This window comes from Hymenobacter lapidiphilus, from assembly GCF_013377885.1.
GTDB lineage: Bacteria > Bacteroidota > Bacteroidia > Cytophagales > Hymenobacteraceae > Hymenobacter > Hymenobacter lapidiphilus.
In genome coordinates, this window is record NZ_JABKAU010000007.1 from 57,672 (window position 1) to 112,602 (window position 54,931).

57 protein-coding genes and 1 riboswitch (2 of these 58 only partly in view) are annotated in these 54,931 nt (G+C 61.4%); of the genes, 29 read left to right on the forward strand and 28 right to left on the reverse strand.

The annotated features are described in order from the left end of the window. On the forward strand, positions 1-394 hold the 3' portion of the coding sequence (locus HW554_RS05250) for a GNAT family N-acetyltransferase (protein WP_176907478.1). The gene continues 179 nt to the left of window position 1, outside the view; 394 of the gene's 573 nt are visible here — the last part of the coding sequence; its start codon lies beyond the left edge, outside the window; its stop codon occupies positions 392-394. A gap of 172 nt (positions 395-566) precedes the next feature. On the opposite strand, the gene HW554_RS05255 is transcribed toward HW554_RS05250, so the two are convergent. Then, positions 567-1,325 carry a PPK2 family polyphosphate kinase gene (locus HW554_RS05255; protein ID WP_176907479.1) on the reverse strand — a complete coding sequence of 253 codons (759 nt, stop codon included), beginning with the start codon at positions 1,323-1,325 and terminating at the stop codon, positions 567-569. Between the two features lie 31 nt (positions 1,326-1,356). Next, on the reverse strand, positions 1,357-2,004 hold the full coding sequence (locus tag HW554_RS05260) for a hypothetical protein (RefSeq protein ID WP_176907481.1): 648 nt from the start codon (positions 2,002-2,004) through the stop codon (positions 1,357-1,359). Positions 2,005-2,238: 234 nt separating this feature from the next. On the opposite strand from HW554_RS05260, the gene HW554_RS05265 reads away from it, so the two are divergent. Then, positions 2,239-2,619, forward strand: coding sequence for an Hsp20/alpha crystallin family protein (locus tag HW554_RS05265; protein ID WP_176907483.1), 381 nt, complete (start codon positions 2,239-2,241; stop codon positions 2,617-2,619). A gap of 134 nt (positions 2,620-2,753) precedes the next feature. On the opposite strand, the gene HW554_RS05270 is transcribed toward HW554_RS05265, so the two are convergent. Both HW554_RS05270 and HW554_RS05275 read right to left on the reverse strand, forming a co-directional pair. After that, the gene (locus tag HW554_RS05270; protein ID WP_176907485.1) at positions 2,754-3,077 is read right to left on the reverse strand and encodes a hypothetical protein; all 324 of its coding nucleotides are present in this window, start codon (positions 3,075-3,077) and stop codon (positions 2,754-2,756) included. 306 nt (positions 3,078-3,383) lie between these two features. Beyond that, a complete protein-coding gene (locus HW554_RS05275) occupies positions 3,384-3,662 on the reverse strand; it encodes a VF530 family protein (RefSeq protein ID WP_176907487.1) in 279 nt (92 codons plus the stop codon). A gap of 131 nt (positions 3,663-3,793) precedes the next feature. Here HW554_RS05275 and HW554_RS05280 point away from each other — a divergent pair, with 131 nt between their 5' ends. From HW554_RS05280 to HW554_RS05290, 3 genes are read left to right on the forward strand one after another with little or no spacing between them, the layout of a single operon-like run. Then, positions 3,794-4,639 (forward strand): glycoside hydrolase family 25 protein, encoded by an 846-nt coding sequence (locus HW554_RS05280; RefSeq protein ID WP_176907489.1) that lies wholly within the window; start codon positions 3,794-3,796, stop codon positions 4,637-4,639. Positions 4,640-4,680: 41 nt separating this feature from the next. Next, positions 4,681-5,055, forward strand: a complete 375-nt coding sequence (locus HW554_RS05285; RefSeq protein WP_176907491.1) for a septal ring lytic transglycosylase RlpA family protein — start codon at positions 4,681-4,683, stop codon at positions 5,053-5,055. 26 nt (positions 5,056-5,081) lie between these two features. Next, complete coding sequence (locus HW554_RS05290; protein WP_176907492.1) at positions 5,082-5,273, forward strand: hypothetical protein; 192 nt, start codon at positions 5,082-5,084, stop codon at positions 5,271-5,273. Positions 5,274-5,376: 103 nt separating this feature from the next. Here HW554_RS05290 and HW554_RS05295 read toward each other — a convergent pair whose 3' ends face one another. Beyond that, positions 5,377-5,778 (reverse strand): DUF6799 domain-containing protein, encoded by a 402-nt coding sequence (locus HW554_RS05295; RefSeq protein WP_176907494.1) that lies wholly within the window; start codon positions 5,776-5,778, stop codon positions 5,377-5,379. Between the two features lie 314 nt (positions 5,779-6,092). Between HW554_RS05295 and HW554_RS05300 the strand changes: the two genes are divergently transcribed. From HW554_RS05300 to HW554_RS05350, 11 genes are all read left to right on the forward strand, one after another. Further along, positions 6,093-7,010: a DnaJ C-terminal domain-containing protein gene (locus HW554_RS05300; RefSeq protein WP_176907496.1), complete on the forward strand. Its 918-nt coding sequence runs from the start codon at positions 6,093-6,095 to the stop codon at positions 7,008-7,010. 94 nt (positions 7,011-7,104) lie between these two features. Then, entirely contained in the window at positions 7,105-7,434 is a 330-nt protein-coding gene (locus HW554_RS05305; RefSeq protein WP_176907497.1) for a chaperone modulator CbpM, read from the forward strand. A gap of 173 nt (positions 7,435-7,607) precedes the next feature. Beyond that, entirely contained in the window at positions 7,608-9,197 is a 1,590-nt protein-coding gene (locus HW554_RS20940) for an OmpA family protein (RefSeq protein WP_176907499.1), read from the forward strand. A gap of 163 nt (positions 9,198-9,360) precedes the next feature. After that, complete coding sequence (locus tag HW554_RS05315; RefSeq protein WP_176907501.1) at positions 9,361-9,726, forward strand: BlaI/MecI/CopY family transcriptional regulator; 366 nt, start codon at positions 9,361-9,363, stop codon at positions 9,724-9,726. Further along, positions 9,723-11,303 (forward strand): M56 family metallopeptidase, encoded by a 1,581-nt coding sequence (locus HW554_RS05320; protein WP_176907503.1) that lies wholly within the window; start codon positions 9,723-9,725, stop codon positions 11,301-11,303. The genes HW554_RS05315 and HW554_RS05320 overlap by 4 nt, the downstream gene beginning before the upstream one ends. 279 nt (positions 11,304-11,582) lie before the next feature. Then, complete coding sequence (locus tag HW554_RS05325) at positions 11,583-11,966, forward strand: hypothetical protein (protein WP_176907504.1); 384 nt, start codon at positions 11,583-11,585, stop codon at positions 11,964-11,966. A gap of 78 nt (positions 11,967-12,044) precedes the next feature. Beyond that, complete coding sequence (locus tag HW554_RS05330; RefSeq protein ID WP_176907506.1) at positions 12,045-12,323, forward strand: hypothetical protein; 279 nt, start codon at positions 12,045-12,047, stop codon at positions 12,321-12,323. A gap of 101 nt (positions 12,324-12,424) precedes the next feature. After that, positions 12,425-12,844, forward strand: a complete 420-nt coding sequence (locus HW554_RS05335; RefSeq protein ID WP_176907507.1) for a hypothetical protein — start codon at positions 12,425-12,427, stop codon at positions 12,842-12,844. A 230-nt stretch (positions 12,845-13,074) separates the two neighbouring features. Beyond that, on the forward strand, positions 13,075-13,395 hold the full coding sequence (locus HW554_RS05340) for a hypothetical protein (protein ID WP_176907509.1): 321 nt from the start codon (positions 13,075-13,077) through the stop codon (positions 13,393-13,395). A gap of 254 nt (positions 13,396-13,649) precedes the next feature. Then, a complete protein-coding gene (locus HW554_RS05345; protein ID WP_176907616.1) occupies positions 13,650-15,182 on the forward strand; it encodes a bifunctional GNAT family N-acetyltransferase/carbon-nitrogen hydrolase family protein in 1,533 nt (510 codons plus the stop codon). A gap of 89 nt (positions 15,183-15,271) precedes the next feature. After that, positions 15,272-15,595, forward strand: coding sequence for a hypothetical protein (locus HW554_RS05350; RefSeq protein WP_176907511.1), 324 nt, complete (start codon positions 15,272-15,274; stop codon positions 15,593-15,595). Positions 15,596-15,755: 160 nt separating this feature from the next. Here the strand turns inward: HW554_RS05350 and HW554_RS05355 are convergent, their stop codons facing one another. Continuing rightward, a complete protein-coding gene (locus HW554_RS05355; RefSeq protein ID WP_176907512.1) occupies positions 15,756-16,034 on the reverse strand; it encodes a hypothetical protein in 279 nt (92 codons plus the stop codon). A 160-nt stretch (positions 16,035-16,194) separates the two neighbouring features. On the opposite strand from HW554_RS05355, the gene HW554_RS05360 reads away from it, so the two are divergent. From HW554_RS05360 to HW554_RS05370, 3 genes are all read left to right on the forward strand, one after another. Then, positions 16,195-16,620 (forward strand): hypothetical protein, encoded by a 426-nt coding sequence (locus tag HW554_RS05360; protein WP_176907514.1) that lies wholly within the window; start codon positions 16,195-16,197, stop codon positions 16,618-16,620. Between the two features lie 104 nt (positions 16,621-16,724). Further along, complete coding sequence (moeB, locus tag HW554_RS05365) at positions 16,725-17,816, forward strand: HesA/MoeB/ThiF family protein (protein WP_176907516.1); 1,092 nt, start codon at positions 16,725-16,727, stop codon at positions 17,814-17,816. A gap of 166 nt (positions 17,817-17,982) precedes the next feature. After that, positions 17,983-19,176, forward strand: a complete 1,194-nt coding sequence (locus HW554_RS05370; protein WP_176907518.1) for a putative sulfate/molybdate transporter — start codon at positions 17,983-17,985, stop codon at positions 19,174-19,176. Between the two features lie 158 nt (positions 19,177-19,334). On the opposite strand, the gene HW554_RS05375 is transcribed toward HW554_RS05370, so the two are convergent. The 6 genes from HW554_RS05375 to moaA all read right to left on the reverse strand — a co-directional run bounded on the left by HW554_RS05375 (position 19,335) and on the right by moaA (position 23,373). Continuing rightward, positions 19,335-20,183: a DUF2490 domain-containing protein gene (locus HW554_RS05375; RefSeq protein ID WP_246285114.1), complete on the reverse strand. Its 849-nt coding sequence runs from the start codon at positions 20,181-20,183 to the stop codon at positions 19,335-19,337. 128 nt (positions 20,184-20,311) lie between these two features. After that, positions 20,312-20,524, reverse strand: coding sequence for a helix-turn-helix transcriptional regulator (locus HW554_RS05380; RefSeq protein ID WP_176907520.1), 213 nt, complete (start codon positions 20,522-20,524; stop codon positions 20,312-20,314). Further along, positions 20,517-20,954: a hypothetical protein gene (locus HW554_RS05385; RefSeq protein WP_176907522.1), complete on the reverse strand. Its 438-nt coding sequence runs from the start codon at positions 20,952-20,954 to the stop codon at positions 20,517-20,519. The genes HW554_RS05380 and HW554_RS05385 overlap by 8 nt, the downstream gene beginning before the upstream one ends. Before the next feature lie 29 nt (positions 20,955-20,983). Continuing rightward, on the reverse strand, positions 20,984-21,826 hold the full coding sequence (locus tag HW554_RS05390; protein WP_176907524.1) for an alpha/beta hydrolase: 843 nt from the start codon (positions 21,824-21,826) through the stop codon (positions 20,984-20,986). 153 nt (positions 21,827-21,979) lie between these two features. After that, complete coding sequence (locus HW554_RS05395) at positions 21,980-22,258, reverse strand: DUF1294 domain-containing protein (RefSeq protein WP_176907526.1); 279 nt, start codon at positions 22,256-22,258, stop codon at positions 21,980-21,982. 119 nt (positions 22,259-22,377) lie between these two features. Then, on the reverse strand, positions 22,378-23,373 hold the full coding sequence (moaA, locus tag HW554_RS05400) for a GTP 3',8-cyclase MoaA (RefSeq protein ID WP_176907618.1): 996 nt from the start codon (positions 23,371-23,373) through the stop codon (positions 22,378-22,380). A 197-nt stretch (positions 23,374-23,570) separates the two neighbouring features. Here moaA and moaD point away from each other — a divergent pair, with 197 nt between their 5' ends. Continuing rightward, positions 23,571-23,813, forward strand: coding sequence for a molybdopterin converting factor subunit 1 (gene moaD, locus HW554_RS05405; RefSeq protein WP_176907528.1), 243 nt, complete (start codon positions 23,571-23,573; stop codon positions 23,811-23,813). A gap of 82 nt (positions 23,814-23,895) precedes the next feature. Continuing rightward, positions 23,896-24,315 (forward strand): molybdenum cofactor biosynthesis protein MoaE, encoded by a 420-nt coding sequence (locus HW554_RS05410; protein WP_092772962.1) that lies wholly within the window; start codon positions 23,896-23,898, stop codon positions 24,313-24,315. Between the two features lie 81 nt (positions 24,316-24,396). Here HW554_RS05410 and HW554_RS05415 read toward each other — a convergent pair whose 3' ends face one another. From HW554_RS05415 to moaC, 3 genes are all read right to left on the reverse strand, one after another. Beyond that, positions 24,397-26,658 carry a S41 family peptidase gene (locus HW554_RS05415; RefSeq protein WP_176907530.1) on the reverse strand — a complete coding sequence of 754 codons (2,262 nt, stop codon included), beginning with the start codon at positions 26,656-26,658 and terminating at the stop codon, positions 24,397-24,399. Positions 26,659-26,729: 71 nt separating this feature from the next. After that, complete coding sequence (locus HW554_RS05420) at positions 26,730-27,935, reverse strand: NTP transferase domain-containing protein (RefSeq protein WP_218134598.1); 1,206 nt, start codon at positions 27,933-27,935, stop codon at positions 26,730-26,732. Next, positions 27,925-28,413: a cyclic pyranopterin monophosphate synthase MoaC gene (gene moaC, locus HW554_RS05425; RefSeq protein WP_176907532.1), complete on the reverse strand. Its 489-nt coding sequence runs from the start codon at positions 28,411-28,413 to the stop codon at positions 27,925-27,927. Before moaC ends, HW554_RS05420 begins: the two co-directional genes overlap by 11 nt. A 218-nt stretch (positions 28,414-28,631) precedes the next feature. Here moaC and HW554_RS05430 point away from each other — a divergent pair, with 218 nt between their 5' ends. After that, complete coding sequence (locus tag HW554_RS05430) at positions 28,632-29,858, forward strand: molybdopterin molybdotransferase MoeA (protein ID WP_176907534.1); 1,227 nt, start codon at positions 28,632-28,634, stop codon at positions 29,856-29,858. A gap of 19 nt (positions 29,859-29,877) precedes the next feature. On the opposite strand, the gene HW554_RS05435 is transcribed toward HW554_RS05430, so the two are convergent. The 10 genes from HW554_RS05435 to metH all read right to left on the reverse strand — a co-directional run bounded on the left by HW554_RS05435 (position 29,878) and on the right by metH (position 41,536). Beyond that, positions 29,878-30,318 carry a hypothetical protein gene (locus HW554_RS05435; protein ID WP_176907536.1) on the reverse strand — a complete coding sequence of 147 codons (441 nt, stop codon included), beginning with the start codon at positions 30,316-30,318 and terminating at the stop codon, positions 29,878-29,880. 155 nt (positions 30,319-30,473) lie between these two features. Next, entirely contained in the window at positions 30,474-30,926 is a 453-nt protein-coding gene (locus HW554_RS05440; RefSeq protein ID WP_176907538.1) for a putative signal transducing protein, read from the reverse strand. Positions 30,927-31,017: 91 nt separating this feature from the next. Further along, positions 31,018-31,161 (reverse strand): MFS transporter small subunit, encoded by a 144-nt coding sequence (locus HW554_RS05445; protein WP_176907540.1) that lies wholly within the window; start codon positions 31,159-31,161, stop codon positions 31,018-31,020. 100 nt (positions 31,162-31,261) lie between these two features. After that, positions 31,262-32,671, reverse strand: coding sequence for an L-lactate MFS transporter (locus tag HW554_RS05450; protein WP_176907542.1), 1,410 nt, complete (start codon positions 32,669-32,671; stop codon positions 31,262-31,264). Positions 32,672-32,847: 176 nt separating this feature from the next. Then, positions 32,848-34,386, reverse strand: coding sequence for an N-acetylmuramoyl-L-alanine amidase (locus tag HW554_RS05455; RefSeq protein WP_176907544.1), 1,539 nt, complete (start codon positions 34,384-34,386; stop codon positions 32,848-32,850). A gap of 189 nt (positions 34,387-34,575) precedes the next feature. Next, positions 34,576-35,097, reverse strand: coding sequence for a hypothetical protein (locus HW554_RS05460; protein WP_176907546.1), 522 nt, complete (start codon positions 35,095-35,097; stop codon positions 34,576-34,578). Positions 35,098-35,155: 58 nt separating this feature from the next. After that, complete coding sequence (locus tag HW554_RS05465) at positions 35,156-35,734, reverse strand: energy transducer TonB (RefSeq protein WP_176907548.1); 579 nt, start codon at positions 35,732-35,734, stop codon at positions 35,156-35,158. Positions 35,735-35,993: 259 nt separating this feature from the next. After that, complete coding sequence (locus tag HW554_RS05470; protein ID WP_176907550.1) at positions 35,994-36,455, reverse strand: tetratricopeptide repeat protein; 462 nt, start codon at positions 36,453-36,455, stop codon at positions 35,994-35,996. A 203-nt stretch (positions 36,456-36,658) separates the two neighbouring features. Next, on the reverse strand, positions 36,659-37,615 hold the full coding sequence (gene metF, locus HW554_RS05475) for a methylenetetrahydrofolate reductase [NAD(P)H] (RefSeq protein ID WP_176907552.1): 957 nt from the start codon (positions 37,613-37,615) through the stop codon (positions 36,659-36,661). A gap of 102 nt (positions 37,616-37,717) precedes the next feature. Continuing rightward, on the reverse strand, positions 37,718-41,536 hold the full coding sequence (metH, locus tag HW554_RS05480) for a methionine synthase (RefSeq protein ID WP_176907554.1): 3,819 nt from the start codon (positions 41,534-41,536) through the stop codon (positions 37,718-37,720). A gap of 70 nt (positions 41,537-41,606) precedes the next feature. Next, a riboswitch (SAM riboswitch) is annotated at positions 41,607-41,718 on the reverse strand. 116 nt (positions 41,719-41,834) lie between these two features. Here metH and HW554_RS05485 point away from each other — a divergent pair. The 7 genes from HW554_RS05485 to HW554_RS05515 all read left to right on the forward strand — a co-directional run bounded on the left by HW554_RS05485 (position 41,835) and on the right by HW554_RS05515 (position 50,987). Next, positions 41,835-42,794, forward strand: coding sequence for an SDR family oxidoreductase (locus HW554_RS05485; protein WP_246285116.1), 960 nt, complete (start codon positions 41,835-41,837; stop codon positions 42,792-42,794). A 134-nt stretch (positions 42,795-42,928) separates the two neighbouring features. After that, entirely contained in the window at positions 42,929-43,525 is a 597-nt protein-coding gene (locus tag HW554_RS05490) for a gluconate 2-dehydrogenase subunit 3 family protein (protein ID WP_176907556.1), read from the forward strand. A gap of 52 nt (positions 43,526-43,577) precedes the next feature. Further along, the gene (locus HW554_RS05495) at positions 43,578-45,260 is read left to right on the forward strand and encodes a GMC family oxidoreductase (protein ID WP_246285117.1); all 1,683 of its coding nucleotides are present in this window, start codon (positions 43,578-43,580) and stop codon (positions 45,258-45,260) included. Positions 45,261-45,534: 274 nt separating this feature from the next. Continuing rightward, positions 45,535-46,458 carry a bestrophin family protein gene (locus tag HW554_RS05500; RefSeq protein WP_176907558.1) on the forward strand — a complete coding sequence of 308 codons (924 nt, stop codon included), beginning with the start codon at positions 45,535-45,537 and terminating at the stop codon, positions 46,456-46,458. Between the two features lie 293 nt (positions 46,459-46,751). Further along, positions 46,752-49,019 (forward strand): T9SS type A sorting domain-containing protein, encoded by a 2,268-nt coding sequence (locus HW554_RS05505; protein ID WP_176907560.1) that lies wholly within the window; start codon positions 46,752-46,754, stop codon positions 49,017-49,019. Positions 49,020-49,338: 319 nt separating this feature from the next. Further along, entirely contained in the window at positions 49,339-50,079 is a 741-nt protein-coding gene (locus HW554_RS05510; RefSeq protein WP_176907562.1) for an alpha/beta fold hydrolase, read from the forward strand. 89 nt (positions 50,080-50,168) lie between these two features. Then, a complete protein-coding gene (locus tag HW554_RS05515; RefSeq protein ID WP_176907564.1) occupies positions 50,169-50,987 on the forward strand; it encodes an MIP/aquaporin family protein in 819 nt (272 codons plus the stop codon). Positions 50,988-51,139: 152 nt separating this feature from the next. Here the strand turns inward: HW554_RS05515 and HW554_RS05520 are convergent, their stop codons facing one another. The 3 genes from HW554_RS05520 to HW554_RS05530 all read right to left on the reverse strand — a co-directional run. Continuing rightward, entirely contained in the window at positions 51,140-53,488 is a 2,349-nt protein-coding gene (locus HW554_RS05520; RefSeq protein ID WP_176907566.1) for a patatin-like phospholipase family protein, read from the reverse strand. Positions 53,489-53,681: 193 nt separating this feature from the next. Further along, the gene (locus HW554_RS05525; RefSeq protein ID WP_176907568.1) at positions 53,682-54,650 is read right to left on the reverse strand and encodes a zinc dependent phospholipase C family protein; all 969 of its coding nucleotides are present in this window, start codon (positions 54,648-54,650) and stop codon (positions 53,682-53,684) included. Between the two features lie 156 nt (positions 54,651-54,806). Further along, positions 54,807-54,931, reverse strand: the 3' portion of a protein-coding gene (locus HW554_RS05530; protein WP_176907570.1) for a DUF6952 family protein. It continues 118 nt past the right edge of the window; only the last 125 of its 243 coding nucleotides appear in the window; the start codon falls outside the window, past its right edge — the gene reads right to left on this strand; the stop codon is at positions 54,807-54,809.

Genomic DNA, 54,931 nt, shown 5'->3' on the forward strand with positions numbered 1-54,931 from the left:
CACGGCTGGCGGCCGCGAGGCGGCAGGCTGGTACGGCTGGTACGCCCTGCTGCGGGCCGGCGCCGAAACGCCCACCAACACGCTCATCGGTGCCGGCGGCTTCCACGGGCCGCCCGTCGATGACACGGCCGAAATCGGGTTTGCCGTGGCCACCGACTGGCAGGGCCAGGGCCTGGGTGCCGAGTTGGTGGCCGGCCTCGTGCGCCACGCCGCCGACACCGATATGGTGCGCTACCTCACGGCCCGCATAGCCCCCGCCAACGAGCCCGCCCGCCGCACCCTCGAAGCCAACGGCTTTCACCAGATCAGCGAAGCCCCCGACACCGAAGGCCGACACCTGTTTGGCCGGAATGTAACGGAGGCAGACAAGAACGAGGTCAAAGAAAAGAAGTAACAACCTGCTGCTACATAGAACGTCATGCTGAGCGCCGCCGAAGCATCTCTACCGCAACGCTCAACGCCATTGCAACAAATCAGTAGAAATGCTTCGGCGGCGCTCAGCATGACGGGCATATTTGCATCAGCGCTTGGTGTGGTAAGCATGCCGGGGCAGATAGTTTGACCTTCTACTTCTTCGCCTTCTTGGTAGTGGGGTACTGCATATCGAGGGCGACGAGCGTGTCGCGCAGGGTTTGAGCTACAAAGTGGGCCTTGTACCAGTTCTGGTCGGCGGGCACAATGTGCCAGGGGCAGCTGGCGGGGCTGCAGTGGCGGAATACGTCTTCGTAGGCGGCGCGGTATTCGGGGCGCTGGCGGGCCTTTTTATCGTCGCCAGCCTCGTATTTCCAGCGTTTGTCGGGGTCGGTGATGCGCTCCTGCAGCCGGTCGCGCTGCTCTTCTTCCGACACATGCAGGTAGAACTTGAGTACCGTAGTGCCGGCCTGCTGCAGCAGCTTTTCGAAGTTGTTGATGGCCGTAAAGCGCCGCCGGGCCTCGGCATCATTAATCAGCCCCTCTACGCGGGTAATGAGCACGTCTTCGTACTGCGAGCGGTTGAACACCTGCATCATACCCCGGGCGGGTGCCTGCTGATGAATGCGCCACAGGAAATCGTGGGCCAGCTCGGTTTCGGTAGGCTCCTTGAACGAATACACCCGCACCCCCTGGGGGTTGATGCCGCTGAACACGCGCCGGATCAGGCCGTCTTTGCCGCTGGCATCCATGCCCTGCAGAATGATGAGCACACTGTGGCGGCCTTCGGCGTAGAGGCGGTCCTGCAGCTCCACCAGCTCCTGCCGAAGCTTTTTGTTGGCGCGCTTGGTGGCCGCTTTGCGGGCGCTGGCCGGCGCCTGGGTGGGCAGTTGGGTAAGATCGAGGTCAGCCATAGTATTGATTTACTGCTGGGTTAATATGGTTTTACTTCCCCACCGTGCCTAGGGCGGCGAGCGTAAGCGGGCCTTCGGACACGTAGCGCTGCTGAGCGCTCAGGCCCACATCCCGCAAATCCTGGAGCAGCCCGGCCCCGGCAGCCTCTGTCGTAAACGCTTCAGTGGTTGTCGAAATCAGGGTAACGGGGCGCTCGGGCAGGCCTACGAGCGTGGCGCGGCGGTCAATGGAGGGCGGGAAAACGGGCGCGTAAAGCAGCAGCCGGTCGTAGTGAGTGCGGCCACTGGCCAGCCAGCGGCAGGCGGCGGCCGCGCCGTGGCCGTAGCCCAGCACCGTTACGGGTACGTTGGCGGGGCAGTTGGCCAGCACTTCGGCGGCCAGCTCGTCGAGGTAAGTGGTTAGGTCAGACAGGTCGGCCAGCAGCGAATCTGGCGCAAACCATGACGCGGCCGTAACGGGTGTTTCGGTGGGGCCGGCCGGCAGGGCGTAGCGCGAAAGGCCCTCAGGCAGCACCAGCAGGCGGTCGGGCGTATCGAAATTGACGAGTTGGGCCGCAAAAGCGGCCAGCGGCTGGCCTTCGCCGTGCAGGCAGAACCACACGTGCTGAATATCGGCACCCGGTTCGCCGAGGCTGATGTAGCGGGCTGTGCGGACCGTAGAGATGGTGTTGAGCTCCATAATGCGAAGGGCCTGAAATTGAATGTCTGCCCCTGTGTACGCAACGGCCGGCCTTTCCGCTGCCTGCATGCGGGTACACCCCTCTTCCTTTGCACCCGACACAATGGCCGAAACAGCGCAAAACATCCTGCTTCAGCCAGACTTTATGACACTACAGGGCCACCCGACCCAACTTTGGGGGCTTGGTACAACTTTTGAAATAAGCCAGTCACATCATCTGTAAGGACCTATCTTATGAACCTGATCAGCAAAGAATTCATCCGCAACATTGCGCCCCAGCTCGACCTGCTCAATACCTTGGGTGGTGGCATCGCGCAGGCCCAGATGCGGGTTGATAAGCGGGAGAAAGGCGTCATTGTTCGTGTTGCCCTTCCTTCGGTTAATCCCCAGAGCTTCCACGTCGTACTCAACGAAAACACCCTGACCGTGTACGCCGAGTTCCGGCACACGCCCGATGACAAGCTGGCCGCGCCGCTCTTCAGCCGCAGCCTCAGCCTGCCGGCCGGCCTCAATGCCAGCCGCATCGACGCCGTGTTCGAAGGCTCGGAGTTGCTCGTGCGTATCCCTTACGCCGCCAACGACGAGCCGCGCGAAATCGACATCAGGCAGCGCTAAGCCGCGCACTTCGCCATAACGCCGGGACCGACCGGCCCATGTTTCACCTGGCCACTGCCTCTGCAGTGGCTTTTTTCATGGACTTCAGATTCGCCGAATGCGTGTCCGCCGCTGGTTAAGGTCCGCAGCGCAAATCAGGAAAAGAGCGGAATAAGCAGGGCGAAGCCCACGAGCAGCGAGAGGTAGAACCAGCCCATAAGCTGCCCCCGCAGGCGGCGCGGCAGCCGGTTGCTTAGCACCAGTACCGCCACCACCACCAGCGTCAGGTGCAGCAGCAGAAACACCACCGTCTTCACCCAATTGCTTACAATTGTGTTTTCGGGCTGCAGTTGGTCGGCCATGCCCAGGCCCGAGGTAGCAACCTTCAGCGCGTAGTACGCGGCCACTTCGAAAACTACGAACAGCCCCGCCCCCACTAAAAAAGCCAGCGGCCCGGTTTTCTGCTTGATTTCAGCCATGGAAGGTGAATGGTGAGGTGGTGTTTTGGGAGCCGGACTGCGTTATCTGGACAGTTGCTGCGGAGAGCCTGATTTGCTGAAGCAAACCGGGCAATCTATCCCTAAACGTCAATTATCCAGCCAGTTACTTAATTTTTCGCAATAGGTCTATCAGCACGGTGTAGGGGCGGGGCTTGTCCCCGCCCGCCGCCCGAGCAATACGGTAAACGATTGTTGAAAGGTCCCTCAATGCTTCGTTCAACGGCGGGCGGGGGCAAGCCCCGCCCCTACACCGTGCTGATAGACCTGTTGCGCAATCTGGGTTGGTTACCTGGCTTTGCGCAGTTCGGCCGTGCGGGTCTCAACATAAAGCGCCTCCACTTTAGCGCGGGCCCAGGGCGTGCGGCGCAGAAAGGTGAGACTGGATTTGATGCTCGGGTCGACGGAAAAGCAGTTGATGCGGATGCGGCTGTCGAGCCCGGGCCAGCCGTAGGCCGCCACCAGGTACTCCAGAATCTGGGCCAGCGTAATACCGTGCAGCTCCCGAATCAGGTGGCCCGATTCGTCGCGGGCGTCGTGGGCAGAAGGGCGGGATGGTTGAGACATGGCAATGAAATTGAGAAGCCGAAGGTGCGAAAAAACCGGCGGTTACCCTCTAATTTACGGGTTCTTTTCGGCGGCTGAGGCACCAACCGGCCGGCGTGGGTCGTTATCTTTGCTCACGTACCGTCGGTTCTATGGCCCTTACGTCTTCCTCTTCGGCTCGCTCGCGCCCGTCGCGTCCGTCGCGCCCTGCCCGACGGCGGAAGCCCGGGCGGCGGTGGGTGGGCTGGCTGCTGGCCGCACTGCTGCTGGTGGCCCTCGGCCTTTACAGCCGCTATTCGGCCCAGATTAACCGCTATGCCCGCCGGGCCTACGCCACCCTGCGAACCAGCTCGCTCACGGGCCAGGAAAAAACCCCGCTCCGGGCCGGTTACGCCGTGCATGGCATCGATGTATCGTCGTATCAGGGGCGCATCGACTGGCCGGTGGTAGCCAGCCACGAGGTGCGGTTTGCCTTCATTAAGGCTACCGAAGGCGGCACCCTGCGCGACCCGCGTTTTGGGCGCAACTGGCGGGGGGCGCGGGCGGCGGGCGTTTTCCGCGGGGCCTACCACTACTTCCACCCCAAATCCGACCCAACCAAGCAGGCCAGCCTGTTTACGCGCACCGTGCCCCTCGGCCCCGGCGACCTGCCCCCGGTACTTGATGTGGAGCACGCCAATTTCCATGATGTGGCCCAGATGCGGCGCGGTGTGGCGCTATGGTTGCGGCTGGTGGAGCGCCACTACGGCGTGCGGCCCATTCTGTACTCCAACTATGGTTTCTATCAGCGCCACCTGGCAGGCCACTTCGACGACTACCCGCTGTGGCTGGCGCACTACGAAGTAGACCAGCCCCGGCTTCCGGCCAGCCGCTGGATTATCTGGCAGCACTCCGACGAATCGTACGTGCCCGGCATTCGCGGCCCGGTCGATTTCAACGTGTTTCAGGGTAGCTTTGAGCGGCTGCGAGCCCTGCGGATTCCTCCGAAACGGCCGTAGCATTCCGACCAGTCCGTTTTTACGCTTTTAACTCTACTGCTATGCGCTGCTTTTTCCGACTTGCCTTGTGCTGCGGGGCCGGGCTGCTGCTGGCCGGTTGCGCGGGCACCGGGGCCTTCACCGAATCCGGCAAGGCCTCCTTCTACGCCGATAAGTTCGAGGGCCGCCGTACGGCCAGTGGCACCGTGTACCGCTCCGGCCAGCTCACGGCGGCCCACAAAACGCTGCCCTTCGGTACCCGGGTACGCGTGACCAACCCGCGTAACAACCGCTCGGTGAAAGTAGTAGTAACCGACCGGGGACCGCACGTTAAAGGCCGTATCATCGATTTATCGAAGAAAGCAGCCCGCAAAATTGACATCATCGACGACGGCGTGGCCCCGGTAACGCTGAAAGTCATTCGCAAAGCTCAGTAGCCCGGTTTACCTTACCACTCATTACTATGCGCATCCGTAAAAAAATCCGCTGGACGGCTCCCACCGAGGCCGACCGTTTCACGCAGCTCAGCTCCTTCATCCAGGCGGCCGAAGATGAGGGATGGAGCGAAGACGAGGTGCAGTTCGTCATCAATGAAATCGTGGAAGCCCCCAATGAGGCTGAGGTGGCTCTCATCTTCCAGGATTACAGCCACTAGCGTCCGGCATCAATCAGCTACAACACGAAAAAGGGGCCGGCAATGCGTAAGCAAAGCCGGCCCCTTTTCTTGATGCTACTATGCCAGCGTTTCGACGCGCTGACTACCGCTTCTTTTTGCCTTTAGCTTTCATCACCTGCGCCTGCTGGAGGCTGTCCTGCTCGGCCTTCATGGCGCGGGTGGTCATGCGGCCCGTCAGCGACATATAGTCGCCTTCCTGCAGGCGAACGGTGGTGCCGTCGGCCATCATAACCGTGCCGTCGGGCTGCACTTTGGTGCCGTTTACCAGGGCCGACTCGGCGGTAATGGCGCCGGTGTGGGCATTACGCGTTTCGAGCACCTTACCATCTTTCATCAGGAAGCCATCCTTCATGGTGGCGCCATTGGACACCACACGGGCCTTGGGCTGCGCACCGCGACGGGCGACTGGGGCTTTGGTTTGGGCCTGAGCAGCCAGCGTGCCGGCCATAAGCATAACAGCTGCGAGAGTAGCGAGAAATTTCATAAAGCAAGCAGTATGGGGGTGGGTGGGTGGAGAAAAGACCGGCTGGCGCCGGCAATGTTACGGTAACCCACAACGGGCTGGGTTCGTTCTAAAGTATTGAAGCTGTTTAGGAAGTACCCTGAATCAATTAGAACGTCATGCTGAGCTTGCCGAAGCATCTCTACCGCTTCGCTGAATGACTGTAACGAAGCGGTAGAGATGCTTCGGCAAGCTCAGCATGACGTCCTTTTGACTTTCTAAACAGCTTCATTGACTGGCCTGCCCTCTACCAAATTCGGGCCGGTTTTTCTTCTGTCCCTCCGCCCTACTCGCTCGTGGATTATAAAGACTACTACAAGACGCTGGGCGTCGACAAAAAGGCCACGCAGGACCAGATAAAAAAGGCCTACCGCAAGCTGGCCCGTCAGTATCACCCTGATGTGAACCCCAACAACGCCGAAGCCGAGCAGAAATTTAAGGAAGCCAACGAGGCTAATGAAGTACTCGGCGACCCCGAAAAGCGCCAGAAATACGACCAGCTGGGCGCCGACTACCAGCGCTACCAGCAGGGCGGCGGCCGCCCCGGCGGTGGCAACGGCGGCGGCTTCGACTGGTCGCAGTATTCCCAGGGTGGCGGTGGCGCGGGTGGTGCCGACCCATTTGGCGGAGCCGACTTCTCCGACTTTTTCGGCTCCATGTTCGGGGGTATGGGGGGCAGCGGCGGGGGCGGCAACCGCCCTCGCGCCGGCCAGGATTACCAGGCCGAGTTGGAGCTGACGCTGGAAGACGCCTACCGCGGCGGGCCGCGCACGCTCACTGTCAATGGCAAAAACCTGCGCCTCACCATTCAACCGGGCGTTGAGGATGGCCAAGTTATCCGGTTGCGCGACCAAGGCGGCCCGGGCCGTAGCGGTGGCCCGGCGGGCTCGCTCTACATTACGCTCCACATCCGGCCCGACCCACGTTACGCCCGCACCGGCAACGACCTGACTATGGATGTGCCGGTGGCCCTGTACACGGCTTTGCTGGGAGGCGAGCAAACGGTGGAAACGCTGTCGGGAGCCGTCAAAATCAACATCAAGCCCGAAACCCCGAACGGCACCCGCCTGCGCCTGCGTGGCAAAGGCCTCCCGGTGTACCGGCAGCCAGACCAGTTCGGCGACCTGTACCTACGCCTTTCCATCAGCCTGCCCCAGCACCTGACGGAGCAGGAGAAAACGCTGTTTCGCCAGCTGGCCGAGTTGCGTTCCTGATTCCAGGCAAGTGGCTATTGGCAGTTAGCCGATGGCACTGTTCAGACGAAACACCAATTAAAACCGAGGCGAACACCTTAAAAGCACCACAACTATGGAAGCGGCTATTATTACGATTACCTTCCGCGAATGCGGGGTGCGCTATGGGCTGAGCGAAACCGAAGTGCGCGAGTTTGTACGCTACGGCTTGCTGCGTCCGGCCCCCGACGTACCCGACGCCCTTCGCGAGGAACCCGAGCGCGTAGCCCGCCTGGCCCGCCTGCACCAGGAACTGGGCCTGGGCAAAGCCAGCCTTGATCTAGTACTGAATATGCACCGCCAGCTAGAGCAGCTGCAGCAGGAAGTGCGCCAGCAGCGGGCCCGGGTGCAGCAGCTGGAAGCCTTTCTGGGCGGCAGAGCCCCCTTGCTCGATTTTGACTGCTAGGTCGGGACGCCACTTAAATCGTGATTTGTTTATTGATTGTCAGGTTATTACAGAGGAAATCTTGGTTATATACAAGCTCATCTATAGATAGACAACTTTTTCGCTCCTAGGCAAGTATAGAAACTCATTCTGCGTCCGCAGAACGCTCTCCCGTCACTTTTTCCCTTTTTTATATGCTTCCACGCATCCCCTTTTCTAAGGTGCTGGCGTTGGGTATAGCGGCCTGTACCCTGGCCCCCCAACTAACCCAGGCCCAAACCTCAGACCGCAAGACCAACATCAGCGTCTACTACAACTGGCTACAGTACCACGGCGACCTTGGGTCGGAGTGGTTCAAGCAGGACAAAGTAGAATACGGCCTGGGCCTCACAGTAAGCCGCTACATGGCGCCCGGCCTCGATATTGGCCTGGACCTGAGCTACGGCGACATGAAGTTCTCGGCCGATTACCCCAAGAACACGCAGTACCGGGTTCGGCGTTTCGATGCCAACGTGGTAAACGTGGGCATTCCGATCAAGCTGAAGCTTAACAACGGCTGGGCACTGAAGGAAGATGCGTTCATCGCGCCTTACCTGGTGGTGCAGCCCGGCGTATTTTTCGCCAGCCCCGACCTGTACGACATCAACGACCGGCTAATTAGCAACTCAGACGTGTATGCGTTTGACATTCAGGCTGCTGCCGGCATTAAGTTCAACTTCTCGCCTGCGGTCGGCCTGTTCATCCAAACCGGCCAGCACTACCCGCTCACCGATCAGGTGGACGGCATTACCAATGTTGGCGACCTCAACGACCGGTACCTGCAGCATAAGCTGGGCCTGAGCTTCAACCTCGGCAAGATGGCCGATGAGGATGGCGACGGTGTATCGGACAAGAAGGACAAGTGCCCCGGCACGCCGGCTGGCGTAGCCGTTGACCTGACGGGTTGCCCACTCGACGGCGACAAGGATGGCGTTCCGGACTACCAGGACAAGTGCCCGACTGAAGCCGGCGTAGCAGCCCTCGAAGGCTGCCCCGACCGCGACGGTGACGGCGTACGCGACAGCGAAGACAAGTGCCCCGACACCCCCGGCAAAGCGGCCCTGCAGGGTTGCCCCGACGCCGATAACGACGGCGTAATTGATAGCGCAGACAAGTGCCCCGACACCCCATCCGGTGTGCAGGTAGATGCGACCGGTTGCCCGCTTGATGGTGATGGTGACGGCGTTCCGGATTACCTCGACCGTTGCCCTGCCCGTCCGGGCCCAGCTTCGAACAAAGGCTGCCCCGAGATGAAAGTAGAGGAGAAGAAGCGTCTGGAGGAAGCTACCAAGTTCATCCAGTTCGAGTTCAACAAGGCGGCCCTGAAGCCTTCGTCGTACCCGACCCTCGATGCCCTGTCGAAAATCATGCAGGACTACCCTGACTACTTCCTAAGCATCTCGGCCCACGCCGACAGTAAGGGCGAGGACAACTACAACCTGCGTCTGTCGGATGAGCGTGCTGCCTCGGCCCGCGCTTACATGCTAAGCAAAGGCGTACCCGCCGACCGTATCGTGTCGAAGGGCTATGGCGAGGCTAAGCCGATTGCCAGCAACGCCACCGATGCCGGCCGCGCCCTCAACCGTCGCGTCGAGTTCGATGTGTACCTGCCCGGCGACCCGAACCCAGCCGTTGAGAAGTATGGCCAGGCCCCCGAGATAATGGAGGCCCCCGCCGTAGCTCCCAAAGCTGCTCCGGTGAAGAAGAAAGCCCCGGTTCGTAAGCCGGCCCCGCGCCGCAAGTAATTCCGGCTCGGTAAAGTAAAAAGCAGCCTGCTCGTTTGAGCAGGCTGCTTTTTTTATGGGGTATTGGGAAGGGCAGTAAAGGCCGATGGAAAAATATTTCAGCAGAACAGTATCTATTACTACGAATTATTCGTACAATTACGAAACAATCGTACTTGCTCTTATGGAACGACTTACCCAACCCGAGGAAGACGCCATGCGCGTTTTCTGGGAATTTCAGGGCGGCTTTATCAAAGATGTGCTGGAGCAGCTGCCCGAACCCCGACCACCCTACACCACCCTGGCCTCCACGGTGCGCAACCTGGAGCGCAAGGGCTACCTCAGCGCCGAGAAGCTGGGCAACACCTTTCGCTTCACGCCCGCCATTGCGGCCGAGGAATACCGGAAGCAGTTTCTGGGCACTTTCGTGGGCGACTACTTCCGCGACTCCTACAAGGAGCTGGTTTCCTTCTTCGCCAAGGAGCAGAAAATCAGTGCTGAGGAGCTGAAGGAAATTGTGCGCATGATTGAAAACGGCCCACCGAAATGAGTGCGCCCGAGCTGTTGCCTTACCTCTTGAAGGTGAACGGGGCACTGGTGCTGTTCTGTGCCGTGTACTATCTGGGGCTGCGGCGGCTCACGTTTTTCGGGCTGAACCGGGCCTTCCTGCTCTTCGCGCTGCTGTTCGCGCCCACTTACCCGCTGCTGGATTTCAGTAGCTGGCTGGCCCGCACTGCGCCGCGCCCGGCAGAACTGCTGCGCCTCCCGGCCGAGTGGTCTGGGCTGGCGCTGCCCTCGCCAACGGCCACGCCGGCCGCTATCAACTGGCTGCTGGTGGCCTACTGGACCGGCGTGGTAGTGTTTGGGTTGCGGCTGCTGGTACAGCTGCTGGCCGTGCGCCGCTTACACCGCCAAGCCCGGCCGCAGGCACTGTACGGCTGGTTCTTTCGCCGCCTGAGCGGGCCGGTCATGCCTTTCGCGTTCTGGCAAACCGTGTACCTGAACCCAGACCGGCACCCGGCTGCCGAGCTACCCGCCATTCTGGCCCACGAGCACGAGCATGTGCGCCAGTGGCACACAATTGATATCCTGCTGGCCCAATTGAGCCTCGTGTTCTACTGGTTCAATCCGGGTGGCTGGCTGCTGCGCCGGGCTCTGCACGAAAACCTCGAGTTCCAGGCCGATTACCAAGTGCTGCAAACCCGGACCCACGATGCGAAAGCCTACCAATATTCGCTGCTGCACCAAAGTATCGAACACGGCCCCACCAACGAAATTGTCTGTCACTTCAACTTCCACCTTCTTAAAACCCGCATTGCCATGATGAACACTAAACCTTCTGCGCCCCGCCATCTGCTGCGCTACATAGCTGTGTTGCCACTGGCCGCCGGTCTGCTGTTTGCCACCGCTGCCTCCACTGCTGCGCCCACGGAGGCGCCGGTTGCTGCTCTAAAAGCGGCAGTAATTGATGTAGAAAAGGAGGCTCCTATAAGCGCCTTGCCGCCAGCGGCGCTGGCCTACATCGTGCAGCAGTACCCCGGCTACCGGCTTATCGGCCTGACGGAGGTGCGGGCAAACGATGGCAGCAACCTGCGCTACAAAGCCCAGATTGCCGTCGGCCGCCGCCCAACCGATGTGCTGTTCGACGAAAAGGGCCAGCCCCTCCAAACCGGTGATCCGCTGACCTTCCTCGATGGTAAACGCATCAGCCAGGCAGAGGTGAATAAGCTGGACTCGAATCTGATTGAAAGCCTGAGCGTGCTTAAACGGGATGTAGCCCTGAAAGCCTTCGGGACCGATGCCGCCAACGGCGCCATTCTGATTATTACAAAGCAGAGCAAGGATTCGCCGGAAGTGCAGGAGTTTATGCGCAAGTACGGCATTGTAAATACCCCGGCTAGTCCCGCAGTTGAGCAACTTACGCAACTGGTCGTCTCTGGTCAGGGGCTGTCGACCAACGACCTGCAGGGGCGATTACTGCTGGTGAACGGCCAGGAAGCATCAGTTGAGAAGTCGAAGGTAGCAACGGGCCAGCTGCAGAGCGTGTTTGTAATGGACGCCAAGCAGGCTACTAAGAAGTACGGTGAGAAGGGTGCGAAGGGTGCTGTAATAATCCAGACCAAGTAGCCATTTAGCCTTTGCCGTACCTTAACCCTGATACCTCCTGAAAGGAAGGCGTCAGGGCTAAGGTACGTCTCCCGCCACCCTATTGGCGCTATCAGGTTCTTGTCAGAAAGCACTAAAAAGAAGGTGCGCGTCCAATTAGGCCTGATTTTCGTAGGGACTAAAGACCGCACAAAATAAACTACTGCTTTAGGAGTTTATCCCAGCGTCGCGGGGCCTCGTGCAACCGCGACGCTGGCGTTGGTATCATTCCGGTATATCTCTCATTCTTAGCGCTTATCTATGTCGTTCTCCTTATTAGTCGGCGCGGTGCTCGTAACGGCCGCCCTCAGTGTAGCCGGTGTTGCACGGGGCCAGGGCCAGTTGGTTGGTGCGGCCGAAACGCGCGTAGTGGCCGCACCCAGCCTTTATTTTCTCGATGGGCAGCTCACAGATAAAAAAACTATTGATGAGCTCAACCGGCGCACTATTGCCTCGGTGAACGTGGTAAAGGGAGCGGAGGCGGTCCGGATTTTTGGAGACGCGGCCGGCGAAGGCGTGATGATTGTGGTTACCAAACGCAACGTGACTTCGGCAGGGGTAGCCGAGTTCAACCGCCGCTACGACATCCGGCCCGTGGAGATACCGGTAACCCCTATGCCGCCCGCCCCACGCGTGCAACACTAAGCGCACGCCGAGTTCCGAGGTATCGTTTCGGCGGCGAACAGCGTATACAAGACTTTCAACCTTTTGACTGACAGTCTTATGCTTCGTTATCTCACGCTAACCGCACTATTAGCCGGTGGTACTGCTTTGGCCGCCACCGCCCAAACTACTAAAGTAGAAACCCACCTCGCCCCCTCCGACACAACAAAGAGAGTGGAGGGTATTTATGTGGCCCCTGGCATGACCGGAGCCCCCAAGCAACAAGTGATGACCGACTACGACAACCAGCCGCTGAAGCGGGCTAGGCCCCGGAAAAGCAAGTCGTCGACGCTTACCCCGGACGAGCCGCGGCGACCCACCGCTACGCCGCCGCGCTAACCATGAGTAGGCCCTGAACAAGCGGCCGGCCAACGCCGGACCCAATGGCCGCGTATGGCAGTAGGCCGGCCGGCTGGCTGGGTTCACTTGATTTCCTCAGCATGACCATTGCCACTGCTTCGCTTGCCGACTTCCTGGAACTCACCCATCGCCCCGATTTGGGCATTATTGCGGCCCGCTGGCTCCGGCCCACTACCTCGGGCGAGCTGCGGGCGGGCTACCAGCTGCTGCTGCGCTACGCTGGTAGTTGTAGCGACTGCCACTGCTGGCTGATTGATGCCCGCCGCCGCGTGCGGGTAGACCTGGGCGACGTACACTGGCTGACGGAGCAATTTTACCCTACGCTGCGGCAGCAAATAGGCCACCATGTGTTTCTGGCTTTCCTGGTAGCCCCTTACCAGCTCGAAGATTCCCAGGACGATGCGCTGCCCGCTATGCCCCACACCCACGGCAACGACTGCTCGGTGCACCAATTCACCGACGAAGGGGAAGCCGTACGCTGGCTTCGCTCGCGCCGGTAAGCTACCAGCCAGACGGTCTTTTTTTTTAACTTTTAGAAGTTGGATTATTAGGGCTTTGCCTAATAATCCAACTTCTTATCGTTTATATAGGCTGTGCAAAATATTCGTGGAAAGATGAATTTTTATAGTACCTGATTTTCGTTTACCTTCATTGTGAGCTAACTACTTCGCAACCGAAGAGACGAAAACACTTCCAACAGGCCTTTACATCCACTCTTTCCTTCTTCTATATGTTCAAAACGCTACTTTTCCTTTTGCTGGCTTTTGCCATGATGCTGGATCCGGCACCAGCCCGCGCTACTGCTGAAGCGCACGCCACTGCTAACGGCGCTATACTACTGGCGCCCGCCACGGCCGAGGGTGGCTTTTTCCGGCGCAGCCCACGCAAGGGCCGTCCTAACTACATGAGCTACAAGGGCGGTGCCCGTAAAAAAATGAAGAAGCTGGGGCCTGTGCGTCGTTGGAAGCTACGGCGCAAAGCCCAGGCCAAGCGCCGCACCCAGGGACCAAGCATAAAAGCCGGCGTTCCGACCCGGGTGATGAAAAAATAGCCAGCCTTTTTGTTGGTCTGCCAAAGCCGCTTCCTGCCCGGGAAGCGGCTTTTTTGCAATAAGGGCGCGGCCAATATCAGCCAACCAAACACCACAATGCGCGTTTAGTCAGGAAGAGCATTAGTAAAACCAACCTTGCTCAACTTACTCCTGTGGCCCTCCACCCCATGGCCACCATGGCCCGGCGGCAGCTGGCCTGGGTGCTGGCCCGGCCAATGGCGGCCGCACGGGAGCCCCTTTCAACCCACATTTGCATGAACGAAGTAATTGAAATCCGCCACCTGCAGGCCAACGACTACGAATCATTTGACGCGGCCATGCGGCGGGCCTACCCCGAAATGGGTAGCTACTGGCCGGCCAAGTCGCTGGAGCGGCTCCGGGAGCTGTTTCCGATGGGGCAGCTGGTAGTAACCATAAATGGGGCAGTGGTAGCGGCCGCGCTGGCCATTATTGTGGAGCGCGCCAAGTACCCCGACGAGCACACCTACCGCCAGATTACCGGCGAGTATACCTTCAGCACCCACGACCCGGCCGGCGACACGCTGTATGGCATCGAAGTGTTCGTGGACCCCGACTACCGCGGGCGGCGGCTGGCACGGCGGCTTTATGAGGCGCGCAAGGAGCTGTGCGAGCGGCTTAACCTGCGGGCCATTACGTTTGGAGCCCGCATTGCCGGCTACCGCGAGTACCAGGAGGCCATGACGCCCAAGGACTACGTGCAGCGGGTAAAAAACCGCGAAATCGTGGACCCGGCCCTCAACTTCCAGCTCTCCAACGACTTTCACCCGGTGCGCGTGATTCGGGGCTACCTGCCCGGCGACGAGGCCTCGGGCAACTATGCCCTGCTGATGGAGTGGGACAACATGCTCTACAGCCAGCGCCCTGCCAGCGCCGTAGCCCCCAAAACCCAGGTGCGGCTGGGCCTGGTGCAGTGGCAGATGCGCCTCTATGACAGCTTCGACGACCTGTTTCAGCAGGTCGAATACTTTGTGGATGCGCTGTCGGCGTACCGGGCCGACTTTGCCCTGTTCCCGGAGCTGTTCCATGGCCCGCTGATGGCCGAAACCAATGAGCTGTCCGAAATTGATGCCATCCGCAAGCTCAGCCAGTTTTCGCCCGAAATCCTGCACCGCTTTACGCAGCTGGCCGTCAAGTACCACATCAACATCATTACCGGCTCGATGCCCGAGCTGGCCCCCGATGGCCAGCTGATGAACGTGGGCTACCTTTGCCGCCGCAACGGCACTACCGAGCGCTACGAGAAAATCCATGTAACACCCAACGAAGCCAAGTATTGGGCCCTGAAGGGCGGTAACAGCCTCCAGACCTTCGATACCGACAGCGGCCGGATAGGTGTGCTCATCTGCTACGACTCGGAGTTTCCGGAGCTGGCGCGCCTGCTGGCCGACCAGGGCATGGACATCCTGTTCGTGCCCTTCCTCACCGACACCCAGACGGCCTACTCGCGGGTGCGGCACTGCGCCCAGGCCCGGGCCATCGAAAACGAGTGCTACGTGGCCATTGCCGGCTCGGTGGGCAACCTGCCGCGGGTGAAAAACATGGATATCCAGTACGCCCAGTCGGCCGTGCTCACCCCCTGCGACTTCTCGTTTCCGACTACCGGCGTGAAGAGTGAGGCCACGCCCAACACCGAGATGATCCTGGTAACCGACGTAGACCTCTCGATTCTCGACAAGCTGCGCCAGCAGGGCAGCGTGCAGAACCTGCGCAGCCGCCGCCACGACGTGTATTCGCTCAGCTCGGCCCAACTGATGCCCAAGCACTAGCAGGCGGCCACCCGGCCAACGCCGCCCGCCGGGTTGCCGTAACAGGTAGCATAGGGCTGGTGCCCTGCTTCCACTTAGCTTCCTCCCATATGTTTCGTTTCCTGACCATTGCCCTGCTGCTGGGTGGCCTGAGCGCCCCGTTCGGGGCCCGCGCTCAGAATCGCGCCCCTGTTACGCCCACCCGCCATCAGCCCACCGAACGCATCAGTCCGGTGCCGGGCGTGGTACTGCCCACCGGGGCCAGCCAGGGTAGCGCCACCCCGCTGCCGGTACCAGCCGTCGAGCCCAATGCCCAGCTGCCCATGCCCAAAGTGCAGTTCGGGCAGGTAAGCGTCGATTCGGTGCAGATGCAGACGGCCCCACCGGCCCCCAGGCCGCCCGTACGCAGCCAGAAACGCCGTTCGCGCCAGTAAGCGACTGTTGCCGGTAGTAGCCGCCACTTCACCTGATCAGCCCAAACAAAGCAGCCCGAAGCGGTGCGCTGGGTGTAACGAGGCAGTGGTTTTCACTTCCCCGGCACACCCAGCGCACCGCTTCGGGCTGCTTTGTTTGGGCTGATCAGGTAACGGCGGGCTACTTCACCTTCACGGTGCCGTCGTCGGCGTCGCGCTTTATTTTGTTGCCGTTGACATCTTTTATCTTGATGTCGCCATCGGCCTGCTTCTTGATTTTGCTGCCATCGTCGCCTTTAATAGTGGTGCCGGCCGGCAGGTCGGCGGCGCGCTCCACGGGGGTTTCGGTGGTTTCGGCAGTGCTGATGTCGGTGGCGGGCTGTTCGGTGGTTTGCGAGCAGGCGCCGAGGAGCAGCGTGAGGGCAGTGGCGGTACTCAGAAGCAGGGAAACGCGTTGCATGGTGGGAAAAAGTCGATGAGGAATGAAAACCGGTGGCCCCGCCCGGAGCCACTGTGCCCCTCCTACGGGCCACAGAGCTGTCGCGTTGGCGGTTAACCAACACAGCTGCTACATCCGCAGCATCAGTGCTTTCCGTAGCTTTGCTTTCCACTCCTCCGCCATGGCCTCCGATACTCCCGCCGAGCTGCTCCAACTCACCTACCGCGCCGACCTGAACCTGCTGGTGGGCCGCTGGACCCATCAGCCCGAGCCGGCCCTGCTGCCCGCCGCTTACCAGCAGCTGGCCCACGTGGCCCAGGCCCACACCTGCAGCTACTGGCTCCAGGACATCCGCCGCCGCGTCGTCAACGACCCGGACATTACCCTCTGGCTGCTCACCAACTATTTCCCCGATATGGCCCGCCGCCTCGGAGGCCTCCGGGTAGCCTACCTCACCAGCCCTACCCTGCTGGCCCACATCATGGCCGACCCAGCCTTCAAGCCGGTGGAGTATTACGACAGCAAGGCGTACCAAGTCCACTTTTTTGGCGATGAGGGCGCGGCGGTGGCGTGGCTGAAGGAGGGGCAGGCCGCCCGCCCGGTGTAGAGACGCCGTATTTTGCGTCTCTTCGTGGCTGATGTTGTCCGTTCTGGGTTATCGTTCCGCACTGCCGTGCAACGACGAGACGCTACACTCACCTACTCCCGCTCATGCTTACTCCCGAAGAACGCCGCCGCTACCGCCGCCACCTGCAGCTGCCCGAGATTGGCGAGGCGGGCCAGCTGAAACTGAAGGCGGCTCGGGTGCTGGTAGTGGGCGCGGGCGGACTGGGCTGCCCGGTGCTGCAGTACCTGGCAGCCGCCGGGGTGGGCACGCTGGGCATCGTGGATGCCGACGTGGTGGACGAGAGCAATCTGCACCGCCAGATACTGTTCGGGCCGGCCGACGTGGGGCGCACCAAGGCCACGGTGGCCGCCGAGGTACTGGCCCGGTTGAACCCGCTGGTCGCTACCGAGGTGCATGCCAAGCGGCTCGATGTGGCCAACGTGCGGGTGCTGGTGGAGGCCTACGATGTGGTGGTGGACGGCACCGACAACTTCGCCACCCGCTACCTGCTGAACGATGCCTGCGTGCTGCTGAACCGGCCGCTGGTGTCGGGGGCCATTTACAAGTTCGAGGGGCAGGTGAGCGTGTTCAACTACCAGGGCGGCCCCACCTACCGCTGCCTGTTTCCGGTGCCGCCCGGCGCCGATGAAGCGCCCAACTGCTCGGCTACCGGCGTGCTGGGCGTGCTGCCCGGCGTGGTGGGCACGGCCCAGGCCACCGAAACGCTGAAGGTGCTGCTGAACCTGGGCGAGGTACTAAGTGGCCGACTCTGGCTCTTCGATGCCCTCACGTTTGCCACTCGCATCCTCAAGTTTGCCCGGCAGCCCGATCAGGCCGCCCTGCTCCTGGGCACCGCCGACCCCGCCGCCTACGCCGAGCTGTGCCAGCCGGTCCTGCCTACCATCTCGGCCACCGAGCTGCACCGTGCGTTGGCTGGCCCCGCTGCCCCGCTGCTGCTCGATGTGCGCGAACCCCACGAGTACGCCGCCGGCCACCTGCCCGGCGCAGTTTCGCTGCCCCTGAGCCAGCTGGACGCCCGCGCCGCCGAGGTGCCCGCCACCGGCCCGGTGGTAGTATACTGCCAGGGCGGCACCCGCAGCGCCCGCGCCTTGGAGCGCCTGCAAGCTGGCCGTGGCCTCGAAAACCTGCAGAGCCTGGAGGGCGGGCTGGCAGGGTATGAAGAAGGAACGGTGTAGGGGCGGGGCTTGTCCCCGCCCACCATTGAACGAGCCACCCACCACCGTTCATCGGCGGGCGGGCAGCAACGAACCGCCCGCCCGTCGATGAACGGCGGGGCGGGGGCAAGACCCGCCCCTACATCGTTCGGTGCCGTATCTTGCCGCTCTTCACGCCCACGCCGTTATGCCCCTCACGCCTACCGAACCACTCATTCACTCGGCCACTCAGTCACCAGCCCAGCGCCCGCGCCTTCGCTTCGACCGCAACGAGCTGGCCGGGGCCTTCGGCGACTTGGGCACTGACCTGCCCCTGCTCATCGGCGTAATTGCCGCCTCGGGCCTCGACAGCGCCGGGGTGCTCATCATGTTCGGGCTGATGCAGCTGTTTTCGGGGCTGTGGTATGGTATGCCCATGCCGGTGCAGCCCCTCAAGGCATTTGCGGCGCTGGTTATTGCCCAAAAAATCCCCGGCCGCATCATCTTCGGGGGCGGGCTGGCAGTGGGTGTGGGCATGCTGCTACTCTCGGTTACGGGCCTCATTGATGGGCTGGCCCGGCTCGTGCCCAAGCCCGTCATCCGGGGCATCCAGTTCGGGCTGGCCCTGCAGCTTTCCACCCTGGCCCTCAAGCAGTACGTACCCGCCGACGGCCTTAGCGGCTACGCGCTGGCCGCGGCTGCCTTCCTGATAACGGTGGTGCTGCTGGGCAACCGCCGCTGGCCCGCCGCGCTGGTAGTAGTCAGCCTGGGCGTACTCTACGGGTTGGTCTTCAAACTCGATTTCGCCTCGGCCCAACAGGCACTGGGTTTACGCCTGCCCGGCTGGCACGTTCCACAACTAGCCGATATCCTCACGGGCGCCGTGCTGCTGGCCCTACCCCAGATTCCGCTGTCGTTGGGCAACTCGGTGCTGGCCACCCGCCAAGTGGTGCAGGACTACTTTCCCGAACGGCCGATTACGGTGCGCAAAATCAGCTTCACTTACGCCCTCATGAACCTGGTGAACCCATTTTTGGGCGGCTTTCCGGTCTGCCACGGCTCGGGCGGCATGGTGGGCCACTACACCTTCGGGGGCCGCACTGGCGGCTCGGTGGTAATTTACGGCGGGCTGTTTCTGGTGCTGGGCCTGTTCTTCAGCCAGGGTTTCCAGCAGCTGGTGCAGGTGTTCCCGCTGCCTATTCTGGGGGTGCTGCTGTTCTTCGAGGCCCTCAGCCTGGCGGCCCTGCTCCGCGACATCAGCACCGAGCGGACCCACCTGTTGCTGGCCCTGCTCACCGGCATCCTCTGCGCCGGCCTGCCCTACGGCTACCTCGTGGGCCTCACAGTAGGCACGGCCCTGTACTACGCCATGCGTCAGGGCTGGGTGGGTTTGGGGAAGTAATGGGTCAATGAGCAATGGGTAACGACAGAACGTCATTCTGAGCGAAGCGGAGCGTAGTCGAAGAATCTCTACCGCTTCGTTGGATTACCATTGCAACGAAGCGGTAGAGATTCTTCGACTACGCTCCGCTTCGCTCAGAATGACCTTTTTTACACCGTTCAATCCGCCTGAAACGGCGTGAATGGAGCAGGCTTGTCCTCAGCCTTGGCGCGGGCGATGCGGTAGACCACCGACAGCACGAGGTTATTCTTGTACTGGCGGCCGCGGGCGATGAACTGGCCGGTGCCGGCCTGGGCACGGGCGGGCAGCCAATCAACCTGGTTGAGCCAGGCGTCCTGCACCGTTACGCCTCGGTTGAGCTGTACGCCGGCCCCCGCGTAGGCCCGGTTGCGCTCGAAATACGGCCCGCGCGGGTCGAGAAACACCTCGTTGTACACCGACAGAAATGCCGTGCCGGGCTGCATAGTGGGGTTGTTCAGCGGCAGCACCGCACTGAGGCGGTAGCGCTGCCGCCCCCGGTAGCGGGCCTGGTTCACGGGCACCACATCGTCGCGGAAGCGCGTCCAGCGCTGCTCCACCCGAAACCGGTGCTCCAGCTTGATGCGGCCCACCGGCTGGGTGAAGGTATACTGCTGCCACACGCGCCTCTCCAGGGCCAGATACCCCTCGCTCAGGTCGCGGTAGTCGGCCGTGGAGTAGCGGCCGATGCCCAGCAGCACCGTGAAGTTGTCGGTTACGTTGTAGCTGACGCCACCCTTGATTTCGTTGTAGAAGAACTCGCGCAACAGGGCATTGGAGCGGGCCTGCAGCTCGAAGTAGCCGCCCCAGCCCTTGGGCCCACCGGGCAGCACCGCCGTTCCAATCGCCCAGGAGCCCCACTGCCGGTCGGGGGGCCGGGGGGCCGTCTGGGCCCGGGCCACGGAGGGGGCCAACGCGGCCAGCGCCACAACCGATACCAGCATAATCCGGCAACGAGGCTTGGTAGACAAGGGGAAAAAGCGCTTCATGATACCCAAAGGTAGCCAGCCGGGTATTGGCTGCGCCCTGGCCTGCCAATACCCGCGCCCGCGCCGCAGGAGGCCGAAACCCGCCCAGAGCCGGCAGCCACCTGTCGCGACGATGCCAACGAAGCTGTTTAGAAAGTCAAAAGAACGTCATGCTTCATCTGAAACAGGGCCTCAACGGGCTTGCCGAACACCTGGGCCAGCTTGAGGGCCAGGGCCGTGGAAGGCACGTATTTGCTGGCTTCCATGGCGTTGATGGTTTGCCGGCTCACCCCAATGCGGCGGGCCAGCTCTTCCTGGGTGAAGCGGTGGATGGCGCGCTCTACGCGCAAGGTGTTAGTCATGGGCCGGGGTAGTACGTTGGGCCCGCCGCAGGCTAAGCTGGAACAGCCCCAGAAACAACAGCAGCGGCGCGAACATGGCGTACATCATCACGCGCAGAAATCCCATCCCGCTTACCAGCAGAATAGCCAGTACCAGCAGCCCGCAGTACATGTAAAGCGCACCCAACAGGGCCTCCAGCCGCAGCTGGCCGATATACTCGTCCTCGTACCGTTCGCGCGAACACGCCGCCAGCAGCGCCCCGACAACGAAAAGCAGCGCATATAAATCGTGGTTCTCGCGCAGGTCGGGCTGGCTGTCGTTCCAAAGCGCGGGGAGCCAGCGCAGCAATGGCGGCAAATCAAGCAACTGCGTTTGCTCCAGGATGTACAATGTCAGCCCTGTCAGGGCCAGCACCCAACCCAGTTGGCTGGTGCTCAGTTTATTGCGCATGTGCCACTTCAACGCATTCCCAAACGTGCTCAGCGACTCAGATTTGAGTCACTTCCTGCCGCAGCCTGTGGCGCCCCCAGAATCCGGCGGATGGCACGTTGGTAATCCGGGTTGTCGGTCATTCCGTTGTGGCCGGCCCCCGGCAACGCAATAAACTCGTCGCCGGGCTTAAGCAGGGTTTTGAGCTGCTTGGTCGACTCCGGGCTGATAATTTCGTCCTGGTCGCCGTAAAAGATGACGATGAGTGCCGAAACGCGGGGTAACACTTCGTTGGTAGCCAGCGGGTAGCGCACTACAAAGCCGGGCACCCACGGGTAATGTTGGCGGGCAGTGGCCCGCATACTGGCATAAGGGGCCTGCAACACCAGCAGCCGGGGGTGGTGGCGGGCCGCCAGCCAGGCCGCCGCACCCGTGCCCAGCGAATAGCCCAGCAGCACCGTCCGGCTTTCCGGAAACTCGGCCGTAAGCTGCTGGTAGGCCGTATCCACGTCGGCCAGCAGCTGAGCCTGGCTACTGATGTGGCCTTCGCTTTTGCCGTAGCCCCGGTAATCGAGCAGAAACACGCTGTAGCCCAGGCGGGTGTAGGTGGTGGCTACTTCGCCCCAGCTATCCAGCGCGCCACCGTTGCCGTGCAGGTAGAACACGAGGCCCTTGCTTCTGACCGAATCGGCTGGGAACAACAGGCCGTGCAGGCGGGTGCCATCGGCGGTGGGCAGCCACCGTTCCTCGAAGCGCTGGGCAAACCGGAAGCGGTAGTCGGGAGCAAGTTTGGTCGGGAAGAATAGCAGCCGTTCCTGCTGAAAATACAGCAGCATGCACACCGCCACGTATAGCGCCGCTCCTAGGCCTAATATCCAGAGTACTATCTTCATAGCAGGCCGATACTACGAATCTTAGACGATATATCACCTCATGACGAGGTTCTTCCCGCTTAAAGATGTTTGCTCGTTACAATCATGCAGCTACTATCCCCGTTGCTTGCCGCGCGCCTGGCCCAATTGCCAGTATGCAGCAGCTTGCCTCAGCTAAAACGGCGCCTGCAAATGGGGCCACATGAAATACAGAGCCGCTCCTTGCAGCAGCGTCAGGGCCAGGGTAACGCCCCAGAAGGCGGCTTTGCGGTTTTTATGGTGCAGCAGGAAAATCGCCGCCCACGCGCCGGGTGCCGCACCTGGCAGCGTAGCGAGGTGCAGCGTTTTTTCGGCAATGCGCCGTTGGTTCCGTTGGGCTTTCCGTTTATCCAGGGCGAAGAGCAGAAAACACAGCAGGTTGAACAGCAACAGGCAACTCAGGAATACTTTCATGGTGCGATAAGCAGGCTGCCAGGGGTGTGGCAGACGAAGAGGGCATCAGCGGAGCCGCAAGTTACAGATCCGGGTTCAAGCAAAAAGCCAGTATCAGGACCCGGAGGTAGTAGCCCCGCTTACCCGCCAATCGTACTCATCGACTCGAAATTGAGCTGGTGCAACGGGCGCTGGCTTTCGGCCTCGAAGCCATTGGCGGCGCGGTTCCGGAAGGCGTGGCTGAGGGCCGCCACAAGGTCGTCATCCGAAGCGCCGGTGCGCAGCATGGCCCGCAGGTCGAGCACGCCCTGGTCGTAGAGGCAGGTTTTGAGGCCACCTTCGGCCGTGAGGCGCAGGCGGTTGCAGGTGCCGCAGAAGGTGCGCGAGTAGGCCGCAATAATGCCCAGCCGGCCTTGGTGGCCGACCACGGTGTAGTGGCTGGCCGTGTCGCCGGGGTGCGTGGGCACGGGCGTCAGCTCACCCAGGTTCAGGGCCAGATGCTCCCGAATCCGGTGGTGGTTCCAGGGCAGCGTGGCGGGCGTGGCTTCGTGGCTGCCGCCGTTGAAGGGCATCTCCTCGATAAAGCGCACCTCCACGGGCAATTCGCGGGTCAGCTCGGCCAGCGGCAGCAGGTCCTCAATGTTCTGCCCGTCCATCACCACAGCGTTTATTTTGACGCGGATACCGGCTTCCAGCAGCGCGTACAGCGTGTCGAGCACCCGGGGCAGCTCGTCGCGGCGGGTGATGCTGGCGAAACGGGCTCGGTCGAGCGTGTCGAGGCTAAGGTTGACGGTGCGCACGCCCAGGCGGGCCAACTCGGGCACGTGCGGGGCCGTAAGCACGCCGTTGGTCGTCAGGCTCAACTCCTCAATGCCCGGCAGCTCGCTCAGGCGGGCCATAAACGGCACCAAGTCGCGCCGCACGAAGGGCTCACCGCCGGTCAGGCGCACCTTGCGCACACCCAAGCCGGCCAGCACGCCCGTCAGGCGCAGCATTTCCTCATAGGTCAGCAACTCCTGCTTGGGCAGGTACTTGATGCCTTCTTCGGGCATGCAGTAGAAGCAACGCAGGTTGCAACGGTCGGTAACGGCCAGGCGCAGGTACTCCAGCGGCCGGCCGTGGTTGTCGAACAGCACCGGCCGCGGGGCCGCTTCCCGCAGCACGGGCGGGTTATGGAGAGCAGACACGGGCGAAACGGCGGAAAGGGCCATGGAGGAGCAAAAAAAGACGCGGCGGCCGGGCCATAGTGGTGGGCGCTTACAGAACAAACGTAACACCGGCGTGGTGGTTTGGGTTTGCTCTGCGTACTATTACCCCATCAGCCCAAAAACCAATGCGCCTCAATATAGCTCTGTTCGGCGTGGCCCGCGAAATCGTGGGCCAGCCGACGCTCGAAATAGAAACCGCTGCCGGCCAGTCGGCCCGGGGCCTACTCTCCGAGCTGCACGCCCGCTACCCTGCGCTTGCCGCCCTGAGCAGCCTGGCCGTGGCCGTAAATAACGAGTACGCCGCCGATGATGCACCGCTGCATGAGCGCGACGAAATTGCCCTGATTCCACCCGTCAGCGGCGGATAGTTGTGCGGGCTAAGGAAATATGTCATTCTGAGCGAAGGCACAGCCGTAGTCGAAGAATGACACGCCACATAAACGCAACTATATGATTCATATCGACCTCACCGACCAACCCATAGCCGTAGCCGACGCCCTGCGCAGCGTGGAAGCCGACGGCGCCGGGGCCATCAACACCTTCATCGGCACGGTGCGCAACCAGAGCACCGGCCGCGCGGTAATCCGCCTGGAATACGAAGCCTACGACAGCATGGCCCTGCACCAGCTGCGCAAAGTGGCCGAACAGGCGGTGGCGCAATGGCCCATGCTGCAAAAAGTAACCGTCATCCACCGCAAAGGCACCCTGCACATCGGCGACGTGGCCGTGGTGGTGGCCGTGTCCACGCCCCACCGCGCCGAAAGCTTCGCCGCCTGCCAGTACATCATCGACACGCTCAAGCAGGTCGTCACGATCTGGAAAAAGGAGTTCTACCAGGACGGCGACGTATGGGTAGCCGCGCATCCGTAAGGGGGGATTCAGGGAATTAAGAATTCGGAATAAAGAACGCCCGTTGAACATCCCGCTGGGAGGTATTTCAACGGCCATTCTTTATTCCGAATTCTTAATTCCCTCAACGGCGCGCTCCAGCACTTCGTCGCGGCCCTCTTTGATGCCCTGGATGGTGGGCTTCACCTCAATGTCGGGCACGATGCCGACGCGCTGGGTTTCGCGGCCATCAGGGTAGTAGATGCCGAGGCCGGAAATGCGGGTATTGATATTTCCGGGCAGCACAATGGCCGACACGTTGCCGTCGGCCCCGGCCGTCGTGCTACCGACAACCGTTGCTCCCGGTACTGCCCGCAGGGCCATGGCCGTGTATTCCGACTGACTCTGCGACAGCTCGTTCACCAGAATAACCACCTTGCCCGGATACGCCGCGCCCTTGCCACTCCCGACCTGCAACAGCGAAGAGCTCAGAAACAGGCCCGGATAGGTAGCCAGCGGCGCGCTGAACCGCACGAAATCCGCCGGCTTGCTCAGCAGGTACTTCGTGAGCGAAAACACCACGAAATCGGAGGGGTAGTTGCGGATGTCAATAATGAGGCCCTTGGTTCCCTGGGCTTCCTCCATGATAGCCGGCAGGTCTTTACTTTGGATGGTGCCCAGCGAGAGATACCCAATGTTGCCCGGCAGCTTGCGCCAGGCAGAGGCGGCAGGGTCGAGCGTACCGTTGTTGTAAGCCAGATTCAGTTTATTGGAAGGGTAACGGCTGATAGTCAGCGGTACCTGCCGGCCGTTGCGGCGCACCACCAGCCGCACCTGCTCGGTGGGCCCGCGGAGCAGGTCGCGGGCAATATTGCGCAGGCGGGTAGGCTCGTTGGAGGCCGGCGTGAGGGGCCGCCGCTCGGCTATCAGGTCCTTTACTGGGCGGCCATCCACACTTTCTACCACATCGCCCCTGAGCAGGCCGGTAGCCGGGCCCAGTTGCGGGTCGAAATAGCCCGTTACAACGGCCTGATCTTCCACAAACCGCACCTGAGCCGGCGCGAAGTATGCCCCCCAGTACGCCGTCAGAACCGAGTCGTTGGAAATGTTGGCGTGAGTGTCGTTTATGCGGCCGATGAGGGCCAGGGCCGTGAGGCGGTATTGCTCGGGCGTGCGGGCAGCCACGAAGCGCGGCAGAAACTCGGGCAGCACCCGCTGCCAGTCCTCCCCGATGGCGTAGCGGTAGGGAAAAAAGTAGGCAATCATGTTCCAATAGCGGTACAAGGCCAGCACGCGTAGGCCGTCGTCGGGCAGGCGGCCCGGCACTTGGGCGTAGCTGCTCTCGTGCTCAAACATGGGGTTTCCGATGCGCGGCACGGTGCTCACGTAGTAGTGCGGCCCCTGGTTGCGGTTGCGGCGCAGAAAGGTGAGCTGCTCACTCAGAGATGGGTTGAGTTGGCGCTTGTCCATCAGCCAGTCCAAGTCGGGTTGCAGCCGGACACTTTTAGGGTCCGGCTCCCGGCATTTGGGGCAGGCTGGCACCGGGCCCAGGCTAGCCAGCCAAGCGCTGAGCACTTGGCTTCGGGCGGCAGTGGAGGAGCTGGCCAGCACTCGGGGCAGCACGCGCAGCAGCTCGGCATCCATATTGAACTCCCCCCGGGCCACGGCCGGGTGGTAGTATTTCACGAAGCCCCAGACCCGGCCCAGCACCGCCAGGTTTTCCAGCTGCTGCCCGCTCAGCGAGCCAAGCGTAATGCCCGAGCTTCGGACAAAGACAGTATCCTGCTCGGCTTTGAAGTGCGGCACCAGCCGGACGGGTGCCTGCTCCCAGGGCTTGCCATCCACGGTCAGCTTCAGTCCATCCAGCCAGGCCGTGCCGGTACCCGTCAGCAAGCCGCCGATTACCAGCGACTCTGCCCCTTTTTCCAGCGGCAGCGTAATCGAGTACGGCTGCCAGCTGGTAGTGCCCCGCACGTTCTGCTTGCTCATGTTATCCAGCGCCAGCGTACTGCTGGAGCCATCTTCCCGCAGCCACAGGCCCGCGTAGCCGTTCTGCACGTTTTCCGTTTTCAGGAATCCCGATAGCGTGACCGTTTCCCCCCGAAACGCCACGGGCAGCTTTATGGAAGCCACGCCAAATGCCTTCGTATTGACCTCCCCAGTGCTTTGCAGACGCAGCGCGTACCGCCCCTGGTGCGGATTCACCGAATCCGCCGTTACGGTGTAGCCGTTGTCGGCGGGCACCCACCAGCCGGTGGGCTGCCGCGTCTGCTTGGCAAGCTGCTCGAACTCGAGGTTGAGATTGGGCGTGGCTTTTGGAGTCTGAGCCCGGGCCGAGAGGCCGCTGGCCACCAAGACCAGTAGAGGATAGATTATTCGCTTCATATATAGCGGGAGTCGGAAAACAGCCCCAAAGTAGCAGCAACAGCCCAATTCCAGCTATTTTATTTCGCACCTTACATCGTTCCTAACTCACTCCGCACCTGTGCCGCTTCTTCCGGCGTGTTCACGTTGCGCAGCTCGCCGGCGGCGGGTGGGGCCAGCAATTCGATGTCGGAGTTGATGAGGGTTTTGCGGGGGCAGCTGTACCCCAGGCCCAGGAAGCGCAGTAGCTGGCCGTAGCTGGCCGGCTCCCAGATGGTGATAAGCGGCTCGGGCCACTCGTTTTCGGGACTTTGGAAGGTAGTAGCCAAGCGGCCGGGCTGGCGGTGCTGCACGAGATAACTCAGGGTGGCTTCGGATAGCAGGGGCAGGTCGCAGGCCACTACCAGCCAGGCGACGTTGGGGTCGAGGCGGAAGGCCGAGAGCAGGCCGCTGAGCGGGCCCAGATCGGTGAACGAGTCGGGCAGGGGGCGCAAGCCAGCGTATTCGAGCTCCGTAATTTGGTCGGGGCGGCAGGAAACGTGCACGTCGTGGCAGAAAGGGGCCAGCAGTTCGGCGGCGTAGGCCCGTTGCTGCTGCTGGCCGTGGTAGGCGAGCTGGCCCTTATCCTGGCCCATGCGCTGGCTGCGGCCGCCGGCCAGCACCAAGCCCCGCAGCGGCGGCGCGGCGGCGTGCCACTCGCGCAGCACCAGCTCGGCCAGGGCGGCAGTATCAGCCAAATACAGCACCGGCACGTTGGCCGCGGCGAGGTGGGCGCGCAGGTAGGCGGGCACCTCGGTTACGCCTTCGGGCAGCAGCAGGGCACGCACGTTGGTGAGGCGGTCGAGCTTCTTGTCCAGCGGTTTGGCGGGGTCGAGAATCACCAGCTGCTGGCGGGCGCGGAAGTGGTTGCCGTTTACCAGCGCCAAACTCTGTTGGGCCAGCAGCTCGGGCTGGCTGAACCGGTCGAGCGGCCGGCGCACATCGAGGCGGGCGAAGCTGATGTTGTCGGTCAGCTCGGCGCTGGCCCCGGCGGCCAGCATCCCAGTTTCGGGGGCGGTGCCGTTGCGCACGTCGGCGGCGGCGGCATGGTTGGCATCCACGTAGGCCACGCGTAAGGTTGGGGCCAGCAGCGGCAGCAGCCGGGCCGCCAGCTCCTTTATGCGGCCGCAGGGCGCCCCCAGAATAGCCAGCTCATGGCGGCCGAACTCGCCCAAATCGGGCCGGGCCAGGGCGGCGTGCTTGCGGCGCGGGGCCGGGGTAGCCGGGTCGTAAGCGGGGTCGGTGGGGTTAGGCTTCATGCTGAAAGTCGTTTTTGCCGCCGGTTTTGCTGAGCAGGCGGGTTTCCTGAATAACGATGTCGTGTGAGAGGGCTTTGCACATGTCGTAGATGGTGAGGGCGGCCACCGAGGCGCCGGTCAGGGCCTCCATTTCGACGCCGGTTTTGCCCGTTACGGTGGCCGTACACTCAATCAGCACGGCGTCGGGCCCGTCGGGTTCAATGGTTACCCGACAGTTGTCGAGGCCCAGCGGATGGCACAACGGAATCAGCTCGGAGGTGCGCTTGGCCCCCATGATGCCGGCCAGAATGGCGGTCTGGAACACAGGGCCCTTGCGGGTGGGCAGGTCGCCTTCCTTCACCAAAGCCATGATTTCGGGACCGAGCACCACGCGGCTGCGGGCCACGGCCACGCGGCGGGAGGGCATTTTGCTCCCCACATCTACCATGGCCGGCTGGCCGGCTGCATCGAGGTGAGTGAGTTTAGCGGAATCGGACATAGTGGGGTTCAGCAGGTGGAAAGGAATAAACCGATAAGTTCGGTACTTGGCGGTTAAGTACGTAGAACTGTCATCCTGAACATGTCGCGCATCGAGCGAGGACGAAGGCCCTTGTACCACCATTAGTTTAGATGTTGCAAGGTCCTTCGTCCTCGCTCGATGCGCGACATGCTCAGGATGACAGCTAATTTCTCTGCTTCCCTCTTTCCCACCCGCCCATGATTTCAGTTGCTGAAGCTACCCGCCTCGTCGCCGCCACCGTTCGCCCGCTGGGCACCGAGTTGCTGAGCCTGCCGCTGGCTGCCGGCCGCATTCTGCACGAAGACCTGCGGGCCGACCGCGACTTTCCGCCCTTCAACCGGGTGGCCATGGATGGCATTGCACTGCGCTACGATACCCTGGCGGCCGGGCAACAGGAGTTCCTGATTACTGCCACCCAGTTTGCCGGCCAGCCCCCGGTAACCGGCCCCAGCCCGACAGCGGCCGTCGAAATCATGACCGGGGCCATGCTACCCGAGGGCCTCGATACGGTGATTCGCTACGAAGACCTCACGTTTCGCACCGATGAAGCCGGCCAGCGCCATGCCACCGTACAGGCCCTGCCGCCCCGCGCCGGCCACAACGTCCACCAACGGGCCTCCGACCGCCGGCAGGGCGACCTGCTGCTGCCCGCCGGCACCCGCCTGGAGCCCGCCGAAATGGCCGTGGCCGCCACCATTGGGGCCGCCACCGTAGCTGTGGCGCGCCGCCCGCGCCTGGCCGTGGTTGGTACCGGCGACGAGTTGGTGCCCATCAGCGAGCAACCCGCCGCCCACCAGATCCGGCGCTCTAATGCCCTGATGCTGCAGGCCGCTGCCTGGCAGGCCGGCGCCGAGGCCGACAGCTTTCATTTCGACGACGACCCGGCCGTATTGCGCCAAGAACTGCCGGCATTGCTGGCCGGCTACGATGCCGTGGTGCTGAGCGGCGGCGTATCGATGGGTAAGGCCGATTTCCTGCCCGAAATATTGCAGGAACTGGGCGTGGAGCAGCGGTTCCATGGCGTGGCCCAGCGGCCGGGCAAGCCGTTCTGGTTCGGGGCGCGCACTGGGGGGGCGGTGGTGTTCGCACTGCCCGGCAACCCGGTATCCACGTTCGTGAATTTCTACCGCTATGTGCAGCCTTGGTTGCAGGCCGGGCAACAGCCCTCCGGGGCAGCCGTAACCGGCAGCGGCCCGGTGCCGGCCGTGCTCACCCAGCCCATCGAATTCAAGCCCCTAATGACGCACTTCTTGCTTGTGAGCCTGGAGGCCGGCCCCGACGGCCGCCTGCTGGCCACGCCCGAGCGGGCCGGCGGTTCCGGCGACATGGCCAGCCTACTCACCTCCAGCGGGTTTCTGGAGCTGCCCCCCGAGTCCACTCACTTCCCGGTGGGCACCGTACTGCCGGTGTGGCGGTTTCGGTGAGGGGGAAGGGGAAGCTGCGTTAGGGCTGGACTGGTGAGGCCGCGGTTTTTTCGGCATTTCCTAGGTTGAACTTGATTCCCCAACTGCCACGTAGCACGGTGCCGTAGTCGCCCAGGCCAAGCACGGCCACTTCGGTGTGAAAACCTACGCGCCGGCTGGCAAAAGGAAACGCGACAATACCAAGTGGCACAACCCCTCCAGACAGTGTGTTGGTGCGCCCACCCACGCCCGCATACACATAGAAATCCTGCTGGTTAACGAATTTGTAGTTGAGCGTTAACTCCGGATTCATGTCCGACGTGAAGGCGTCGGTGCCAACGCGCAGTTCGGGATGAAAACGCCCAAAATCGTAGGAAAGGCCCACAAAAGGCAGGTCCGATTGGTGATAGGCCACGTTGAACTGGGCCTGTGCAGCGAGGCTGCCGCCGCCAATCAGCAGCGCGGTACAAAGTAATCTCATGGTAAGAATCGGTAACGAATGACAGTACTTCCCGGATAGACTTTGCACTGCAATGATAGCAAATTGACTCCTGGCTGGTCGCACTTCAGCCCAGTATATTTTGCGGACTAATCGGAGGGCACCAAGCGCCTTTTCAGTGGCCGGATCTTGCTCTTTTACCCTCTTACCACTTCAAAATCGTGGCCGCAGTGGAAGCAGTGGCACTGCGGGTTGTCGGGGGCCATCAGCCAGAAACGCAGTTTGACGAACAGGCTGTCGGCGGGGCCGGGCTGGTGGCGGCACACCACGTCGTGGTGGTGGCAGCGGGGGCAACGGGTGGCGGCTATTTCGGCTGGGTCGGGTGCTTCGGGTGCGGCAGCATCGGGGGCCACGGCGTGCATGTGGGTTTGCTGCGGGTGCAGAACCTCACGGGCCGTTTCTACGTCGGGGGCGCGCACGAAGAGGCTTACGTTGCCCATTACCTGGCCGTAAGGGCGGTTTTCATTGCTCAGGAAGCACGGAATGCCGGCCGCATCGAGCTGGTTGCGGGCCAGGTGGGCGGCTATGGAATCGGTGAACGAGTCGAGCAGCACAATGGCCGCCGCTTCGGAAGGAATATCTGCCGGCATGGGTAGAGGCGCGAAATAGAGAATCCACTAAACAAACGCGGCACCCGTTTGGGGTGCCGCGAAAGGTACGCAATAAGAGCCGCAGGCCGGCTTACTTGAACAGGTCGAGTGCCTTTATAAACGTCTGGGAAACACCCCACAACAGCGGGATACCCACAAAGGCCCAGGCCAAAAATACGGCCCCGCCCGAGCTGGGTGTTTCGGGCGTGGTGGAGGAAACGGGAGGCTGATTCATGTTGATGTAGCGCTTAGTGGTTGGGGCTTCAGATTTAGCTGCCAGTGCCTGGGTTGAACGTCATCCAAAGCACTGACAACTAAGTTCGAAGCTCAAAAAATCAATGTCCGCCCGGCTCGGCGTCGACGGGACCCTTCTCGTTGTATTTCGCGTTGACGGCCGTTACGGCGAAATTGGCCAGCAGGCCCACTACCAGCAGGCCGGCCATGGCGTAGAACACCGTTTGGTAGGCAGCAGCACCGGTATACCCTTCGGCTTTGCGGCTCTCGTGCAGGAAGTTAACGATGAGCGGCCCCAGTATTCCGGCCGTGCTCCAGGCCGTAAGCAGGCGGCCATGAATGGCGCCCACCTGGTACTTACCGAACAGATCGGAGAGGTAGGCCGGAATAGTGGCAAAACCGCCGCCGTACATGCTGATAATTACGCAGGCCACGACCACATATAGGGCCAACTGCACGTTATGGCCCAGCGTTGGAATAAGTGCATACAGAACAATGCCGAGGCCAAAATAGATGGCGTAAGTGACCTTGCGGCCCAGCTTATCGGAAGCCGACGACCAGAAGAAACGACCCAACAGGTTGAACAAACTCAGCAAACCCACGAAGCCAGCAGCAGCGGCAGCCGTTACACCTCGTCCGGCACCCATGGCAGCATCAGAAAACGACTCCTGAACGAGTGGCGAAGCTGTTTCGAGTACGCCTATACCGGCAGTTACATTCGTGAGCAATACCACCCAGAGGAGCCAGAACTGCGGCGTTTTCAGCGCGTTATCGGCCGATACGTTGTTGTTGGTGATAAGCGCATTTTGCTGGGTACTAGGTACGTAGCCGGCGGGGGCCCAGTCATCGGCAGGCACCCGGATGGTCCAGACGCCGAACTGCATGAACAACAGGTAGATGACGCCCAACGTGAGGAAGGTAGCCGCCACGCCCAGCGTGCCGGTGCCACTGGTTTTGAAGTAGTCCATGAGGGCCACCGACAGCGGCGAGGCAATCATGGCGCCACCGCCAAAACCCATGATGGCCATGCCGGTAGCCACGCCCCGGCGGTCGGGAAACCACTTAATGAGCGTGCTCACCGGCGAAATGTAGCCGATGCCCAGCCCGATGCCGCCCACCACGCCGTAGCCGAAATACACGATCCAGAGGTTGTGCAGGTGCACGCCCAGCGCGGCAATAAAGAAGCCGCCGCTAAAGCATAGCGCCGAAGCCAGCATGGCCTTACGCGGCCCCACGCGTTCCAGCCACTTCCCGAAAATAGCCGCCGAGAGGCCCAGCAGCACAATGGCAATCGAAAAAATAATACCCAGCTGCGTAGGCGTCCAGTCGGCGGCAGCGGGGGCAGCGGGGTCGCCGCTGATAAGGGCGCCCAGCGGCTTTTTGAACACGCTGAAAGCGTAGGCTTGGCCGATAGCCAGGTGAATTGCCAGGGCGGCGGGCGGAATCAGCCAGCGGTTGTAGCCTGGTCCGGCCACAGTGCGGCTACGGTCCAGTAACGATGCTTCTGCCATAAAACAGGTGGTTTGGGAGTGGAAAGAACGAAACCTTACCCCACGCCGGGGCCCTGACCAGGGGCTTACCGGATTAGGATTCAATAAGGTAGACGTCTGGTACGGGGTTTAAACCACTTCCGGTCAACTATTTTTTGGTAAATTGCTATATCCTGGCGCTGCTACTATACCGGTTACTACTGCTCAGCCGGTTGCCGGCCCAGCCAGCCACGCACCCCTTTCTCCCGCGCCGACTTCAGAAAATCCTGGATGCCATCGGCCATGCGCCGGGCCATCTGCTGCTGCTGCGCAGGGTCGGTCAGGACTTTAGCATCTTCGGGATTGGAAATAAAGGCCGTTTCCACCAGCGCGTTGGGGTAGTCGGTAGGGCCATTGAGGGCGAAGTTGAAGTTGCCCACCAGTCCCCAGCCCAACAGTCCGGTTTGCTGCATGCGCCCGTACAGCGCCGCCGCCAACGGCCGAAAGGCCGCGTACCGGTAAAAGGCGCTGGTGCCGCGGGCCGCCGCGCTGCCCGCCGAGTTCACGTGCACGCTCACCAGCAACGCCGGCCGCTGCCGTCGTAGCAGCGCCACCCGCTCTGCCATGCTCAGGCTCTCGTCGGCGGTGCGGGTGAGCACTACGGTAGCGCCGCGGCGCTCCAGCTCGCGCTGCAGTTGCCGCACAATGGCCAGCGTCAGGTCCTTCTCGCGGACTCCACCGGCCCCCGTAGCCCCCACGTTGCTGCCGCCGTGCCCGGCATCGAGGGCAATGCGCAGGCCGCGCAGCTGCAGCCGCGCCGGTGGCCGGGCCACGCGCACCACCAGCATATTTTTTTCGTAGCCGATGTGGTAGCCCCAGTTCTGGCGGTGGCGCAGCGGCAGCACCAGCCGGAAAATATCGGCCTGTGGCTGCTCGTAGTATACGGCCCCCAACGCCTGCAGACCTGCCCGCTGGGTTATCCAGTTGGTGTTGGAAGTGGCCCCGAACACATCAATTACCAAGCGGGTAGGGTTTTCCAGGATTTGCGAGCGATAGGGCAGCCGCTGCGTGAGCGGCACCCGCACATAATCATACACCGAGTCGCCCTGCACGCTCCAGGAGCCAGTGAGCGAGGATGGCACAAAGCCACCGGGCGGCAGAAGCCGGGCGTATTCCAGCGGCAGCCAGGCATATTGCCCCTCAGCCAGCCGCACCTGGTACTGGTCAGCTACCCGGCCCACCACGTGCAGTACCACCAGCGAGTCGAGGTAGCCCAGCTTGGCCCCGCCCAGCCGGTCTTCGCCGAGGCCATAGTTGAGGTGAGCCAGCGGGCCGCGCGTAACAGCCAGCAGCGGTTGGCTGGGGCTCAGCAGGCGCACGGGGGCGGCAGTGGGCAGCGAGTCGAGGCGGCCGTTGGGCAGGCGCAGGTGCAGCCACAACGGCCGGCCCGCAGCCCCGCCCAGCGTATCGGCGGGCTGTATTATGTAGGTGCCCTGGTACACCCCTCGCCGGCCGCCGGCCAGCTCGGGGGCCAACTCCGCAAGGGGGCGACCACCGAGAAAGGTGGCCCGACCACCCGGCGTACCTATGAGGCGCACCTGCAGCGCATCACCCGGGCTGAGCCATTGCTCACCGGCGGGCACAGTTTCCACTTTCTGAATCAGGCGCTGGGCCTGCACTGCGGCCACCGGCAATAGCAACCCGCAGACCAGCAGGGCCGCCCGCCAGATGGCCCGGAAATCAGTTTTCAGCCGCATAGCGAAGGGTAGTGAGTGCAGGCCTGTCAGCACGCCGTAGGGGCGGGGCTTGTCCCCGCCCGCCGTTGAACGATTCCCATTGAAGCGGTGCGAACGGCGGGCGGGGACAAGCTCCGCTCCTACAGCACCCGCTGTAATTAGGACTACGAAATGAGAAGCCGCGCCCCGGTAGAACCCGAGCTGAGCCAGTTAGGGCTGCTTAACGGCCTCGCCCAGGTCTTTCACGTCGCGGCTGGTTTCGAGGGCCGTAAACTCGGTTTGCAGCGCCCGGATGTGCAGCTCGTCGCGGCCCTTTATGTCGAGGCGCACGGCCCGGAACTGGGCGTTTAGCTGGCGGCTGATGGCTGTAGCGTAATCCCAGTCGCGCTGGCTCCACTGCTTGCGGCGGGCGCGTACCTGCTGCATAAACTGCACAAAAGCGGGCTCGATGGTGGCCGGCGTAAGGCTGCCGATGGCGGAATAGGAGCCCAGCAGCTCGTTGCTGAAGGCCTGCTCGGCGGCGGGGTCGAGGGGCTGGCGGTTGCGGACGCGCGAAACGGAGTCGAAGCGGGCCGCACGCCGGCCGGCCACGCGCAGCTTGTCGGCGGCGCGCTCGGCCAGCGTATCGAGTTTCTGGGTTTCTCTCTCCACCACCTCCTGCCGCTCACGCGGGGTCGAGTCGCAGGAAGAAAGCAGGCTGGCAGCGGCCAGCAACGAAAGCAAAACGGGCATTTTCATGCCCCAAGGTAAAACTTGTCGGGCATACTGTGGCTACCGAAGGCCCTTTGGCTTAGCGCCCGGCCAGCCGGAAGGTGAAGGGAACGTCAATCCTCGATACCACGGCGCGGCTGCCCACACGGGCCGGAATCCACTGATCGGGAATGCCGCGGGCCACGCGCAGCGCCTCCTCGTCGCAGCCGGCCCCGATACCGAGCAGCACCTGCTGGTTGCTGGCTTGCCCAAGCGTATCAACGGTAATCGTGATGATAACCCGGCCCTGCACATTTTTAGCCGCGGCCGCGGCCGGGTAGCTTAGCCGGCTCATGTAGCCAGCCAGCTCGGTGTCGCCCCCGATAAAGAAGATCGGATGAGTTACCCGCGCGCGGCTCCACTCGCCGCTGGCCGTCCGTACCGGGTACAGCACGTCATCGAAAGGCCGAAAAAAGACCAGCCGACCAGCCGAGTGGTCGTACTTCTGGGCAATAACCTGCGAGCCGTCGCGGGTGGTGGCGTAGTATTCCCACACGCCTACTTTCTCGCCCTTTTCCATCAGGCCGCTGCCGGCAGCGGTTTTGCGTAGCTTCTGGGCCGGGGCCGAAATCGACAGCAGCAGGCCAAAGGCCAGACTAAGTAGGAAAGCGTGTTTCATAGCAATAGAACGAACAGGGCGGGAAGCCGAAAGACGCCGCCGCTACCAGCGTTTGTCGATCGTGTATACAAATAAAAACATTTCTTTAGTACAAATCCGCCCTTTCCCATTTTCTACATGGCAAAGCACCTCAACAAGCTTCAAATAGCAAAAAAGCTTTTGATCACACTACTTCAGCAAGCCAGCTGCCATTAATGACTAGCTAGAGGAAGCATGGCTTACAGCCAATCATTTCATATAAAAATACAAATTCATTCTATTACTCAAGCTCCTCCCGCAAGGTGCGCAGCTGGGCCTGCAAACCGGGCCAGGCGGGGCAGATCTGCTCGATGCGCTGCAGCACCCGCACCGCACCGCGCGCGTCGCCGAGGGCGCGCAGCATAAGTGCCTGGCCCGACAGCGCCCCGAAGTGGCGGGGCTCGCGCAGCAAGGTTTCGCGCACGTCTCCGAGGGCCGCTTTGTACTCGCCCCGCAGAAAGTAGGCGGTGGCCCGCTTGTTCCAGCCCTCGGCATAGTCGGGCGCTGTTTCGGTGAGGAAGGTGAATTCGCGGATGGCCAGCCCGTAGTCGCCGGCCGAGAGGGCGCGGGTGCCGGTTTCGAGGCGCTTATCCAGCAGCGGGTGGCCGGCCGTGAGCCAGATTTGCCAGATGCCATCCTGCAGGGTCTCAATTTCGGCCGGTGCCGTGGCCTCGCGCAGGCGGCTGAACAGGTCGTCGAGCATGAGGTGAGGCGGTAAAGTGAGAGGGTGAGATAGGGAGTTGGCGGTCAGGCTGCCTTATTGGTGGCAAGTATAAAGAACGTCATTCAGAGCGTAGCGAAGAATCTCGCGTGCTGACGTTGCCATAGTATAACAACGTCAGCACGCGAGATTCTTCGCTACACTCTGAATGACGTTCAACTCACTGTTTTCTCCACCCCATCACGCTAGAACAGCGCGGCCGCTACCTGGCGGATGCTGTCGGATTTGCCCATGCTATAGTAGTGCAGGCAGGGCACGCCGTGGGCCATCAGCTCGCGGCTCTGGTTGATGCACCATTCGAGGCCGATCTGGCGGGCGGCAGCGTTGTCGGGGGCCAGGTGCACGGCGTCGGCCAGCTCCTCGGGCAGGTTGAGATAGAAGGTACGCGGCAGCATGGTAAGCTGGCCTTTGGTGGTGAGCGGCTTGAGGCCGGGGATGATGGGCACCATAATGCCGGCTTCGCGGCAGCGCCGCTCAAAAGCAAAAAACTGCTCGTTGTCAAAGAACATCTGGGTCACGATGTACTCGGCCCCGCGGTCGACCTTGTGCTTGAGGTAGCGCAAATCGGCCCCGTAGTTGGGCGACTCGAAGTGCTTTTCGGGGTAGCCAGCCGTACCAATGCAGAAGTCGGTGGCCCAGGTATCGTCCTGAGCCTCATCGAGGTACTCGCCCTTGTTGAGGTCCGACACCTGCCCAATCAGGTCGCAGGCGTAGCTGTGGCCGTCGGGCTCGGGCATGAAGCGTCCCTCGCTCTTGATTGGGTCGCCACGCAGGGCCAGCACGTTGTCGATGCCCAGAAAGTGGAGGTCGATGAGGGCGTTTTCGGTTTCCTCCTTCGTGAAGCCGCCGCAAATCAGGTGGGGCACGGTGTCCACGTCGAAGCGGTTTTTTATGGCCGCGCAGATGCCCACCGTGCCGGGGCGGCGGCGCACGGTTTTCTTTTCGAGCAGGCCGTTGGGGTGCTGGCGGTACACGTACTCCTCGCGGTGGTAGGTCACGTCAATAAATGGCGGCTTGAACTCCAGCAGCGGCTCGATATTGGAAAACAGCGTCTGGATATTCTCGCCCTTTTTGGGCGGCAGTACTTCGAAGGAAAACAGGGTTTTGCCCTCGGCGCGAGTTAGGTGTTCAGTTACTTTCATACAAGTAGGGGCGGGGCTTGCCCCCGCCCGGCTAGCGGAACGATGTCGTGTAAAAGGATTGAGCGGACGGCGCGACCGTCCGGGCGGGGACAAGCCCCGCCCCTACACCGTTTTGGGCTCGTAGTTCAGATTCGGCATCAGCCAGCGCTCCAGCTCCGGCAGCGGCATGCCCTTGCGTTCGGCCAAGTCGGCTACCTGGTCGGCACCAATGCGGCCGAGGCCGAAGTAGCGTGAGTCGGGGTGGGCGTAGTAGAGGCCGCTGACCGAGGAGGCGGGGTACATGGCCAGGTTTTCGGTGAGCGAGATACCGGTGTTGTTCTCGGCGTCGAGGAGCTGGAAAAGCGTGATTTTTTCGGTGTGGTCGGGGCAGCCGGGGTAGCCAGGAGCGGGCCGTACGCCCTGGTATTTCTCCTGAATGAGGTCGTCGTTGGAGAGGCTTTCGGCCGGCGCATAGCCCCAGAACTCCTCGCGCACCCGCTGGTGCAGCCGCTCGGCGAAGGCCTCGGCCAGACGGTCGGCCAGCGCTTTGAGCATGATGCTGCTGTAGTCGTCGTGCTCGGCGGCGTACTGCTCCAGCAGGTTTTCGATGCCCAAGCCGGCCGTGACGGCAAAGCCCCCGATGTAGTCGGCGCGGCCGGTTTGGCGGGGAGCCAGGAAGTCGGAGAAGGCCAGATTGGGCACGCCGGCGGCCTTTTCGCTTTGCTGGCGCAGGGTAAAGAACTCGGCCTGCACCTGCTGGCGCGCGTCGTCCTGGTACACCTCAATCGTATCGTAGCCCACGGTGTTGGCGGGCCAGAAACCGATAACGGCGCGGGCCGTGAGCAGCTTCTCATTGATAACGCGGCGGAGCATTTCCTGGGCATCCTGGAAAAGCTGGGTGGCGGCCTCGCCCACTGTCGGGTCGTCGAGCAGGCGCGGGTAGCGGCCCTTCAGCTCCCAGGTCTGGAAAAACGGCGTCCAGTCGATGTATTCGGCCAGCTCGGCTAGGTCGTAGTCTTCCAGCACCTTGGTGCCCAAAAAGCTGGGTTTGGTGATGGGCGTGGTTGCCCAATCAGCTTTGAAGCCGTTTTCGCGGGCGGCTTCAATAGCTAAATAGGCCTTTTCGCGCTGGCGGCCGGCGTAGTCGTTACGGAGCTGGCGGTACTCGTCGTGGATGGCGCGGGCGTAGGTTTCCCGGGCCGAGCCGAGCAGGCTGGCGGCTACGCCCACCGAGCGCGAGGCGTCGTTGACATGCACAATGGGCCCCGAATACTGGGGTGCGATTTTCACGGCCGCGTGCAGCCGGGAGGTGGTAGCGCCGCCGATGAGCAACGGCGTTTTCAGGCCGCGCTTCTCCATTTCCTGGGCCACGTACACCATCTCGTCGAGGCTCGGCGTAATCAGCCCGCTCAGGCCAATCATGTCGGCGCCCTGTTTCTGGGCCTCGTCCAGAATCCGTTCCAGCGGCACCATCACGCCCAAATCCACGATGTCGAAGTTGTTGCAGGCCAGCACCACGCCCACGATGTTTTTGCCGATGTCGTGCACGTCGCCCTTCACGGTGGCCAGCAGAATTTTACCGGCCGTCTGCCGGTCGCCGCTCTGCTTGTCGGCCAGCAGGTAGGGTTCCAGGTAGGCCACGGCTTTCTTCATCACCCGCGCCGATTTTACTACTTGGGGCAGGAACATTTTGCCGGCCCCAAACAGGTCGCCGACCACGCCCATACCGGCCATCAGCGGCCCCTCAATCACCTCCAGCGGCCGGCTGAGTTCCTGCCGGGCGGCCTCGGTATCCTCGTCGATGAAATCGGTAATGCCCTTGATGAGCGCGTGGGCCAGCCGCTCCTGCACCGGCAGGTTGCGCCAATCCAGGCTACCGGCCGCCGGTTGGTTGCTCGTGCCCTTCTGGTCTTTTACGGTTTCGGCAAACTCCAGCAGCCGCTCGGTGGCGTCGGGGCGGCGGTTGAGCAGCACGTCTTCTACCAGCTCCAGCAGGACTGGCGGCACCTCGTCGTATACGGCCAGCTGGTTGGGGTTCACGATGCCCATATCCAGCCCGGCCCGGATGGCGTGGTAGAGGAAGGCCGCGTGCATGGCCTCGCGCACCACATCGTTGCCCCGGAACGAGAAGCTGATGTTGCTGACGCCCCCGCTGGTGAGCACGCCCGGCAGGTGGGTTTTTATCCAACGCACGGCCTCAATAAACTCGACGCCGTAGTTGCGGTGCTCCTCCAGGCCGGTGCCCACGATGAGGATGTTGGGGTCGAAAATGATGTCCTCGGCCGGGAAATTGATGCCCATCAGCAGGTCGTAGCTGCGCTGGCAGATGGCAATACGCCGCTCCAGCGTGTCGGCCTGGCCGTCCTCATCAAAGGCCATCACCACCATAGCGGCCCCGTACTGGCGCACGGTGCGGGCCCGTTGCAAAAACACTTCCTCACCTTCTTTCAGCGAAATCGAGTTGACGATGCTCTTGCCCTGCACGCACTTAAGGCCGGCCTCCAGCACGCTCCACTTCGAGGAGTCGATCATGACGGGCACCCGCGAAATATCGGGCTCCGAGGCAATCAGGTTCAGAAACGTGGTCATGGCCAGCTCCGAGTCGAGCATGCCCTCGTCCATGTTGATGTCGAGCACCTGCGCGCCGCCCTCCACCTGCTCGCGGGCCACGGCCAGGGCCGCGTCGTAGTCGCCGGTACGCACGAGGCGCGCGAAGGCCCGGCTGCCGGTTACGTTGCACCGCTCGCCCACATTCACAAACAGGCTTTCGGGCGTGATATTGAACGGTTCGAGGCCGGCGAGGCGCGTGACCCCACCCCCAGCCCCTCCCCAAAAGGGAGGGGTGCCAGTCGTGGCCGTTGGGTTGGGATTGTTAGAGGCCAATGTAAGCCCCTCCCTTTTGGGGATGGGTTGGGGAGGGGTCCGTGGTGCATACCGTTCCGTCAGCTCGCTCAAGGCGGCAATGTGCTCGGGCGTGGTGCCGCAGCAGCCGCCCACAATCGTCACGAGGCCTTCCTTGAGGTAGTTTTCCACTACATCGGCAAACTCGCGGGCCGACTCATCGTAGCCGCCGAAGGCGTTGGGCAGGCCGGCGTTGGGGTAGGACGAAACGTGAACGTCGGCGAGGCGGGCCAGCTCCTGCACGTAGGTTTTGAGCTGGTCGGCACCGAGGGCGCAGTTGAGGCCCACGCTCAGTAGCGGCAGGTGGCGGATGGAGTTCCAGAAGGCCTCCACGGTCTGTCCGCTCAGGGTGCGGCCCGAAGCATCGGTAATCGTGCCCGAAATCATGAGCGGCACCTCCCGGCCGCCCTCATCAAAAAACTGCTGCACGGCGTACAGGGCGGCCTTGGCATTGAGCGTGTCGAAGATGGTTTCAATCAGCAGCGCATCTACGCCCCCGTCCACGAGGCCGCGTACCTGCTCGTGGTAGGCGGCGGCCAGCTCATCAAACGTCACGGCCCGAAAACCGGGGCGGTTCACGTCGGGCGAGAGGGAGGCGGTGCGGTTGGTGGGGCCGATGGCCCCGGCTACAAAGCGCGGCTTACCGGGCGTGCGGGCCGAATACTCGTCGGCCGCCACCCGGGCCAGCCGCGCCGACTCGTAGTTCAGTTCGTACACCACATGTTCCAGCCCGTAATCGGCTTGGGCAATGGTGGTGCCCGAAAACGTGTTGGTTTCCACCATGTCGGCCCCGGCGGCGAAATACTCGGCATGAATGCCCTGGATGATGTCGGGGCGGGTGAGGCTAAGCAGGTCGTTGTTGCCGCGCAGGGGCTTGGGGTGGTCGGCGAAGCGTGCCCCGCGGAAGTCCTCCTCCGTTAGCGGGTGGCGCTGAATCATGGTGCCCATGGCCCCATCGAGCACCAGCACGCGCTGGCGCAGAATGGCGTGCAATGGCGAAACAGCAGCAGTAATTGGGGCGGCGGCGGAAGAGGTCGGCATAACGGCTCGGCTGGAAAAATCGGCGATAAAAACGCCTATCCAGAAAGAGCCGGGCACAAAGCCGGTTCCGCACTTATCTTCTTCCAGACCGACCAGCGGCTTGAAAAGGGAGTTAGCACCTTGTTTAAATCAGGTTGCTAAGACGTCATCGGGCCCAATCCCTCGGTCTTTCTGGATAAGTAACGGGGCAAAGATACGGCCGAAACCACAGATTGGCAAGACGGCAGGGTGGCCATGCTTTCCCAACGTCGCTTCCGGTTTCGCGTAAGCCTTACTTCCACCCTATCGAACTTCAGTTATGGCTACCAAGAAGAACCCTACCCCCGCTAAAGCCGCCACGCCCGCCGCCCAGAAGGCAGCCAAAGCAGCCGGCCACGCGCCCGAACCCGTGGAGCATCCTACCGCCAAAGACATGGCCAAACATGCTCAAAAGCTACCCTACCCGGCCAAACAGGCCGATATGGAGCTGCAGCCGGGCATGAGTTTCAGCACCTACCGGCCTGCCGGCAAACTCCAGGATAAAGTGGCCCTGATAACCGGGGCCGACTCGGGTATCGGGCGGGCCGTGGCCGTGGCCTTTGCCATGGAAGGTGCCCACGTGGCCGTGCTCTATAATGAAAACACCGTGGATGCCGAGGAAACCAAGCGCCTCGTGGAAGCCCAGAACCGCCAGTGCCTGCTGCTGAAACACGATGTGCGCGAGCCCAAGCAGTGCAAGGAAGCCGTCCGCCGCACCCGCGCCGAGTTGGGCGGCCTCAATATTCTGGTGAACAACGCCGCCTACCAGATGGCCCAGCAGAAGTTCGAGGATATTCCGGAGGAACAGATTCGGCGCACCTTCGACACCAATATTCTGGGCTACATCTGGATGGCGCAGGCCGCCGTGCCCCACATGCAGAAGCACGACTGCATCATCAATACCGGCAGCATTGTGGGCATGACGGGCATACCGCTGCTCATTGACTACGCCAGCAGCAAGGCCGCCATCCATGCCTTCACCAAAAGCCTGGCCCTGAACCTGGGCGAGCGGGGCATCCGGGTGAACTGCGTGGTGCCGGGCCCGGTCTGGACGCCCAACATTCCGGGCACGATGCCCAAGGAGGAAATTGCCAAATTCGGCCATGAGGTGGCTTTGGCACGCCCCGGCCAGCCCGAGGAACTGGCCCCCGCCTACGTGCTGCTGGCCTCGCAGGACGGCTCGTTCATGACCGGCTCGCTGGTGCAGGTAACCGGCGGCAAGCTCAGCAGCGACGACTAGACTGGCCGGCTTCCGGCGCAAAACCTGCTGGCCAGGCTGAACCTGCCGCCAACTCGGCGGTTGCGTTGCTGTGGTTGCTGTTTACTGCCCGTTGGCCCGACAACTGACCTTCTCACACCTCTATTTCCAACCGAATGCCCCATTATCCCGAAGGCACCGTCAGGGCCCTGCTGCAAACCGACCTGGTAACCCCCGCCACCCGGGCGGCGCTGGAGGCCCGGCTAACGGCCCCAGCTGCCTATGAGCCGCAGTTTTTCGATGCCGATACCTACCGGCTGCTGCAGGCTGTAGCCGCCCGCATCTACCCGCAGCCCGACCGCGAAACACCCATCGCGTTGGCTCCGGCCGTAGATGCGCGCCTGCTGAAGGGGGATGCCGACGGTTGGCGCTACGACTCCATGCCGCCCGACCGCGAAGCTTACCGTCTCGGCCTAGGCGGCATAAACCAGGCCGCCGAAGCCAAATTTCAGAAGCCTTTCCTGGAGCTGGATGAGGCTCAGCAGGACAGCCTTATAGCGCTGCTTGCCGCCGCCGAAGCCCCCGGCGAAAACTGGAGTCAACTGCCCCAGGACCGCTTTTTTGAGGAGATGCTGGCCGAGCTGACCGAATCTTACTACGCTCACCCGCTGGCCCAGGAGGAAATCGGGTATGTGGGCATGGCCGACGTGCCCGGCTGGCAACGTATTGGCCTGAATGAGCTGGAGCCCCGCGAACCGGAAGGAACGAAATAGCACCTGCGGCCGAACGTCGACTCCCCATTTTACCCCCTTACGACCCTACCACATGCCCGACGAAGAAACGCTGGAAGAAGGCACCCTGACGCCCACACAGCCCGAAATACAGGACCCGCTGTTGCGGGAGATACTCGAAGAAAACGACCTGCAGGCCGACCCCAGCCGCAACCCGCTGGAGCAGCCCGCCCCCCTTCCCGACCCCGACGAAGTGGTAGACTGCCTGGTGATTGGCACCGGCGCGGGCGGTGCCCCGCTGCTGGCCCGGCTGGCCCAGGCCGGCCGCCGCGTGGTAGCCCTCGAAGCCGGTGTCCGCCACGACCCCAAAACCGAGTTTGCCACCGACGAGAAAGCCCAGAACTTCCTGTTCTGGAACGATGAACGGCTGTCGGCTGGCAAAAACCCGGTGGCCTTCGGCAAAAACAACTCCGGCATTGGTTACGGCGGCTCGACGCTGCACTACACCGCCTACACGCCCCGCGCCCACCGCGGCGACCTGACCCTGCACACCGAGTTTGGGGAAGGGGTTGACTGGCCCTTTGGCATTGAGGAGCTGGAGCCGTATTACGAGGAGTTGGAGCACTTTATGGGCATTTCGGGTCCTACACCCTACCCCTGGGACCCCGGCCGCCGAAAAGGCTACCCGCTGGCTCCGCTGCCGCTCAATGGCGCGGCCCAGCTTATGGAACGCGCCTGCGCGAAGCTCGGAATCAAGACCTCGCCGGCAGCCAACGCTGCCCTGTCGGCGCGCTACTACCAGGAGGGGGTGGGCTGGCGTGAGGCCTGCACCAACCGTGGCTTTTGCCAGGCTGGCTGCAGCACCGGCGCCAAGGCCAGCATGGACGTCACGTTCCTGCCTTTGGCCGAACAGTACGGGGCCGAAATTCGGCTCGGGGCCTACGTAACCGAAATTGAGCGCGACGCCCGTGGCCACGTAACGGCCGTGGTGTACGAGCAGGGCGGGCGCACCGTGCGCCAGCGCTGCCGCAACCTGTTTCTGTGCGCCGGGGCCATCGAAACGCCCCGGCTGCTGCTGCTCAACGAACTGGCGCTCAACAGCGGGCAAGTGGGCAAGCACTTCATGGCCCACGTGGGTATGCAGGTGTGGGGTACCTTCCCCGAGGATATCCGGCCTTACAAAGGCATTCCGGGCGGCCTGATTTCCGAGGACACCCACCGCCCCAAGGACGCTGACTTTGTGGGTGGTTATCTACTGCAAAGCATCGGGGTGATGCCCGTTACGTTTGCCACCCAGATGGTACGCCAGCGCAAGCTCTGGGGCCAGCCCCTGCGCGATTACATGCGCGACTACAACCACATTGCCGGCATCAACGTGCTGGGCGACTGCCTGCCCCACGCCGACAACTTCGTGGAGCTAAGCGACGAAAAAGACGCCCGCGGCGTGGCCAAGCCCCGCGTGCACTTCACGGCCCAGGAGAACGAGCAGCGCATGAACCGGCACGCCGAGCGCACGATGCGCCAGATCTGGGAAGCCGCCGGAGCCAAGGACATCTGGGCCTTCGAGCGGTACGCTCACATCATCGGCACGGCCCGCATGGGCACTTCGGCCTCCGAGGCGGTAGTGGACCCCAACGGCCGCGCCTTCGACGTACCCAACCTCTATATCTGCGACAACTCGGTGTTCCCGAGTGCCCTGAGCGTTAATCCGGCCCTCACCATCATGGCCCTGAGCCTGCGCACGGCCGATAAATTTCTGGAAAATCAGAAAGCTTGATTAAGTAGCAGGCGGTGCTATTGAAACTGTTTAGGAAGTACTTGGAATCAATCAGAACGTCATGCTGAGCGGAGCCGAAGCATCTCTGCCGCTTCGTTGAACGACTGCTACGAAGCGGTAGAGATGCTTCGGCAAGCTCAGCATGACGGTCCTTTGACTTCCTAAGCAGCTCCAGGGTTAATGCCGGCCTTCTACCGCCCATGTCTGGCGGTACTTTCAGAGACAACAAAACCCTTTTCGGCCGGATGCGTTGCAGGCTCCAAAACCCGCAACCATGATAATCTACAAGGCCGGCGACTGGTGGCGGGCTCTCTGGCATTTCCACACATCCGGCGTCATTCTGTTATTGCTGCGTCGGGTGGCGCTGGTGGGCGTTTATAACACTACCGTGGCACTGGTTGTGCTGCGCTACCACGCCGTACCTATTCAGCTGGGCCGCGAGTACTTCGCATTTCTGGGTATCATGCTCAGCCTGCTGCTGGTGTTTCGCACCAATACCGCCTACGACCGTTACTACGAAGGGCGGCGGGTGTGGGGGCAGCTGGTGTCGCACTGCCGGGGGTTGGCTATCGAGCTCAATGCCATTCTGCCCCGCGATGCCGCCCGTAGCCGTGCTTACTATGCGGCTCTGATTTCCAACTTCCCCCTGGCCCTCAAGGGCAGCCTGCGCAACAACGTTCGCTTCGAGCAGTTCGAGGCGACCCCCGACATTATCGAACGGCTGCAGTCTGCTGAGAGCCCCACAGTCTGCCTGCTGGCCGTTATCCAGGAAAGTATTGAGCAGTTGCGGCAGGCCCAGATTATCGACCCCATTCATTTACTGGTTTTTAAACCCCATCTGTTGGGCATGATGGAAGTGAACGGCGTTTGTGAGCGAATCAAGTCGACGCCCATCCCATTTTCCTACACCTTCTTCATTAAAATGTTCATCACCCTCTTCATCGGCACTATGCCGTTCGTGCTACTGGCCAGCAGTGGCTACTGGATGATTCCCATCACGATGGTAGGGGCCTATATTATGCTGGGACTGGTAATGATTGCCGAGGAAATCGAGCAGCCCTTTGGCACCGATAGCAACGACTTGCCCATTACCCAATTGGCGCACAAAATTCGAGTGAGTGTACACGACGTACTCAATGTGGAGCTGCCCCATTTTAAGAAAGCACTGGCATCTCCACCTTACAGCGTAGTGCGCTGAACCGTCCGGCATAGTTATTGCTAAGCTTGTTATAATTATATATTATTTTCGATATGTTAAAAATAAGACAAAGTATTTTACGCACTTCCTGTACATACTGCAGCTTTATTGTTTTTTAATCCAAAAAAACACGGCTTAATCTTTCCGTGTCCGTATAGTCGCTCTCCACTCCCGCGCAGGTGGGAATTCTCTCTAATTTTTGAAAAACCCCTTTTTTTAAAGTAAAAATGAAAGCACCCTTATCTAATCAAATTTTCACCCTCCGGGGCCAGGTTTGGCGGCGGCTCCTGCCGTTGCTGGCGCTGTTTGTGAGCCTTGGTTCTTCGAATGATGCTTGGGCTCAAGCTGGCGTTAGTTCTAGTTTTCTAGATGTACGCGCAACTACAACCACAGCAACAGCAACCACTACCTATTACGGCACAGATTCTGAAGATCCTGCTTCTGGTAACCCTGCCTTCGACCCTACCTCTACGAACCCACCTACTGGTGCTACTAGAAACTTAGGCCTATTTGATTTAGCCACTGGTGAGTTGCGCATCACCAGTGCAACGCTGAACGTCTTTACCATAGGCAGCAGCAATAATGCTGTTTCTGGCAAACTATTCTACCGTGCCTATTTGAATGGTACAGCTTCTTTGCCAGCGTACACTGTTGTTGACCTAGCAAATATTAGTAGGGCAGGCAACTCTTCCTTTAGAACAACCAGTTTTTCGACGGCTCCCACCACTACCGGCGGAAATATCCTAACTGGATTGCTGAGTGGAGGTACATACCAACTGGAGGTTTACTTCAGAGCGGATGGTACGGGCAATAGCTTCCCTTTAATCAATCAGAATGCCCAGTCTACAACACCTGGGCCTTTCCGTGCGGAGTTTAGCGTGGTGCCTCCAGCCGTAACCCCTGCTAACGCACTGACTGTCTGGAATGGAAGTGTAAGTACCGACTGGACCAATCCGGCGAACTGGTCAAACGGGGTACCCAATCAACTGGCTGATGCACTCATTCCTTTTGAGCGCAATGAGAGCACGGGTGCCAATCAAATTCCACGTTTCCCAGCCCTCAATGATATTACCGAGCGGTATGCCGTTCGTAATTTGACGGTAGACGCGGTTAGTTTCACCAACCGTGGACTGATCCGTGTTACGAATGGGGTGTTGCGTATATATGGAGACTTGCTAAATGGCGCTAACGGCATCTTAGCAACAGCAGATGCCATCCCGACCCAAGGAGGAACTACCTTTCAAAGCGCAACTATCTCTTTTGAAGGAGGAGACCAAACATTTGACCAAGGGCGTTTTGCCAACGTCAACATTGCTGGCACCGGTATTAAGTCTTTGACTGGCCTCCTTGAATTACCCGGAGGTACAATACGGTTTCTGCCCACCAATCCTGCTGATGGTGTCCTTTTGCGCACAACGAAATTTGTAAACGGGCAGCGTGATCAGCCGGTAGTCAGTACGCTGGGTCAAGAGGTTGTCGACTTAGGCGAATTAGGCAGAATTAGTGCCGTAGTAGGAGAGAAAGAAACGAATACTTCTTTCATTTTGGGGCTCACCAAAGCCAGCAACATTCCACAAATGGGTGTTCCACAGTCATTCGGCAATATTGGTCTTATCGTTACAACAGGTAATGATGGTGCTGGCCGGTTTGCCATTACGCGCTCTATAGGACCATTCTTTGTTGGCCGGGGTAGTTCCGCTGCATCTCAAAGCGTGAAGAGGTCATACGGAGTGAGTGTTGGTAATCCGAACATAGACATCAATGCCACTATATCATTTGCCTACAATGATTCGGACCAGAATACAGGTGGCATGTCAATTAATGAATTGAATGGTAATTCGGAGCCCGAATTAGAAATATTTCGTACAACTGACAGCGGGGCATCATTCACTAATTTAGGAGGCACTGCCAATGTGGCAAGCAATACAGTTACAACTGCTGGAGTACGTAGCATCAACACTATTACGCTCGCCAGCCGCCTTAACCCCCTGCCTGTTTCCTTGATTTCGTTCGCTGCGTTGCGCTCCGGAAACAATGTAAACCTGACGTGGGCGACAGCAACAGAAGTCAACAATCGTGACTTCGCTATACAAATCTCAGAAGATGGAAAGACGTTCCGGACGCTTGGCATAGTAGTTAGCAAAGCCCAGGACGGTAGCACCACGGTCCGCCAAGAATACCGATTCACAGACAGTGAAACAGGCAAGAAAGCGCTCCGATACTACCGCCTGCTCCAAACAGACAGGGACGGTAAACAGAGTTATTCCAGCATTCAGGTTGTCAACTTCAATGTTAAATCTGATCAAGCTGGCCTGAGTGCTTATCCGAACCCGTTTGATGCGGAACTGAAGTTGAATTTGCAGGTAAAAACGGCTGGTGATACACGGATCGTTTTACTAGACACGAATGGTCGTGTTGTGAGCCAGCAATTGATTACACTGCCCATTGGCATCAGTACTTTCCCTTTGAATGGAATAGAAAGTCTCAAGTCTGGCCTCTACTTCGTACAGGCCACCATGGCTGACGGAACGCAGGTTACAACGAGAGTGGTGAAGAAGTAAGTCCTTTTTCGATAGTATCGCGATTTTCACCAATCGACATATCTGGCCGGCTCCTATTAGTTAGGAGCCGGCCAGTTTATTTTACGGCCAGAGCATTTTAGAATTTTACTGGCCATTTGCCACGCAAGAACAGTAGGCAAGGGCCTGATGAACGAGTGAACAACAAAACTTTTACTTCGCATTGAAGCTTGCCTTCTGACATTGAAGCTGTTTAGGAAGTGCCAGGAATCAGTTAGGACGTCATGCTTCATCTGGCGTCCGCGGAGTCGAAGCATGACATTCTTTTGACTTTTTAAACAGCTTCATTCGCAGAGATACTATGCCCGAATCCCTCACTTTTATCGGCCTGCACTATTGGGCCGGCGCTGGCCACGAGTTCGACCAGGTGGCCGCGTTGCTCGCTCCCGAATACCGTTTGCTAGCCCCCGATCTGGGGGGCTTTGGTAGCGCTCCGGCCCCGCCTGATGGCTTTACGGTGGCGGCTTATGCCGATGCGGTGGCTGGCTTTATTGCGGCCGAATGCCCGAGCCGCTATGTGCTGGTGGGCCACAGCATGGGGGGCAAAATTGCGCTGGAACTGGCCGCCCGCCAACCGGCCGGCCTGGGCGGTGTGGTGCTATTGAGCCCCTCACCGCCCAGCCCCGAGCCCATGACCGACGAGGACCGGCAAACCAGTCTGCACGCCTGGGGCAACCCGCAAGAAGCCGAGAAAACTGCCCGCCACATTACGGTCAAGCCCCTGCCCGAAGCCACGCGCCGGCAAGTGGTGGCCGACAACTTGGCCAGCTCGCGCGCGGCCTGGGAGGCCTGGCTGCTGCACGGCAGCCGCGAGAACATCAGCGCCCGGATGGCCCGGATTGAGGTGCCCTGCGCTTTGGTGGCCGGCGACCAGGACCCGGTGCTTTCACCCTCGGTGCATGGCCTCGAAACACTGCCGCTGCTGCCCGCCGGTACGCCCCTCGAAATAGTGGCTGGGGCCGGCCACCTGCTGCCCTATGAGGCACCCGAGGAAGTAGCCGCACTGCTACATCGTTTCGCCCAGGAATGGGGTAAGGAGTGATGCCTGGCGTAGTTGCCACGGACTCTCGCAGGCCTCGTGGCTACTACGCCAGGCATCAAAAATCAGCATACCAAACCCTTATTTCTCTCGTGCGCCGACCCAGTTTTCTTGCTCATCTGCTGGTATCGGCCAAGCGCCATTGGTCCAACTACCTGACCGAGGCTGCGGGGCTGTTTCTGTTCCTGTTTATGGCGAGCCTGATTGCAACGGCTGTTCATTACCCCGGCTCGTGGCTGGCCCGGCAGCTGGTGGGGCAACCGATAGTGGGGCGCGCCCTCATTGGGCTGGTAGCCGGCCTGACCGTGGTAGTGCTCGTGTACAGCCCCTGGGGCAAACGCTCGGGGGCCCACCTGAACCCGGCCGTAACGCTGGCATTCTGGCAGCTAGGCAAAATAAAAGCGGCCGACGCCTGCTGGTATGTGCTCGCCCAGGTGGCTGGGGCCCTGCTGGCCGGGCAGGTACTGCTGGCACTGCTGGGCCATTACTTCACGCATCCCGAGGTAAACTATGCCCTTACCTTGCCGGGGCCGCAGGGTGCAGCCGTAGCTTTCGGAGCCGAGTTTGGTATCACGTTCGGCATGGTGGCGGTGCTGCTGCTGGCCCTGCACACCAAGCGCCTCCAGAATCTGGCCGGCTGGCTGCTGGGGGCGCTGCTGGCCTTCTACATCATCGTCGAAACACCGTACTCAGGCATGAGCCTGAACCCGGCCCGCAGCCTGGGTTCGGCCGTGGCGGCCCAAAACTACACGGCCTTGTGGGTGTACTTTGCAGCTCCTCTGTTGGCGGTCTGGCTGGCAGCAGTGCTTTTCCAGCGGCTGTTCCGCGACTCGCCACTGTCAGGCTCCATCCTGGCCGGGCCTGCCACCATCCCCCTGAGTACTGAGCCGCCACAGCATCCGGTGGAATAGCAATGGGTAGGTAATACGAAGAGAAGCAAGCCCTCATACCCTCATTCCGTGCTACGCACCAAGCAGAGAAGGCTTTCCGGGATGACGAACTGATAGTCGGTTCGTCATCCCGGAAGGCCTTCTCCGCTGCGCATGTGGGTGCAGCGCGTTACTTAATCCAGGGCCCGGTCGCGGAAGAGCAGGAAGCCAATGTGCGCGAATACGCCAAACTTCTGGCGCGGGTCGTCATAGTGAATGGCCTGGAGCGAGAGCGGCCCAACCGGCGACTGGTAAACAAAGCCGCTCATGAGTGTGAGATAGGGCCGCGAAACCGTATTGCCGCGCTCAGGCAGCAGTGGGTTGGTTTCCTGCCGCTCCCAGGGCCGCACGAGCGTGTGCACGTACACCTCGGAGCGCCATTCGAGCTTGGTTAGCACTTCCTTGATGTAGCGCAGCCCCAAAGCCGCGAAGGCCGTGCCCCGGTAACGGTCCATGAACAGGGTGCGCGAGTCGGTGAGCGGCAGGAAGGCGGCCGAGGTCGTGAGTGAGGAGCGGTAGGTGGCAAACGGGCCCTGGGTGCTGGCCTGCACTTCGACCAGATAGCCCCAGGCGTGCACCTTGCGGCCCAGGGTGTCTACCTTATTGAATTTGAAATACTGCTCGTTGAACAGGCTCGCCTTTAGCCACTGATGGTTTTTCCGGCGGCCAGCCAAGAGTTGACCATCCGGGTTCTCGGCCGTGCTGCCCGGCGCATAGAGTTCTTGGCCACCTACTCCGCGCACCCCAATCTTAACCCGCCGGCCGGATACCGCATACTGGCGCCGGTCGAGGGAGTTGCGTTCGAAGCTGAGGCCAACCGTGAAGCCCTGCAGCCGGTTCTGGTCGAGAGTGGCGTCGCTGTTGATGTTGTCGGTGTTGGCAAACTGGTCGCGGTTGGTAAACACGCCCCCGCTCAGCACATAACGGCTGCGGTAGTTGGGGCTGAAACCCACCTGCAGCAACGTTTTCACGTCGCGCTGCTGAATCTGCGAGTTCTGGGCCGACGACTTCAGCAGCGGGCTGGTATCCTGGTAACTGAAGTTGTTGAACACGAATACCGGCTCGATGTAGAGCGGAATGTTGCCCGGGATGCTGACCCGGAACGAGGCCCGGGCTCCGTTGTAGAAGCGCCCGATAGTGGCATCGGCCTTGATGGTGTAGAGGTAGCGGTTGAGGTAGCGGTAGCCGACACCCAGGTGCAGGTTGCTCATCGAGCGGGTCGAGAGCACGCCCCCCAGGTCGGCCGTCAGGTTGGAGTTCTGGCGGGCATCTACCCCCAGCACGTAGCCGCCTTGCTTCTTGTCGTAGCGAATGCGCGGGTACACGTTGTTGAAAAAATCGTTGCTAACCAGCCGGTAGTAGCCTTCCTCCACGTCGCCGGGCGTATAGTAGTCGGAGCCCGAACGCTGGAAAAAGCGTCGCACAAACTCCTGCTGCTCCTGGGGCAAGCCCTGCACGGTTATCTGCTTGAACTGCGTATCGGGGGCGCGCTGCTGGAAAGCCAGCCGGCGGGCCTGTAGCGCCAGCGTATCCTGGCGGCGCGCAATACGGCTCTTCAGCAGCTCCATTTGGCTGTCGGCGGCCTGGGCGCCCAGCTCCACCAGCCGCTTGGCCTGGTCGAAGTCGGCCGCCGTAATATCGTTCAGGTCAGGCTGGATGTAGATGCCGTTGGGGCCCACCGACATGGTATCGGCCACGTTGGAACCCAGAAACAACAGTGTGGAGGTCAGCAGTTCATCATCGCGCTCCTTGGGGTACTTCTTGAACGCCACGTCGCCTACATTCACCCCGATCATAATATCGGGCGCAAACTCCTTGCGCATTACTCCGGTCGGGAAGTTGTCCACCACGGCCCCGTCAAAAAGGTAGCGGCCATCTGCCTGGCGGATGGGCCGGAAGGCCAGCGGGAAGGCCATGGAATTGCGCACGGCATCGGAAAGTGAGCCACTGCGCTGGACTACCTTCTCGCGGGTAAACACCTCCGTCGCCACGGCCCGGTAGGGTACCAGCAGGTTATCGAAGTTGTAATCGGCAATGGCACCGGCCGGGGCCAGCATAGTGGCCAGCACGTAGTTAAGCGTCACGTCATCTACCAGCCGCGGCGTTACCCGGATGTTGAAGCTCGTATCGATGGCCAGGCGCAGGTGCAGCGGGGCCGGCGTGGGGTCGGCATCGTAGTAGTTGTACACCTTGCCCTCCAGCGGCGCCCCCGATACCCAGGTCTGGAACTCGGGCCGCAGCACAATAGTCTCAATCTCATCGGGCGAGTAGCCGGCCGCGTACATCGCGCCCACAATGGCGCCCATGCTGGTGCCCACTATGTAATCGATGGGAATCTGGTTTTTCTCCAGTTGCCGCAGCACGCCCACGTGTGCCAGGCCCTTAGCCCCGCCCCCGCTTAGTACCAGGCCCACTTTCTGGGCCTGCACGGCACCCGGGAGCAACAGCACCAGCAAGGCCAGCGCGCAATAAAATTTTCGCATATTTTTTTGGTAGAAATGCTCAGGCAAGTCCGCTTCCTACGCAGCACCGGGTCCGGAGTTATCCGACCGGTGCAATATTGGCTATCAGCGGCTTCCGCCCCTCATTGGGCGCGCAAAGAACGGGGATTTAAGGCAGTAAGCCAGCATGCTGCCTAACCTATCGTTCCGGGGTATTGCGCGCAGCAGTACGGCTTCAATCTTCGTGGCCGGCGGCCGGGCGCACGGGCGTGTTTTCGAGCTGCTTGGCTTCAAGAGCTAGGCGCTGCTGCTCCTTTTCGGAGGGAGTGCGGGGCAGCTTATCGAGGTCGGGCTGGCCGGCATCTACCCAGGCCGTGTACCAGAAGGCCCCTACCAAGCGCAGGGCCAGCTTCATCTGGCGCTCTACCTGCCCGCTCAGGCGCTGGTGGTAGGCGCGGGCAAAATCGCGCGAGTAGGTACGTACCGTCACGTTGGCGCGCTGCTCGAAACCGTACTTGCGGTCTTCCGAAAACTCGCGGCTCAGCTCCCGCTCGAAGCGCAGCACCGAGTCGAGGGCGGCGCTGGAACGGACCACAGTAGTCCAGATAACGTCGGTGGGCCGCTCCAGGTAAGGCGCGGGGCCAGTGAAAAAGTCGTAGCCGCCGCTCAGTAGCTCGGGCAGGCGGCTCTCCCAGAACCCGTGGATGCCGCGCTGGCCCGTAAGTTGGCCATTGTAGTTGCGGGTGGTGTGCAGCGGCACGCAGGCATCGGCAATGTAATGGCCCAAATCGGCCGACAGGTGCAGAATCCGGTCGGTGTCGCGGGCCTGAAATGCGGCCGTCAGCTGGCCTTTCATGCGGGCCACCTGCCAGGGCACAATGCCGTTGCGCAGCAGCGTATCCTCGCTCAGCAGGGCCACCGCATCGGGGTACGAGCGGGGCAGCTTGTAGGCCGCCGAGTCGCCGTAGGCATCGAGGTCGAGGAAGTGGCGGGGTGCTTCGCCGGGTACCAGGGTGCGCCGCGAGTCGGGCCGGGTGGCGTTGGTGGTCAGGTAATCAATGTTGGCCTTGTAGAAGACGACCATTTCGGGCGGCAACGTATACACAGCCAGCCGGTTGATGAGCCGGTGCGCGAAGAACCCCCAGGCCCGGGCCGGAGCCGGCAGCAACAGTAGCAGCAGCAAGAAGGGAGCTAAGCGACGCATGGGGGAAGATATGTTTTCTTCCGGGCAAAAGAAAACCGCCTGTCATCCTGAGCGCAGCGAAGGACCTTACCCCGCGACAATATTTGTCTGACGGAATAAGGTCCTTCGCTGCGCTCAGGATGACAGGCGGCCCTGACTCTTAACTTAAAAAAAGCCTTAACTAATGCTCACACGCACCTTTTTGGTGTACTCGCGCAGGGCAGTTTTAAAGTCGGATTGGTGGTCCTGGATATGATTGATGATGAAGATGGCGGCAAACACGTGGGTCAGCTGCTCGCCTT

Excerpts from the sequence above, each read along its gene's own strand:
- HW554_RS05495 (WP_246285117.1), top strand. The coding sequence starts at position 43,578 with ATGCCCGACGAAGAAACGCTGGAAGAAGGCACCCTGACGCCCACACAG.
- moaD (WP_176907528.1), top strand. The coding sequence starts at position 23,571 with ATGCGCCTCAATATAGCTCTGTTCGGCGTGGCCCGCGAAATCGTGGGC.
- HW554_RS05485 (WP_246285116.1), top strand. The coding sequence starts at position 41,835 with ATGGCTACCAAGAAGAACCCTACCCCCGCTAAAGCCGCCACGCCCGCC.
- HW554_RS05290 (WP_176907492.1), top strand. The coding sequence starts at position 5,082 with ATGCGCATCCGTAAAAAAATCCGCTGGACGGCTCCCACCGAGGCCGAC.
- HW554_RS05320 (WP_176907503.1), top strand. The coding sequence starts at position 9,723 with ATGAGTGCGCCCGAGCTGTTGCCTTACCTCTTGAAGGTGAACGGGGCA.
- HW554_RS05265 (WP_176907483.1), top strand. The coding sequence starts at position 2,239 with ATGAACCTGATCAGCAAAGAATTCATCCGCAACATTGCGCCCCAGCTC.
- HW554_RS20940 (WP_176907499.1), top strand. The coding sequence starts at position 7,608 with ATGCTTCCACGCATCCCCTTTTCTAAGGTGCTGGCGTTGGGTATAGCG.
- HW554_RS05255 (WP_176907479.1), bottom strand. The coding sequence starts at position 1,325 with ATGGCTGACCTCGATCTTACCCAACTGCCCACCCAGGCGCCGGCCAGC.
- HW554_RS05465 (WP_176907548.1), bottom strand. The coding sequence starts at position 35,734 with ATGAAACACGCTTTCCTACTTAGTCTGGCCTTTGGCCTGCTGCTGTCG.
- HW554_RS05420 (WP_218134598.1), bottom strand. The coding sequence starts at position 27,935 with ATGAAGCCTAACCCCACCGACCCCGCTTACGACCCGGCTACCCCGGCC.
- HW554_RS05440 (WP_176907538.1), bottom strand. The coding sequence starts at position 30,926 with ATGCCGGCAGATATTCCTTCCGAAGCGGCGGCCATTGTGCTGCTCGAC.
- HW554_RS05355 (WP_176907512.1), bottom strand. The coding sequence starts at position 16,034 with ATGCAACGCGTTTCCCTGCTTCTGAGTACCGCCACTGCCCTCACGCTG.
- moaC (WP_176907532.1), bottom strand. The coding sequence starts at position 28,413 with ATGTCCGATTCCGCTAAACTCACTCACCTCGATGCAGCCGGCCAGCCG.
- HW554_RS05510 (WP_176907562.1), top strand. The coding sequence starts at position 49,339 with ATGCCCGAATCCCTCACTTTTATCGGCCTGCACTATTGGGCCGGCGCT.
- HW554_RS05360 (WP_176907514.1), top strand. The coding sequence starts at position 16,195 with ATGGCCTCCGATACTCCCGCCGAGCTGCTCCAACTCACCTACCGCGCC.
- HW554_RS05350 (WP_176907511.1), top strand. The coding sequence starts at position 15,272 with ATGTTTCGTTTCCTGACCATTGCCCTGCTGCTGGGTGGCCTGAGCGCC.
- HW554_RS05335 (WP_176907507.1), top strand. The coding sequence starts at position 12,425 with ATGACCATTGCCACTGCTTCGCTTGCCGACTTCCTGGAACTCACCCAT.
- moeB (WP_176907516.1), top strand. The coding sequence starts at position 16,725 with ATGCTTACTCCCGAAGAACGCCGCCGCTACCGCCGCCACCTGCAGCTG.
- HW554_RS05500 (WP_176907558.1), top strand. The coding sequence starts at position 45,535 with ATGATAATCTACAAGGCCGGCGACTGGTGGCGGGCTCTCTGGCATTTC.
- HW554_RS05410 (WP_092772962.1), top strand. The coding sequence starts at position 23,896 with ATGATTCATATCGACCTCACCGACCAACCCATAGCCGTAGCCGACGCC.
- metF (WP_176907552.1), bottom strand. The coding sequence starts at position 37,615 with ATGAAAGTAACTGAACACCTAACTCGCGCCGAGGGCAAAACCCTGTTT.
- HW554_RS05260 (WP_176907481.1), bottom strand. The coding sequence starts at position 2,004 with ATGGAGCTCAACACCATCTCTACGGTCCGCACAGCCCGCTACATCAGC.
- HW554_RS05445 (WP_176907540.1), bottom strand. The coding sequence starts at position 31,161 with ATGAATCAGCCTCCCGTTTCCTCCACCACGCCCGAAACACCCAGCTCG.
- HW554_RS05325 (WP_176907504.1), top strand. The coding sequence starts at position 11,583 with ATGTCGTTCTCCTTATTAGTCGGCGCGGTGCTCGTAACGGCCGCCCTC.
- HW554_RS05455 (WP_176907544.1), bottom strand. The coding sequence starts at position 34,386 with ATGCGGCTGAAAACTGATTTCCGGGCCATCTGGCGGGCGGCCCTGCTG.
- HW554_RS05390 (WP_176907524.1), bottom strand. The coding sequence starts at position 21,826 with ATGAAGATAGTACTCTGGATATTAGGCCTAGGAGCGGCGCTATACGTG.
- HW554_RS05395 (WP_176907526.1), bottom strand. The coding sequence starts at position 22,258 with ATGAAAGTATTCCTGAGTTGCCTGTTGCTGTTCAACCTGCTGTGTTTT.
- HW554_RS05450 (WP_176907542.1), bottom strand. The coding sequence starts at position 32,671 with ATGGCAGAAGCATCGTTACTGGACCGTAGCCGCACTGTGGCCGGACCA.
- metH (WP_176907554.1), bottom strand. The coding sequence starts at position 41,536 with ATGCCGACCTCTTCCGCCGCCGCCCCAATTACTGCTGCTGTTTCGCCA.
- HW554_RS05315 (WP_176907501.1), top strand. The coding sequence starts at position 9,361 with ATGGAACGACTTACCCAACCCGAGGAAGACGCCATGCGCGTTTTCTGG.
- HW554_RS05520 (WP_176907566.1), bottom strand. The coding sequence starts at position 53,488 with ATGCGAAAATTTTATTGCGCGCTGGCCTTGCTGGTGCTGTTGCTCCCG.
- HW554_RS05345 (WP_176907616.1), top strand. The coding sequence starts at position 13,650 with ATGAACGAAGTAATTGAAATCCGCCACCTGCAGGCCAACGACTACGAA.
- HW554_RS05370 (WP_176907518.1), top strand. The coding sequence starts at position 17,983 with ATGCCCCTCACGCCTACCGAACCACTCATTCACTCGGCCACTCAGTCA.
- HW554_RS05330 (WP_176907506.1), top strand. The coding sequence starts at position 12,045 with ATGCTTCGTTATCTCACGCTAACCGCACTATTAGCCGGTGGTACTGCT.
- HW554_RS05375 (WP_246285114.1), bottom strand. The coding sequence starts at position 20,183 with ATGAAGCGCTTTTTCCCCTTGTCTACCAAGCCTCGTTGCCGGATTATG.
- HW554_RS05305 (WP_176907497.1), top strand. The coding sequence starts at position 7,105 with ATGGAAGCGGCTATTATTACGATTACCTTCCGCGAATGCGGGGTGCGC.
- HW554_RS05415 (WP_176907530.1), bottom strand. The coding sequence starts at position 26,658 with ATGAAGCGAATAATCTATCCTCTACTGGTCTTGGTGGCCAGCGGCCTC.
- HW554_RS05285 (WP_176907491.1), top strand. The coding sequence starts at position 4,681 with ATGCGCTGCTTTTTCCGACTTGCCTTGTGCTGCGGGGCCGGGCTGCTG.
- HW554_RS05430 (WP_176907534.1), top strand. The coding sequence starts at position 28,632 with ATGATTTCAGTTGCTGAAGCTACCCGCCTCGTCGCCGCCACCGTTCGC.
- HW554_RS05380 (WP_176907520.1), bottom strand. The coding sequence starts at position 20,524 with ATGACTAACACCTTGCGCGTAGAGCGCGCCATCCACCGCTTCACCCAG.
- HW554_RS05270 (WP_176907485.1), bottom strand. The coding sequence starts at position 3,077 with ATGGCTGAAATCAAGCAGAAAACCGGGCCGCTGGCTTTTTTAGTGGGG.
- HW554_RS05275 (WP_176907487.1), bottom strand. The coding sequence starts at position 3,662 with ATGTCTCAACCATCCCGCCCTTCTGCCCACGACGCCCGCGACGAATCG.
- HW554_RS05470 (WP_176907550.1), bottom strand. The coding sequence starts at position 36,455 with ATGCTCGACGACCTGTTCAGCCGCCTGCGCGAGGCCACGGCACCGGCC.
- HW554_RS05280 (WP_176907489.1), top strand. The coding sequence starts at position 3,794 with ATGGCCCTTACGTCTTCCTCTTCGGCTCGCTCGCGCCCGTCGCGTCCG.
- HW554_RS05340 (WP_176907509.1), top strand. The coding sequence starts at position 13,075 with ATGTTCAAAACGCTACTTTTCCTTTTGCTGGCTTTTGCCATGATGCTG.
- HW554_RS05435 (WP_176907536.1), bottom strand. The coding sequence starts at position 30,318 with ATGAGATTACTTTGTACCGCGCTGCTGATTGGCGGCGGCAGCCTCGCT.
- HW554_RS05385 (WP_176907522.1), bottom strand. The coding sequence starts at position 20,954 with ATGCGCAATAAACTGAGCACCAGCCAACTGGGTTGGGTGCTGGCCCTG.
- HW554_RS05525 (WP_176907568.1), bottom strand. The coding sequence starts at position 54,650 with ATGCGTCGCTTAGCTCCCTTCTTGCTGCTGCTACTGTTGCTGCCGGCT.
- HW554_RS05295 (WP_176907494.1), bottom strand. The coding sequence starts at position 5,778 with ATGAAATTTCTCGCTACTCTCGCAGCTGTTATGCTTATGGCCGGCACG.
- HW554_RS05490 (WP_176907556.1), top strand. The coding sequence starts at position 42,929 with ATGCCCCATTATCCCGAAGGCACCGTCAGGGCCCTGCTGCAAACCGAC.
- HW554_RS05460 (WP_176907546.1), bottom strand. The coding sequence starts at position 35,097 with ATGCCCGTTTTGCTTTCGTTGCTGGCCGCTGCCAGCCTGCTTTCTTCC.